General features: G+C 61.8%; 49 protein-coding genes and 4 pseudogenes (2 of these 53 cut by a window edge). 31 read left to right on the top strand and 22 right to left on the bottom strand.

From position 1 onward, the window contains the following. The 4 genes in view from AB0N65_RS09810 to AB0N65_RS09795 are tightly spaced (at most 39 nt apart) and all read left to right on the top strand, a layout consistent with a single transcriptional unit that may run on beyond the window. On the top strand, positions 1-432 hold the 3' portion of the coding sequence (locus AB0N65_RS09810) for a 2-oxopent-4-enoate hydratase (RefSeq protein WP_364160571.1). 378 nt of this gene lie to the left of the window's left edge; the window shows 432 of its 810 coding nt (coding positions 379-810); the start codon falls outside the window, past its left edge; the stop codon is at positions 430-432. A gap of 39 nt (positions 433-471) precedes the next feature. After that, the gene (locus AB0N65_RS09805) at positions 472-1,428 is read left to right on the top strand and encodes an acetaldehyde dehydrogenase (acetylating) (protein WP_062096540.1); all 957 of its coding nucleotides are present in this window, start codon (positions 472-474) and stop codon (positions 1,426-1,428) included. After that, complete coding sequence (gene dmpG / locus AB0N65_RS09800; protein ID WP_364160568.1) at positions 1,425-2,459, top strand: 4-hydroxy-2-oxovalerate aldolase; 1,035 nt, start codon at positions 1,425-1,427, stop codon at positions 2,457-2,459. Before AB0N65_RS09805 ends, dmpG begins: the two co-directional genes overlap by 4 nt. A gap of 19 nt (positions 2,460-2,478) precedes the next feature. After that, positions 2,479-3,444, top strand: coding sequence for a quinone oxidoreductase (locus AB0N65_RS09795; protein ID WP_364160566.1), 966 nt, complete (start codon positions 2,479-2,481; stop codon positions 3,442-3,444). Between the two features lie 673 nt (positions 3,445-4,117). Here AB0N65_RS09795 and AB0N65_RS09790 read toward each other — a convergent pair. Beyond that, positions 4,118-4,644 (bottom strand): annotated as a pseudogene (locus tag AB0N65_RS09790) (DUF4113 domain-containing protein); the annotation flags it as partial. Positions 4,645-4,681: 37 nt separating this feature from the next. Between AB0N65_RS09790 and AB0N65_RS09785 the strand changes: the two are divergent. From AB0N65_RS09785 to AB0N65_RS09745, 9 genes and pseudogenes are all read left to right on the top strand, one after another. Next, positions 4,682-5,200 (top strand): annotated as a pseudogene (locus tag AB0N65_RS09785) (SDR family oxidoreductase); the annotation flags it as partial. A 170-nt stretch (positions 5,201-5,370) separates the two neighbouring features. Continuing rightward, positions 5,371-5,602 (top strand): annotated as a pseudogene (locus AB0N65_RS09780) (hypothetical protein); the annotation flags it as partial. Positions 5,603-5,609: 7 nt separating this feature from the next. After that, positions 5,610-5,918, top strand: a pseudogene (locus AB0N65_RS09775) (4-hydroxybenzoate 3-monooxygenase); the annotation flags it as partial. A gap of 216 nt (positions 5,919-6,134) precedes the next feature. Further along, on the top strand, positions 6,135-7,583 hold the full coding sequence (locus AB0N65_RS09770) for an amino acid permease (protein WP_364160731.1): 1,449 nt from the start codon (positions 6,135-6,137) through the stop codon (positions 7,581-7,583). A 171-nt stretch (positions 7,584-7,754) separates the two neighbouring features. Beyond that, a complete protein-coding gene (locus tag AB0N65_RS09765; protein WP_364160564.1) occupies positions 7,755-9,068 on the top strand; it encodes an aminotransferase class III-fold pyridoxal phosphate-dependent enzyme in 1,314 nt (437 codons plus the stop codon). A gap of 26 nt (positions 9,069-9,094) precedes the next feature. Next, on the top strand, positions 9,095-9,808 hold the full coding sequence (locus AB0N65_RS09760; protein WP_364160562.1) for a TetR/AcrR family transcriptional regulator C-terminal domain-containing protein: 714 nt from the start codon (positions 9,095-9,097) through the stop codon (positions 9,806-9,808). Between the two features lie 193 nt (positions 9,809-10,001). Then, positions 10,002-11,312 carry an aminotransferase class III-fold pyridoxal phosphate-dependent enzyme gene (locus AB0N65_RS09755; RefSeq protein ID WP_364160560.1) on the top strand — a complete coding sequence of 437 codons (1,311 nt, stop codon included), beginning with the start codon at positions 10,002-10,004 and terminating at the stop codon, positions 11,310-11,312. Between the two features lie 113 nt (positions 11,313-11,425). Then, on the top strand, positions 11,426-13,513 hold the full coding sequence (locus AB0N65_RS09750; protein WP_364160558.1) for an acetoacetate--CoA ligase: 2,088 nt from the start codon (positions 11,426-11,428) through the stop codon (positions 13,511-13,513). A gap of 36 nt (positions 13,514-13,549) precedes the next feature. Further along, entirely contained in the window at positions 13,550-14,440 is an 891-nt protein-coding gene (locus tag AB0N65_RS09745) for an amidohydrolase family protein (protein ID WP_364160556.1), read from the top strand. Between the two features lie 691 nt (positions 14,441-15,131). On the opposite strand, the gene AB0N65_RS09740 is transcribed toward AB0N65_RS09745, so the two are convergent. Continuing rightward, positions 15,132-15,608, bottom strand: a complete 477-nt coding sequence (locus AB0N65_RS09740; protein ID WP_364160729.1) for a DUF4192 family protein — start codon at positions 15,606-15,608, stop codon at positions 15,132-15,134. Between the two features lie 117 nt (positions 15,609-15,725). Next, positions 15,726-15,875: a hypothetical protein gene (locus tag AB0N65_RS09735; RefSeq protein ID WP_364160554.1), complete on the bottom strand. Its 150-nt coding sequence runs from the start codon at positions 15,873-15,875 to the stop codon at positions 15,726-15,728. 499 nt (positions 15,876-16,374) lie between these two features. Between AB0N65_RS09735 and AB0N65_RS09730 the strand changes: the two genes are divergently transcribed. Together AB0N65_RS09730 and AB0N65_RS09725 are read left to right on the top strand one after the other, a co-directional pair. After that, the gene (locus AB0N65_RS09730) at positions 16,375-16,575 is read left to right on the top strand and encodes a ribbon-helix-helix protein, CopG family (protein ID WP_364160552.1); all 201 of its coding nucleotides are present in this window, start codon (positions 16,375-16,377) and stop codon (positions 16,573-16,575) included. Further along, the gene (locus tag AB0N65_RS09725) at positions 16,572-16,940 is read left to right on the top strand and encodes a Fic family protein (protein WP_364160550.1); all 369 of its coding nucleotides are present in this window, start codon (positions 16,572-16,574) and stop codon (positions 16,938-16,940) included. Before AB0N65_RS09730 ends, AB0N65_RS09725 begins: the two co-directional genes overlap by 4 nt. A gap of 341 nt (positions 16,941-17,281) precedes the next feature. Here the strand turns inward: AB0N65_RS09725 and AB0N65_RS09720 are convergent, their stop codons facing one another. The 3 genes from AB0N65_RS09720 to AB0N65_RS09710 are packed head-to-tail and all read right to left on the bottom strand — an operon-like array spanning position 17,282 to position 19,916. Next, positions 17,282-17,854, bottom strand: a complete 573-nt coding sequence (locus tag AB0N65_RS09720; protein ID WP_364160548.1) for a flavin reductase family protein — start codon at positions 17,852-17,854, stop codon at positions 17,282-17,284. Positions 17,855-17,856: 2 nt separating this feature from the next. Continuing rightward, complete coding sequence (locus AB0N65_RS09715; protein WP_364160546.1) at positions 17,857-18,903, bottom strand: methionine synthase; 1,047 nt, start codon at positions 18,901-18,903, stop codon at positions 17,857-17,859. Positions 18,904-18,923: 20 nt separating this feature from the next. Next, on the bottom strand, positions 18,924-19,916 hold the full coding sequence (locus AB0N65_RS09710; RefSeq protein WP_364160544.1) for a DUF1852 domain-containing protein: 993 nt from the start codon (positions 19,914-19,916) through the stop codon (positions 18,924-18,926). Between the two features lie 119 nt (positions 19,917-20,035). Between AB0N65_RS09710 and AB0N65_RS09705 the strand changes: the two genes are divergently transcribed. Continuing rightward, complete coding sequence (locus AB0N65_RS09705; RefSeq protein WP_364160542.1) at positions 20,036-20,977, top strand: LysR family transcriptional regulator; 942 nt, start codon at positions 20,036-20,038, stop codon at positions 20,975-20,977. An 82-nt stretch (positions 20,978-21,059) separates the two neighbouring features. Here the strand turns inward: AB0N65_RS09705 and AB0N65_RS09700 are convergent, their stop codons facing one another. Continuing rightward, positions 21,060-21,272, bottom strand: a complete 213-nt coding sequence (locus AB0N65_RS09700) for a DUF4192 family protein (RefSeq protein ID WP_364160727.1) — start codon at positions 21,270-21,272, stop codon at positions 21,060-21,062. A gap of 694 nt (positions 21,273-21,966) precedes the next feature. Between AB0N65_RS09700 and AB0N65_RS09695 the strand changes: the two genes are divergently transcribed. The 5 genes from AB0N65_RS09695 to AB0N65_RS09675 all read left to right on the top strand — a co-directional run bounded on the left by AB0N65_RS09695 (position 21,967) and on the right by AB0N65_RS09675 (position 29,939). Beyond that, positions 21,967-24,342: an AAA family ATPase gene (locus tag AB0N65_RS09695; protein ID WP_364160540.1), complete on the top strand. Its 2,376-nt coding sequence runs from the start codon at positions 21,967-21,969 to the stop codon at positions 24,340-24,342. Continuing rightward, on the top strand, positions 24,339-25,220 hold the full coding sequence (locus tag AB0N65_RS09690; protein WP_364160538.1) for a pentapeptide repeat-containing protein: 882 nt from the start codon (positions 24,339-24,341) through the stop codon (positions 25,218-25,220). The genes AB0N65_RS09695 and AB0N65_RS09690 overlap by 4 nt, the downstream gene beginning before the upstream one ends. A gap of 38 nt (positions 25,221-25,258) precedes the next feature. Beyond that, entirely contained in the window at positions 25,259-26,077 is an 819-nt protein-coding gene (locus AB0N65_RS09685) for a Cof-type HAD-IIB family hydrolase (protein ID WP_364160536.1), read from the top strand. A 389-nt stretch (positions 26,078-26,466) separates the two neighbouring features. Beyond that, entirely contained in the window at positions 26,467-27,459 is a 993-nt protein-coding gene (locus AB0N65_RS09680) for a PASTA domain-containing protein (RefSeq protein WP_364160534.1), read from the top strand. Beyond that, positions 27,456-29,939, top strand: a complete 2,484-nt coding sequence (locus AB0N65_RS09675; RefSeq protein WP_364160532.1) for a VWA domain-containing protein — start codon at positions 27,456-27,458, stop codon at positions 29,937-29,939. Before AB0N65_RS09680 ends, AB0N65_RS09675 begins: the two co-directional genes overlap by 4 nt. A 115-nt stretch (positions 29,940-30,054) precedes the next feature. Here the strand turns inward: AB0N65_RS09675 and AB0N65_RS09670 are convergent, their stop codons facing one another. Continuing rightward, positions 30,055-30,408, bottom strand: coding sequence for an FCD domain-containing protein (locus tag AB0N65_RS09670; protein WP_364160530.1), 354 nt, complete (start codon positions 30,406-30,408; stop codon positions 30,055-30,057). Between the two features lie 36 nt (positions 30,409-30,444). Between AB0N65_RS09670 and AB0N65_RS09665 the strand changes: the two genes are divergently transcribed. Beyond that, a complete protein-coding gene (locus AB0N65_RS09665) occupies positions 30,445-31,644 on the top strand; it encodes a hypothetical protein (RefSeq protein WP_364160528.1) in 1,200 nt (399 codons plus the stop codon). Positions 31,645-32,171: 527 nt separating this feature from the next. Here AB0N65_RS09665 and AB0N65_RS09660 read toward each other — a convergent pair. From AB0N65_RS09660 to AB0N65_RS09650, 3 genes are all read right to left on the bottom strand, one after another. Next, positions 32,172-32,912, bottom strand: a complete 741-nt coding sequence (locus AB0N65_RS09660; RefSeq protein ID WP_364160526.1) for a GAF and ANTAR domain-containing protein — start codon at positions 32,910-32,912, stop codon at positions 32,172-32,174. Between the two features lie 220 nt (positions 32,913-33,132). Further along, positions 33,133-34,008 carry an NmrA/HSCARG family protein gene (locus tag AB0N65_RS09655; RefSeq protein WP_364160524.1) on the bottom strand — a complete coding sequence of 292 codons (876 nt, stop codon included), beginning with the start codon at positions 34,006-34,008 and terminating at the stop codon, positions 33,133-33,135. 229 nt (positions 34,009-34,237) lie between these two features. Next, positions 34,238-35,809 carry an ATP-dependent DNA ligase gene (locus AB0N65_RS09650; RefSeq protein WP_364160522.1) on the bottom strand — a complete coding sequence of 524 codons (1,572 nt, stop codon included), beginning with the start codon at positions 35,807-35,809 and terminating at the stop codon, positions 34,238-34,240. Positions 35,810-36,128: 319 nt separating this feature from the next. Here AB0N65_RS09650 and AB0N65_RS09645 point away from each other — a divergent pair, with 319 nt between their 5' ends. Further along, the gene (locus AB0N65_RS09645; RefSeq protein WP_364160520.1) at positions 36,129-36,443 is read left to right on the top strand and encodes a DUF6457 domain-containing protein; all 315 of its coding nucleotides are present in this window, start codon (positions 36,129-36,131) and stop codon (positions 36,441-36,443) included. Between the two features lie 77 nt (positions 36,444-36,520). Here the strand turns inward: AB0N65_RS09645 and AB0N65_RS09640 are convergent, their stop codons facing one another. Continuing rightward, positions 36,521-37,153: a nucleoside/nucleotide kinase family protein gene (locus AB0N65_RS09640; protein ID WP_364160518.1), complete on the bottom strand. Its 633-nt coding sequence runs from the start codon at positions 37,151-37,153 to the stop codon at positions 36,521-36,523. A gap of 399 nt (positions 37,154-37,552) precedes the next feature. On the opposite strand from AB0N65_RS09640, the gene AB0N65_RS09635 reads away from it, so the two are divergent. Together AB0N65_RS09635 and AB0N65_RS09630 are read left to right on the top strand one after the other, a co-directional pair. Next, entirely contained in the window at positions 37,553-38,692 is a 1,140-nt protein-coding gene (locus AB0N65_RS09635) for an ABC transporter substrate-binding protein (RefSeq protein ID WP_364160516.1), read from the top strand. Between the two features lie 135 nt (positions 38,693-38,827). Beyond that, the gene (locus AB0N65_RS09630) at positions 38,828-39,862 is read left to right on the top strand and encodes an AAA family ATPase (RefSeq protein ID WP_364160514.1); all 1,035 of its coding nucleotides are present in this window, start codon (positions 38,828-38,830) and stop codon (positions 39,860-39,862) included. A 29-nt stretch (positions 39,863-39,891) separates the two neighbouring features. On the opposite strand, the gene AB0N65_RS09625 is transcribed toward AB0N65_RS09630, so the two are convergent. Next, positions 39,892-41,754, bottom strand: coding sequence for a BTAD domain-containing putative transcriptional regulator (locus AB0N65_RS09625; protein WP_364160512.1), 1,863 nt, complete (start codon positions 41,752-41,754; stop codon positions 39,892-39,894). 119 nt (positions 41,755-41,873) lie between these two features. Here AB0N65_RS09625 and AB0N65_RS09620 point away from each other — a divergent pair, with 119 nt between their 5' ends. The 5 genes from AB0N65_RS09620 to AB0N65_RS09600 all read left to right on the top strand — a co-directional run bounded on the left by AB0N65_RS09620 (position 41,874) and on the right by AB0N65_RS09600 (position 48,226). Continuing rightward, entirely contained in the window at positions 41,874-42,755 is an 882-nt protein-coding gene (locus AB0N65_RS09620; RefSeq protein WP_364160510.1) for an alpha/beta hydrolase, read from the top strand. 193 nt (positions 42,756-42,948) lie between these two features. Next, on the top strand, positions 42,949-43,545 hold the full coding sequence (locus AB0N65_RS09615) for a TetR/AcrR family transcriptional regulator (RefSeq protein WP_364160508.1): 597 nt from the start codon (positions 42,949-42,951) through the stop codon (positions 43,543-43,545). Next, positions 43,545-44,813 (top strand): nucleotide disphospho-sugar-binding domain-containing protein, encoded by a 1,269-nt coding sequence (locus tag AB0N65_RS09610; RefSeq protein WP_364160506.1) that lies wholly within the window; start codon positions 43,545-43,547, stop codon positions 44,811-44,813. Before AB0N65_RS09615 ends, AB0N65_RS09610 begins: the two co-directional genes overlap by 1 nt. Positions 44,814-44,981: 168 nt before the next feature. After that, on the top strand, positions 44,982-47,384 hold the full coding sequence (gene ppsA / locus AB0N65_RS09605; RefSeq protein ID WP_364160504.1) for a phosphoenolpyruvate synthase: 2,403 nt from the start codon (positions 44,982-44,984) through the stop codon (positions 47,382-47,384). Further along, a complete protein-coding gene (locus AB0N65_RS09600; protein WP_364160502.1) occupies positions 47,384-48,226 on the top strand; it encodes a pyruvate, water dikinase regulatory protein in 843 nt (280 codons plus the stop codon). The genes ppsA and AB0N65_RS09600 overlap by 1 nt, the downstream gene beginning before the upstream one ends. A gap of 419 nt (positions 48,227-48,645) precedes the next feature. On the opposite strand, the gene AB0N65_RS09595 is transcribed toward AB0N65_RS09600, so the two are convergent. From AB0N65_RS09595 to AB0N65_RS09565, 7 genes are read right to left on the bottom strand one after another with little or no spacing between them, the layout of a single operon-like run. Beyond that, positions 48,646-49,092, bottom strand: coding sequence for a hypothetical protein (locus AB0N65_RS09595; protein WP_364160500.1), 447 nt, complete (start codon positions 49,090-49,092; stop codon positions 48,646-48,648). A gap of 20 nt (positions 49,093-49,112) precedes the next feature. Beyond that, positions 49,113-50,051, bottom strand: a complete 939-nt coding sequence (locus AB0N65_RS09590; protein WP_364160498.1) for a zinc-binding alcohol dehydrogenase family protein — start codon at positions 50,049-50,051, stop codon at positions 49,113-49,115. Continuing rightward, positions 50,048-51,004: a fumarylacetoacetate hydrolase family protein gene (locus AB0N65_RS09585; RefSeq protein ID WP_364160496.1), complete on the bottom strand. Its 957-nt coding sequence runs from the start codon at positions 51,002-51,004 to the stop codon at positions 50,048-50,050. Before AB0N65_RS09585 ends, AB0N65_RS09590 begins: the two co-directional genes overlap by 4 nt. Beyond that, positions 51,001-52,044, bottom strand: coding sequence for a phosphotransferase (locus AB0N65_RS09580; RefSeq protein WP_364160494.1), 1,044 nt, complete (start codon positions 52,042-52,044; stop codon positions 51,001-51,003). The genes AB0N65_RS09585 and AB0N65_RS09580 overlap by 4 nt, the downstream gene beginning before the upstream one ends. Beyond that, entirely contained in the window at positions 52,041-53,345 is a 1,305-nt protein-coding gene (gene eno / locus AB0N65_RS09575) for a phosphopyruvate hydratase (RefSeq protein ID WP_364160492.1), read from the bottom strand. The genes AB0N65_RS09580 and eno overlap by 4 nt, the downstream gene beginning before the upstream one ends. Beyond that, positions 53,342-54,331, bottom strand: coding sequence for a C-terminal binding protein (locus AB0N65_RS09570; RefSeq protein WP_364160490.1), 990 nt, complete (start codon positions 54,329-54,331; stop codon positions 53,342-53,344). The genes eno and AB0N65_RS09570 overlap by 4 nt, the downstream gene beginning before the upstream one ends. Continuing rightward, positions 54,328-55,407, bottom strand: coding sequence for a fumarylacetoacetate hydrolase family protein (locus AB0N65_RS09565; RefSeq protein ID WP_364160488.1), 1,080 nt, complete (start codon positions 55,405-55,407; stop codon positions 54,328-54,330). The genes AB0N65_RS09570 and AB0N65_RS09565 overlap by 4 nt, the downstream gene beginning before the upstream one ends. 150 nt (positions 55,408-55,557) lie before the next feature. Here AB0N65_RS09565 and AB0N65_RS09560 point away from each other — a divergent pair, with 150 nt between their 5' ends. Further along, the gene (locus AB0N65_RS09560) at positions 55,558-56,088 is read left to right on the top strand and encodes a cupin domain-containing protein (protein WP_364160486.1); all 531 of its coding nucleotides are present in this window, start codon (positions 55,558-55,560) and stop codon (positions 56,086-56,088) included. 64 nt (positions 56,089-56,152) lie between these two features. On the opposite strand, the gene AB0N65_RS09555 is transcribed toward AB0N65_RS09560, so the two are convergent. Both AB0N65_RS09555 and AB0N65_RS09550 read right to left on the bottom strand, forming a co-directional pair. Continuing rightward, the gene (locus AB0N65_RS09555) at positions 56,153-57,262 is read right to left on the bottom strand and encodes an alcohol dehydrogenase catalytic domain-containing protein (RefSeq protein ID WP_364160484.1); all 1,110 of its coding nucleotides are present in this window, start codon (positions 57,260-57,262) and stop codon (positions 56,153-56,155) included. A 50-nt stretch (positions 57,263-57,312) separates the two neighbouring features. Beyond that, on the bottom strand, positions 57,313-57,671 hold the 3' portion of the coding sequence (locus AB0N65_RS09550; protein ID WP_326336165.1) for a carboxymuconolactone decarboxylase family protein. Its footprint extends 184 nt past the window's final position; the window shows 359 of its 543 coding nt (coding positions 185-543); the start codon falls outside the window, past its right edge; the stop codon is at positions 57,313-57,315.

Genomic DNA, 57,671 nt, shown 5'->3' with positions numbered 1-57,671 from the left:
GGCCCCGGTGTCACCTACCAGCAAGCAGTTGATGCCGTGGAAGCCGTCTACCCAGCGATCGAAATTATCGATTCACGCATCGCTGACTGGAATATCCGATTGGTGGACACTGTGGCGGACAATGCTTCCTGCGGCGCCATCGCAGTTGGCCGGACGCCGCTGGATATCCGCGTCGACGAACTCAAACAGGTCGAATGCACCCTGCGCATTGATGACCATCCTGTGGAAACCGGTACTGGCCAGGCTGTCATGGGTGACCCGATCCTGGCGCTGGTTTGGTTGGCCAACATTTTGGGAGAACAAGGCGTTGTCTTGGAAGCCGGACACCTTGTCCTCCCGGGATCATTCACCAAGGCCCTTCCTGTGGTTGCTGACAGCAGCGCGACCGCAGACTTCGGCGTCCTTGGATCCCTGACAATCCACTTCACCTAGCCCACGCATATCAACGGCTACCAATCAAAGGAAACCCACATGGCCAAGAAGACCGCCGCAATTGTCGGTTCAGGCAACATCGGGACCGACTTGATGTTCAAGATCATGCGACGCTCGAAAAACGTCGAAGTCAAATACATGATCGGCATAGACCCCAACTCTGACGGCCTTGCCCGCGCAGCCCGCCTCGGCGTGACAGTCTCTTCAGAAGGCGTCGAGTGGCTGCTGGCGCAGGAGGACAAACCGGACTTTGTGTTCGAATGTACTTCCGCTAAAGCCCACGCCGCGAACGCCCCGAAGTATCGAGAGGCGGGCATCCGAGCCATCGACCTCACTCCTGCCGCGGTGGGGCCTTACGTCGCCCCGGTAGTGAATTTGGAATCGATCACCGACACCATGAACGTCAACATGATTACCTGCGCCGGCCAAGCGACGACGCCGATCGTTGCGGCTATCTCGTCCGTAGTCCCAGTGGATTATGCAGAAATCGTGGCATCCATAGCCTCGAAGTCTGCCGGCCCCGGCACACGGGCCAACGTCGATGAGTTCACCGAAACTACCGCAGAGGCGCTCCAGGCTGTCGGTGGTGCCAAGCAAGGCAAAGCGATCATCATCATCAACCCGGTTGAACCGCCCATGATCATGAGGAACACCATCTACTGCGCCATACCGGCAGAAGCGGCCGAACCGGGTCCAACCCAGGAGCGAATCCGGGCTGCGATCGCCGAGGCTGTCGAAAAAACCCGCGAATACGTTCCTGGTTACGAACTGCGTGTCGAACCACAGTTCGATAGCTCCCGCGACGATTGGAATGGTGCCGGAAGAGTGGGCGTGTGGGTCCAAGTCAAAGGTGCCGCAGACTACCTACCCGAATATGCCGGCAACCTGGACATTATCACTGCGGCTGCAACCCGCACCGCAGACCTCCTTGCCGAGAAGATGGACGAGTCTGAGCTCGTCACAGCCTCCACCGAGAACACCGGGAGCCAGTCATGAGCCCTACCGAAAACAGCGGTTCCAGCATCCGTCTGACAGATACCACCCTGCGCGATGGTTCACACGCAATGAGTCACCGATTCACCGAAGCGCATGTACGAAGCGTAGTCCGGGCACTCGACGATGCCCATGTCGAAGTGATCGAGGTGACCCACGGAGACGGCCTGGGTGGCTCGTCCTTCAACTACGGGTTTTCCCTGACGCCGGAACTGCAACTCATCAAGGCCGCCGTCGATGAAGCCGAACGCGCCAGGATCGCCGTGCTCATGCTTCCGGGCCTCGGCACCATTCACGACCTCAACCAGGCATACGACGTCGGCGCAACAGTTGCCCGGATCGCGACCCACTGCACCGAAGCAGACATCTCCACGCAGCACTTCTCCCATGCTCGGGATTTAGGTATGGAAACCGTAGGTTTCCTCATGCTCTCGCATCGTGCCAGTCCCGAGGAACTCGCCAAGCAGGCCCGCATCATGGCCGATTCCGGATGCCAGTGTGTCTACGTCGTCGACTCAGCCGGTGCCCTGATTCTTGAAGATGTCGCGGATCGGGTCGCGGCCCTGGTGACCGAACTCGGTGCCGATGCGCAGGTAGGGTTCCACGGCCACCAAAACCTGAGCTTCGGCGTCGCCAATTCTGTCTTCGCTGTACGCGCCGGTGCGCGGCAGATCGACGGCACTCTTGTTGCCCTGGGAGCAGGGGCAGGCAATTCGCCCACGGAAGTACTTGCTGCAGCATTCGACCGGCTCAATATCTCGACGGGCGTAGACACCCAGGGTCTGATGGCCGCAGCGGAAGATATCGTGAAACCGATCATCACCCGCATGCCCGTCATGGATCGTGCTTCAATCATGCAAGGCTACGCCGGGGTCTATTCCTCATTCCTTATCCATGCAGAGCGGGCAGCAGAACGCTACGGGGTGCCGGCCTGGCAGATTCTCCAGGAAGTGGGCAAAGCCGGCTACGTAGGAGGACAGGAAGACATGATTGTCGACGTGGCGTTGAACCTACAGGCGGCCGGAACCAACTGAAACTCACACCAAGGACGCTATGCCACACGCAATCGTTGCCACCCGCGCCGGCGGACCCGAAGTCTTGAACTATCTAACGGTTCCACGCCCTGTCCCTCAGCGGGGGCAGTTGCTGGTGCGGGTGGCCGCTGCTGGGATCAACTTCAGAGACACCCTTGAACGAAGAGGCACGCGCAAGACTCTTTATCCCTACATACCCGGCACGGAAGCCTCAGGCACTGTTGTTGAAGCAGCAGAAGGGTCTGAGGAATTTAGCGAGGGCGATCGCATAGCCACGGCAGAAAGCGTCGGCTGCTACGCGGAATACGTCCTGGTTGACGCGGAAAAAGCATTGCCAATACCTGATGACGTCGACAATGTCACCGCGGCCGCGCTAACCTTCCAAGGACTGACTGCCCACTACTTGGTAAATTCCTCCTTTGCTGTAGCCGGCCACCACACGGCCCTGGTCAACACAGACGGAGACGAAATGGGCTTGCTCCTTATCCAACTGCTCAAGGCCAAGGGCGCCCGGGTCATAACTACTGCGCCGACGGACCAACGGGAAGCCCTCGCTCTGCAAGCCGGAGCAGATCAAAACTTCCATCGCGCCGACTTCAACACGGACGTCCGCAACCTTACCGATGGCCGCGGGGTCGATGTTGTGTACGACTGCGTCGGTAGGGACACCTTTGCTGAATCAGTTGCCTCGCTCACTGTTCGCGGCGCCTTGGTGTCGTTCGGCCAACGCTCGGGTCCTGTCCCTCCCGTCGACCTGCAAGGAACGATAGCCGAAAAGTCAATCACCCTCATGCAGCCATCCATGGCTTCGTATTTGCAAAATCCCGTCGAGCGGCGATGGCGCTCCTCGGAGATCTTCACTGCTGCTGGGAGCAATGCACTCAAGGTCTTTGTAAGCGCACAATACCCCCTATCAGATGCGTGCCGCGCGCATCAGGAAATTGAAGAGGGCCGACTTCAAGGGAAAGGCATTCTCATACCGTAGTTATCGGTCCTTAGTCACACCGGCATTTCTATTGCGCCGAAAAGAAAAAGCCTCTGGACGATACCCCACCCCGCATTGTCCCTGCCGAAGGGGCCCCACTAGTGAACGCATCTCACCAAGGAATTTATAAGACCAAGCGTGTCTTGGTATTCATTTTTCGGGCAGGTCGAGTTCCGTTGGGTTTTGGTTTGTCTTACCGGTAGGAATTAGTCATGCCTTGGAGGCAGGGGTTCCTTCCAAACCCTTGGTCACGCGCGGACCAATGCACCTCACCAGCAGGGAAGCTGCAAAGGAGGCAACGTCGAGGGTCGATTATGAGTACCCCTTCGTTTGTATCGATCGAGCTGAGTGTCGACACCAAGAGTTTGGGACTCCCGGCACAGCGTGAACGCGCGAAGCTCTGAGCCGGCTGCCGGGAGTTTTGCTTGGATTCGCCAGTGTTCAACATTCACCATGTCGCCGGTGCCGACGGCTGCCCTGGGCTGGTTTCCCACCAGGTGCCCCGGGAGACCCAGTGCGCGGTGTGAGGTTGGTATCAACCATCCAGATCCAACAATCGTAACGAATCACCAGGGAAGTGCCATCCGAGCTGAACCGCACAGCGACTTCCCGCAGGGTTTGTGATGCTTCCGGTGCCATGGTCTGACAGCTTTCCTTTCTATAGGGGAGCGGCTCAGACGAGCGGCAGCTCGTCCCAGTGGCTGGTGGTCTGGGGGAGCATGTCGCGTTTCATGCTCCAGTCGGGTCCGCCCTTTGATGCCGGCGTGACCTAAGCCAATGGCACCGCGGCCGTAGCGATTGGAGACGTCCTCCAAGAGGATCCCAATGCCGGGTTCCTCGTGCGGGTTCTTCAGGGGTTTTTGGTTCCCGTGGCCGCAGTTCCGTGACCATGATCCCGGCCCTGACATACTAGACGCCCTCGTGGACCTGTGGAAGCAGGGCATGGGCTGCCCTAGTCAGCAGTACAGGATCCGCGGTTGGTGCTTCCAGTGCGATGCATACCGGGAACCAGTTTTCGTTCGGGTTGAAGTGTGACGTCGCCGCGAACGCTGTGAGAACCTTGGCTTGCAGGTCGTGCTTGGCCAGGTTTGAGCGGTTCATCTGGCCATAGACGCTCATGACCCGCCGCAACCCGGCACTGGTGGTGATGAGTGTCAAGAAAGACTGCGAGAAGATCAATTGATCCCTGCCGATGCGTTCTTATCGCCGCTGCCCGGCAGTTCGGCCGGCTGGACGTGTCATTAATAACGCCGGCATCGGCGCCCAGGGCGACATCACAGCGAACGATGACGCCGAATGGCATCGTGTGCTGGACGTCAACCTCCTCGGGACCGTGCGAGTGAGCCGCGCCGCCCTGCCGCACCTGCGGAACTCACCCGCGGCGGCCATCGTGAATACGGGTTCCATCGCGGCGACGGCGGGGCTCCAGCAGCGGGCGCTCTATTCGGCGTCGAAGGGTGCAGTGCTGTCCCTGACCCTGGCCGCCGACCACATCCGCGAACGAATCCGGGTCAACTGCGTGAGTCCCGGCACCGTGGACACCCCCTGGGTGAGCCGACTCCTCGACTCGGCCGCGTGCCCAGAGGCCGAACGAGCCGCGCTGAACGCCCGCTAACCGCACGGCCGCATGGTGGACGCGGCCGAGGTCGCCGGTGCCGTGGCCTATTTAGCCAGCCCCTTGTCCGGCTCGACGGCGGGGACCTCGCTCGCGGTTGACGGAGACATGCAGGGGCTGCGGCTCCGCCCGTTAGCGTGAGCGCGTTGGCGGGACCTCGGTATGAGTTGCTCTCGGGCATACACTTCAATCTTGGAGCCCGCACTCCCCGATAAGTCGCCTTGCGCAACGACCGAGCACCCCAAAAACGGACAGGTCTCGGGGTCCCGGACCAATGCGCGGAGAAGTAGCGCTAAGCCATTGTCGGTTGGCAAGCACCGCTGCGCCCCAACGCACGCTCGATGCGCGAGCACATCGACCGGCTCACTACCTGGCGCGCTTGATCGTCCCTTGCCGGCTGGCCAGTTGGTTCACCGGAACAGGCTGCTGAAGCTTGCCCGTGAGGGTACTTCGATGACCGCGGCTGATCTGTCCAAGTTTGAACTTTCGCGCCGGTACGCGACTCTTTTCGCAATGGCTGTGGAAAGCATGGTAATGGTCACCGGACCTGATGTATTTCCCGTCTTCGGGCCCAGCGGCCATTGAACCGGTGGTGGTCGAGATCCGCAGCCGCAAGGAAATCCAGGAAGCCGTCCGTGCAGGCACCGTGTACCTGCTGGTGGACTCTCCCGCGTGCTGCGCGAAAGTGCACGGCACGACGGCATCGAGCCGCGCTTCAACGGCGAGCGCCACCGCATCAACTTCAAGGAACTCGTGGGGCGAGACCTGTGGCTCTACCCGAAGACGAACGTGTTCATGGACCTGGCCGCGGAGCGCTGAAGGCTCCGGCGGCGACGTCCGCGTCACGGACACCACCGTGCAAGGCCAAAGACATCTTGTTTTAAAAACATTGATATTTGTACGTAGTTGCGCAATCATTGTTCAGCAGACAAGGAAAGAGATGTTGATCACACCCGAGGGATTGGATGAACCACATCTTGGCGCCCTTGAATTCGGCCGTGGGCCGCACACCGGCCTGAGCGGACCTTGCCTGCAGGATCTCCGTCCGTCCCGTTCCACCTTTGAGAGGTACACAATGGATTCCCAGCTCGCACCTGCCCTAGAATCGGGCAGGCTAAAAAGAACCCTCAGCAACCGCCAAATCGGCATGATCGCGATTGGTGGCGTCATTGGGGCGGGCCTCTTCGCTGGCAGTGGAGGGGTCATCCATTCGGCCGGACCGGCCGTCATCGTCGCCTACATCGGCATCGGGGCAGTGCTGGTACTGATCATGAGGATGCTGGCCGAGCTGGCTGTCGCTTCCCCCGATTCGGGGTCGTTCGCTTCGTATGCCGCACGCGAACTGGGGCCATGGTCCGGCGTGACCCTTAGCTATCTCTACATGTACACGTGGATGATCACAATCGGCTACGAAGCGACCGCGGCGGCGTCGATCATGCACTCGTTCGTACCGGCCGTCGCCCCTTGGGTGTGGGCGCTGATCTTCATGGTCGCCTTCACGGGCATCAACCTCGCGGCAGCCAAGGTCTTCGGAGAGTTTGAATTCTGGATCTCGCTTATTAAGGTCCTCACCATCGGCGGCTTCATCCTCTTTGGCGTCCTGGCCATCCTTGGATTCATTCCAGGCTTTGAGTCCCCAGGACTTTCGAACTTCACCGGATCCTTCGTCCCCAACGGCTGGACGCCGGTGTGGCTGGCTACCGTGACAGTCTTCTTCTCCTTCTTCGGATCCGAATCGGTGACCATCGCGGCCGCCGAAGCGAAGGACCCGGCAATGGCTGTCCGCCGAGCCATCCGGACCGTTGTGGCCCGCATCCTGGTGTTCTACGTGGGATCCATTGCCGTGATCATCGCCCTGGTCCCCGCAGGTGATGGGGCCCTGCTAGCAGGCCCCTATGCCCTGGTGTTCGAACGACTGGGGTTGCCGGCCGCCGCCGTGATCATGAGCATCGTGATCATCACAGCGATGCTGTCCCTGATGAATTCCGGCATATTCGTCACATCCCGCATGATCTACGCTGCCGCAGACCGCGGTGAACTGCCCAAGTCGCTCACCGTGACCAACAAGCGCGGCGTCCCGGTCCGCGCCGTCCTTTTTGCTTCCACCGGAGGTTTTCTCACCGTTGCGGCCAACTACTTTGTCCCCGGGCCGGACCTGTTTATGTTCCTCCTGTCATCGTCCGGCGCGATCGCTGTCTTTGTCTATGCATTTATCGCAGTGACCCAGTTGCGGAGCCGTGCCCGGATGGGCCAAGACGGAGCCAAGGCGCTGGCACTGAAGATGTGGGCCCACCCGTTCGGCGGCATCGTCGTCCTGGCCGCACTCGCAAGCGTCATTGTGGCACTTGCCTATGCCGAAGAGACGCGCCTGTCGCTGGCCCTGAGCACCGGCGCTGCAATCCTGTTCACCTGTCTGGGGTTCATTCACCAGAAGCGCAAGTCTCTACGCCCGGCCGTGTTGGAGGATGATCCAGCAACGGAGGAGCCGCGGCAGCCCGCGACTCAATCCAGCCCCGGAGTCTGACCGAGCCGGCTTCCTTGGGCGGCCGGGAGCGATCCTTCCGGCCGCCCAGGATGTCCACAGGAACCCGCGGAGTTGTATTGTACGCTGTACAAGACGGACTGTTTTTTATACAATCATGATATGGCTGATGCGCGTTCATGTCGGCCGGGTCCACTACCACTGAGAGAAATCATGAACACCAAAGAGGGCGCTGGCCCACTGATTCAGAACAAGGTCGGCAGCAGCTTGCCTCTCATCGAGCGCGCGCATGGCGTGTGGCTGGTCGACTCGCTGGGAAACGAGTACATCGACGGGTGTTCCGGGGCCGTCGTAGTCAACATCGGACACTCCCACCCCCGTGTCCTGCGGGCCATGAACGAGCAGGCGGACAAGGTCACTTTCGTCCACCGGGGCGCCTTCGTTTCGCAGGCCATGTACGACACGGCGGCCAAGCTCTCCGAGGCCACAGGCTACGCCGGTTCCTGGTTCGTCGGGTCAGGATCCGAGGCTGTCGAAGCCACACTTCAGTTCGCCCTGCAGTACTACCGGGAGATCGGCGAGGAACGTTCATGGTTCCTGTCCCATTCTCACAGCTACCACGGAAACACGCTCGGCGCCCTCTCGTTGTCAGGCCACGCCCGCCGCGCCGTCGCCGGGCAGCTGGCCTACAACTTCCACACACTTCCTTCACCCTACGAATCCCAGGATCAGGGCGGCAGTTCACATCAGATGGATGTTGATGCGCTGCTGGCCGGTGTCGAAGCGCAGATCAGGGCACGGGCGGGCGACGTCGCCGGGATCCTCTTTGAGCCGGTCAGCGGCGCCACCCTTGGGGCGAACCTGCTCCCCGCGGGGTACCTGGAAGGTCTTCGCGGAATCTGCGACAAGTACGGGATACTGCTCATCGCCGACGAAGTCATGACCGGCATGGGCCGGACGGGCAAGATGCTGGCCGTCGATCACTGGGGCGTTCGGCCCGATCTGGTCGCCCTGGGCAAGGGGCTCGGCGCCGGCTACACCCCCATCGCGGCGACCCTGTTGAATTCCAGGGTTCTGGACGCAATAGCCCACGGCTCCGGGCGCATCCTCGGGGGGCACACCTACGGAGGCAATCCGCTTTCCGTAGCTGTGGCCAGAGAGGTCCTCGGAGTCCTCCTCGATGAAAACCTTGTGGAGGCAAGCGCAGCATGCGGCGAGCTCCTCGCGGCCGGGCTACGGAAGATCGCATTCCGGCACGCAATCGTTTCCGAAACGCGCGGCCTCGGAATGCTCCGGGCAGTCGAGTTTCACAATCCAGGCCTGCACGTCGGCGCAGTCGCGGAAATGGCCAGGTTGGAAGCATTCAAGCAAGGACTCATCGTCTACCCGACCACCGGCGGCTTCAATGATGCCTGCATCATCGCCCCGCCCCTGACCATCACCGAGAACGAAACGCTCGAGCTCTTGGAACGGCTCGACCGCGCCATTCGGGGCGTCGGAGATGCCCTCAACCCGTCATCGGCCTAACCGGTCCTGGCGAAAATACTGGCATCATGGCAACTGTGCAGAAAACTAGCAGGAACGGACAATCACCGCTGACCAAGGGCAAGATCCTGGACGCAGCGGTCACCATAGTTGACGAGCAGGGACTCCAGGCGCTGACGATCCGCAAAGTCGCTGACGCGCTTGGCGTTTACCCCACGGCGATCAACTGGCACATCGGCAGCAAGGACCAGCTCGTCGCCGACGCTTCGGGGCTGATCTTCGAAGCGTTGCAGCTTCCCGACGACAAGGCCCACGACTGGCGGGACTGGCTGCGGCTCACTGCGGTCGGCTTCCGTGAGTCGATGCACAGCCACCCCAACTTCGCCGTCGTCATCGGCAACCAACTGCATTCCTCGCTTCCGGCGCTGCCGTTCGTTGAACGCGTGCTTCGTATCCTTAACGACAAGGGGCTGAAGGGCGCCGCCCTGCTCAAGGCCTACAACGCCTACGTCGGCTGCCTCATTGGCTGGGTCTCGCTCGAGCTGTCCACCAGGGGCGCAGCAGCCCCCCATGGAGAGGACCAGCTTGGCGTGTTGAACAAGCTCGATGAACGCCTCTACACCGCACTGACGAGGAACCTCCCCGTGGTCGCGAACAAGGCCTTCATGGTCCGCTGGGATACCGGAACCACCAACCCCATGGATGACAGCTTCGACTTCATGCTGGAGGCGGTGCTGGCCGGCATCGCCGAATCCATCAAGCAATCAACCCCGCAAGACTGAGGGCCTCGGGGTTTTCTGGAATGTGCCGGCCCCTGCCTTGGCGGGCCGGCACGTGGAGGGCGGAGTCCCGGCAACCCTGCGATGCGCCGCTCGTTCCCGGGGCAAAAGCGTCAAAAGGGCTTGAATTGTACGTTGTACAAGTCTTATTGTTAGTGAAGCAAATCACGTCGATATGCCCGTCCGAAGGAAGCTCATGAAATCCCTGGCACTGAAGGCGACCACCGCAGCACGCGAACTGTCCGGCGTCCCGCAGGAAATCCAGCGTGAATACGCGGCGAGCCGTCCTGTCTCCCTGGAAGTCTTCAACCACGCCCGCCAGTTCCTTCCCGGCGGTGAAACCCGATCGGTTACCTACTACGGTCCTTTCCCCAGCGTGATCGACTCGGCCGCCGGCAGCCAGATCGTGGATGTCGATGGCAACCAGTACCTGGACGTCCTGAACAACTACACGTCTCTGGTCCACGGCAACGGGTTCGGCCCGATCGCTCAGCGGGTCGGACCATTGCTGAGCGCCGGCGTTGCCTTCGCCTCGATCCACCGCGAGCAGGTCGGTCTTGCCGAACGAATCTGTTCCCGTCTTTCATCGGCGGAGTTGGTGCGCTTCACGAACTCCGGAAGCGAGGCGTCGGCTTTGGCGGTGCGGATTGCAAGGCACGCTACCGGCCGGCGCCAGATCGTCATAGCGGAGGGAGGTTATCACGGTTCCGTTCCGCCGTTCGTGACCGGCGAACCCGACATTGTCCGTGTGTCGTACAACGACGTACAGGCCTTGCAATCTGCCGTCACAGAGAAGACTGCAGCCGTTTTCCTGGAACCCTTCCTTGGCGCAGGAGGCGTCATTCCGGGAACGGCCGACTTCCTGCGTGCAGCACAGGAAGCCGCCTCGGCCAAGGGCACGCTGTTCGTCCTGGATGAAGTGCAGTCCCTGCGCACCGCCCCTGGTGGCGCTCAGGGAGAGATAGGGCTCACGCCTGACCTGACGGTCCTCGGAAAGGTCATCGGCGGGGGATTCCCCATCGGCGCCGTTTGCGGCCGCGCCGCGCTCATGGACAGCACCTCGCCCTTCACTCCGGGCCGGCTCGAGCACGCCGGAACCTTCAATGGCCACCTCGCGGCGGTCGCCGCAGGCTCGGTCTCGCTGGACTACCTTGACGGCACTGCAATCGAGAAATTGAACACCCAGGCCGCTGACCTCGCCACGTCCATCACTGCCGTCGCACGCCGGAGCGGCGTTGCCGTCGCGGTCAGCCGGGCCGGTTCAATCCTCAACGTCCACCCGCTGACGGCTCCAGCCCAAGCCGTCGAGTCCGGGCACTTCCCAGCCTTCAGGAAGACGCTGCACCTGTGCCTGCTTCTGGAGGGCGTTTACAGCGCCACCCGCGGAATGATCAACCTGTCGACCGCGCTGTCGCCGGATGACCTCGATGAGATCACCAAACGGTACCAGAGGGCATTCGAGCGGATCGCCCAGTACCCGGTCCTGCTGGACCGAACCCAAAAATAGTCCCCAGAGCCCTTGGTTATTCCGGACCAGGGTCCGGGATACCCCACCATCGAACCGTCCGCACCGCAGCGGGCTTTCACTACGAACACAGCGAGGCGACGATGCCACGAGACATGGCCCAGAAACCCACCATCACGTGGACCCCTACCGACCAGCAGCGCCACGAAACCCGGCTCTGGAGTTTCATGCGCTGGATGGCCGAGAACCGCGGGGTGCAAACCACCACCTACCGGGAAATCTGGCGTTGGTCCGTTGAGGAGATGCCCGCATTCTGGGGAGCCGTGCGGGAATACTTCGATGTTCTCGGAGACGCACTCGATGGACCCGTACTGGCCTCGGAACACATGCCATCGGCCGTCTGGTTTCCCGAAGCCAGACTGAATTTCGCTGAGAATCTTCTTCGCCACGCACAGGACCCGAAGCTGGCGAATCGGGTAGCCATTTACAACATTGACGAGCACAACAATGTCACCACCATTACCTGGAAGCAGCTTGAAGGGCAGGTGGCCTCCCTCGCCGCGCACCTGGACGATCTCGGGGTCGGACCGAGTGATGTCGTGGCCGCTGTCCTGCCCAACATTCCCGAAGCCATCATCGGGCTGCTGGCCACAGCCAGCCTTGGGGCCATCTGGACGATCAATTCCCCGGACCTTTCTGCGACAGCCACGCTGGACCGTATCCGGCAGCTCGAACCCAGAATCCTGATCGGCGCGGACGGCTATCAGTTCAATGGCAAACACATCGACCAGACGGACCATCTGGCGGCGGTCGAAAATGGGCTACCAGGACTCTCGCACACGATCGTTGTGCGAGCCGACGGAAAGTCTGCGCCAACTTCAGCGGGGGCATCGGCCGACGCCCACTCCCAGTGGCTTGGCTTCGACGAACTGACATCCGGGAACACGGGACCCAGCTACCGGCGCCTGCCCTTTTCACACCCGCTGTGGGTGCTCTTCTCATCCGGTACAACCGGCCAGCCAAAAGGCATCGTCCACGGACACGGCGGGATAACCCTCGAAGCGCTCAAGGGAACCGGATTGAACCAGGACATGGGACCTGGCGACATCTACTACGTTGCAGCCAACACTTCCTGGATGGTCTGGAACACTCTGTCCACCAACCTCATGGCGGGCGCCAGCATCGTCACCTACGCTGGCTCACCTACTTTCGGGTCCAAGGACCGCCAATTCGAGATCATTTCACTTACGGGTGCCACCATGTTCGCTGTCGGCGCCGCCTATCTGTCGCTGGTGGAAAAGGCTGGTCTGTGTCCCCGGAGCAGCTGGAATCTCAGCAGCCTCCGGTCGATTCTTTCCACTGGATCCCCGCTGCCGGAATCCACCTGGCTGTGGGTCCACGACGAGGTGAAGAGCGATGTCCATCTGGGTTCCGATACCGGAGGGACTGATATCTGCAGCGGATTCATCGGATCCAACCCTCTCGAATCCGTGCACTTGGGCGAACTTCAAGGTCCCCTCCTGGGCGTCGCAGTCCAGGCATGGTCCGAGGATGGAGAACGGGTTGTTGACCAAGTCGGCGACATGGTCATCACCAGACCGATGCCCTCCATGCCCGTGTTTCTGTGGGGCGACAAGGACGCAGCGAAATACAAAGAGTCATATTTCTGGAAATTTCCAGGGACCTGGGTCCAAGGCGACTGGATCACAGAGACGTCCCGTGGAACGTTCATCGTCCACGGACGTTCCGACGCAACCCTTAACCGATTCGGCGTCCGAATGGGCAGCGCGGACATCTACGCCGCTCTCCAGCACGTGCCGGAGATCAAGGAATCACTGGTCATCGGACTCGAACTTCCGGGCGGTGGATACTACATGCCGCTTTTCGTAGCGCTGGAGCAGGACGTGGAGCTGGACGAGGATCTCAAAGCAAGAATCACGGCCACGATCCGCGCCAATGCCTCGGCCCGGCACGTTCCGGACGAGATCATCGTCGCACCCGACATCCCGCTCACGCACGCCCGGAAGAAGATCGAGGTGCCCATTAAGAACCTTTTCGCCGGCAAGGAACCAGCGAAAGCAGTGAACCTGGCCTCCCTGGCCAACCCCTCAGCGGTCCCCTGGTTCATCGAGCAAGCGAAGCAGTTCAGGCATCAACATCATCCATCATCCGAAGCACATCATGTTCAGCAGTCCGGGCCTGGGCGCGCTGGCGCCGAGAGCGCGCCACCGTCCCCCGTTTGAGGCCCAGTCCACAGATCAGGAAAGGAAAATAGGACCATGGTTATCCGGTACGAACCTGGCATTGATGTCGGCTCCCTGGCCGCCATTGACATGCATGTGCACCTGGAAGTGGACAGCTGCGGTCACAAGGCCATGCCGCAGGATTTTTTTGACGCGTCCAGCAATTACTTCCGTGCCCAGGAACGGACTCCGTCCGTGGACCGGATCGCTGAGATCTACCGGGCCCGCAGCATGGCCGCTGTCCTGTTCACAGTAGATGCCCGTACGTCGCTGGGGCACAAGCCAAACTCGATCGAGGATCTGGTGGCCGGCGCGGCACGCAACAACGACGTCCTGATTCCGTTCGGTTCAGTCGACCCGCGAACCGGGGCCGATGCTGTGGAAAACGCAAGGCGTCAGGCGGACGAGCTGGGGGTGAGGGGATTCAAGTTCCACCCGTCGTTGCAGGCCTTCGACCCGAACGACGAAGCCTATTACCCGCTATGGGCTGCACTTGAGGAGCTGGAACTTCCGACGATCTTCCACACCGGACAAAACGGGATGGGGGCAGGCCTCCCCGGTGGGCGCGGCATCAAGCTCCGCCATTCCAACCCGCTTCTGCTCGACGACGTCGCCGCGGATTTCCCCAAGCTGACAATCGTCATGGCACATCCGTCCGTTCCGTGGCAGGAGGAAGCAAACTCAATCGCCACCCACAAAGCGAACGTTTACATCGATCTGTCAGGGTGGAGCCCGAAACATTTCCCGGAATCCCTTGTCCAGGCAGGAAGGAAGATCCTTTCGCACAAGCTGCTGTTCGGAACGGATTTCCCCCTGATCACCCCTGACAAGTGGCTGGAAGCCTTCGAGTCCCTGCACTACACGGAAGAGGTACGAAAGGCAATCCTTAAGGACAACGCTGCCACGCTGCTCGGACTGCAGGCCTGACCGGACGACGTAGTCCACGGCCCGGAAAACACCGTCGTCGCGACAACCAAAGCAGCCACCCACGGAAGCGGCGCAGCCCCGCTTCCGTGGGTGGTTTTGCTTCGCCATGGCGCCCGGCCACGATAAACGCCCGGCTGCAGCATCCTGTACGCAGCCCGCGACGGGCTTCCTTCGGGTCACCCACGAGCGCGAGGACGACCGGGCGCTTGGATGTTGGGAGGACGACAGGCAGTCGGGTCAGAGCAAGACGGCCGCGCCACGTGGGGCAAGACTCAGCTGACGCGCTACCTGCGATATATCACGTTTGTCATGCGAATAGCACCGCTCTTGCCGTGCATCGCCGCGTCGACGACGGCCTACTCTGCGTAGCTGCCGTCGATGGATCGACCGAGTCCTCGCATCATGGCGGCGACTTTCTGCCCGGGAGCAAATTCGAGGCCGTCACTAACGGCGTCGACGACGCCAACGGCCTCGATGCCCAGGACTCAGGGGTAGGAGAAGTCGGGTCCCGACTATCCCTGTCGGCTGGTGACCTCGGACTCATGTGTGGATTTCGAAGTTCCAGTCCGTCGAATCAACCACCTATGCGGGGTTCGACGCTCCGTCCGCCGACCGGAAAAGGGCCCGATCTCGAGTTGCACGCGGTATGCGCGATCCGCGGGGGATCGGCTCTGCCATTGCCGATCTTCTGTCACGGCCTATCCAGGTTGTTCCGGTAGGCGGTGTTTTTGTTGGTGTTCCAGCCTGCGATGATGCCGGCGCCGAGCATGTGGTCGGTGAGGCGTGCGAAGCGGTAGCCGGGGTCGGCGTCGAGGGCGAGTCGGAGGTATTGGTGTGCTTTGGATCCTCGGCCTTCCCACCAGTTGATGTAGCCGATGGCGGTGAGGATGGGTGCTGCGTGTTGGGGTGTGGTGTGGGTGAGGAGTTGTTTGGCCCATTCGATCCTGGACGAGTTCGGGGCTTGGGTGGTTTGGGCGAAGAGGATGTTTTCGGGTGGTTCGTTGATGCCGGGGATGTCTGCCATGAGGCGGTCACGGATGTGTGGGAACTGGTAGTAGGCGATGAGCTTCAGGACGTCCTGATCCGTGGGGTAGTCCTTGGTCTCGAGCATGGTGGTCCAGAGTCGGTGGGCGTCGTGGGTGGCTGCCGCTGGGGGTTTGCGGAGGATGGTTTGTTTGTGGTGTTCGACGGCGGTCGCGTGCTCTTGTTTGTCTGTCGCCGCGGGGACGGTTATTTGGTTGGTGGGTTCGATGGTGCTGCCGCGGTAGATGAATTCGGCTTTGACCTAGGAGTATTCGGTGGTGCTGAGGGGGATGGCGATGTCGGGGCCGGGAGGGGGTCGTAGGGGGAGTAGGTAGAGGGCGAAGACGATGCCATTGGCCCGTTCATCTGAGGTGAGGTAGGCGGCGACTGTTTGGGCGAAATGAATCTCCATGCTTGGTTGTTTTGGGAGGTCGATGCGGAGGGTGGCTCCGACTTTGTCTATATCGAGGCTGATGCAGACGAGGCTTCGGTGGGCCAGAAGCCAAGGGTGTGGCCGATGAAGCTGAGGAGATCAGTGGGGTCCTTGATGGTGAGCGATTTCATTGTTCTGTCTCCGCGCGCGTTGATGGCTGTTTGCGGTGGAAGCCCTCCTGCTGGGGGCCTCAGCCATCCATGGGCGTTTGAGGTGCCCTGCGCCATGACCGTCTTCCACCATCGAAGGCAGCGCGACGAACCATTTGAGCTGCAGTGCCGTATGGACACCGTCACTACTTTGTCCGGGGGTGCGGGAGAACGCTTTGGCGCACCGCCCATATCCCGTCTGCTTAGGCCGGAATCAGGGAGTGAAGCTATCGAACATATGCGCCGTTATCGGTTTTACTTCCCTCGGTGGAGGATGTCTTAATCCCGGCCCGCTAGGGTACCGTTTTGGTACCATGGGTTTCATGGCTATGAATCTTCGAGTCCCTGAGGACCTTGATCGACGGCTGGAGGAATTGGCTGCCGAGGAACACACGTCCAAGTCCGCACTCCTGTTGCAGGGGGCCGAGTTGGTTCTGCAGCGGCACACGCGCCGGCGTGAAATCAGTGAGGGCCTTGATTTTGTGATGAGTCATGACGCTGAGCTGCTGACGCGCCTTGAGGACGCGTGACGGCTTACCTTGACATTGAGGATGCGCTTCAAGTTGTTGATCGGTACGGCTTCCATATCCGCGACGTCGGCTTGTTGGCGTCGGCATTGGCCAGGCCCGCGACAACGGTCATGGGTGCTGAAGCTTATGCGGAACTAGCGGTGAAGGCGGCTGCCGTACTTGAGTCGGTCGCGCGGTTCCATCCACTCCTTGATGGGAACAAGCGGACTGCTTGGACGCTCATGGTGCTGTTGTTGTGGATCAACGGCTACCGTCATGACTTCACCACTGACGAGGGCTTCGGACTGGTCGTCGGGGTCGCCGCTGGGGACGTTGAACTACGGGACTCGGCCGCTGTGATCTCGAATCATTTGGTGCCGCGTTAGCTCGGCCTTCCCCTAAGAGAAAAGTGTGGACAATGTCCACACCTCCGGCCTCGGACTCGCCCGTACTTCCGCCGGACTGGCCCGGATTCCGCAGGTTCCCGCGGGATCCCAGCAATGACAAGGCCCAGAATCGCGTTCGAGTCCCACTTCGGGTACAGGAAGACCTCTCTACGGGGTCCTTGCATTTAGATGTTTACAAGTCCTACTGATTGGAACGCCGAGCCACATCGATCGCCCGTATGGTGCTTAAGACGCTCCGACGATAACGAGGACGACGGCGGGAGTTACCTCCCGCCGTCGTGAGCCGTTTGGCTTGCCGCCTCGATTTGTTGGCGCGGCGCTCAGCCTTCCAGCTTGGAATGTTCGCCCAGACGGTGCCATGAACGGTTGTGGTAGACCAGGGCGTCGCCGGGTTCGCCCGCTTGGACGTCACGCATCACGCGGGACTCCAGGGCGTGAACGGCGATGATGGTGGAGGTCCCCACCTCCATGCGATCGATGACGGCGCAGCGCACCCAGGCGCGGACATCGTCATATACTGCTTCGCCGGTTGCAAGGGCCGACCAGCGGTGTTTCTGGTCAAAGCGGTCGGCGCCGGGGGTCGCTCCAAGCTTCGCCAAGTCGACGTCGTGCGCGTCCAGCAGGTGCACGACGACGGTTTCGGCGCGCGAAAGCACCTTGGACGCAGAGGACAGTGCCGAGACCGAGAAAATCAGCAACGGAGGTTCCGCACTCACAGACACGACCGACGACACCGTCAGCGCCACCGGTCCCTCGCCGGCATCCGCCGTGATGATGGCGACACCTCCTGGGTGGCCACGGAATAGTGCTTTGAATTCGTCGGCCGAGAGGGAGGACGGGAAGCTTTGCTTCGGAGCCTCGAGCCACGTGTCTGTGGGGTAGGCGTGAAACATCCTTATGACACCCCGCGGGCGGAGCGGGCGAGCTCCTCGCGAATGATGTTCGTCCCTGCGCTGAGAGCACTCAGCTTGGCCAGTGCGACGTCCCGGGGGAACGGTGCCATGCCGCAGTTGGAGCTGGCGATGAGCTTGTCCGCATCGACGAACTGCAGGGCCTTGCGTAGCGTGTTGGCGACCTCCTCCGGGGTCTCGATGGTCTCGCTTGCGACGTCAATTGCGCCGAGCATGACTTTCTTGCCGCGGAGGAGTTCGATGAGGTCCATGGGCACGTGGGAGTTCTGGGATTCGAGCGAGATGATGTCGATGCTGGAGCTCTGAAGCAGCGGGAAGGTTTCCTCGTACTGCCGCCACTGTGAGCCGAGCGTCGCCTTCCAGTCCGTATTCGCTTTGATCCCGTAGCCGTAACAGATATGCACGGCGGTCTCCGCACGCAGTCCTTCTGCCGCTCTCTCAAGCGCAGCCACGCCCCAGTCCTTGACCTCATCGAGGAAGACATTGAAGGCGGGCTCGTCGAACTGGATGATGTCGACGCCGGCCGCCTCCAGCTCTTTCGCCTCTTGGTTCAGGATCGTGGCGAACTCCCAAGCCAGCTTCTCGCGGCTCTTGTAGTGGTCATCGTAGAGCGTATCCACCATCGTCATTGGACCGGGAAGAGTCCATTTGATCGGCCGGTCGGTGGCTGCGCGGAGGAACTTTGCGTCCTCGACGAATACCGGCCGCTCGCGGCGCACCGCTCCGACGACGGTCGGCACGCTGGCGTCGTAGCGATCTCGGATGCGCACGGTCTTGCGCTGTTCAAAGTCGACCCCGCTGAGATGCTCGATGAAGGTCGTGACGAAGTGCTGGCGGGTTTGCTCGCCGTCGCTGACGATATCGATGCCGCGTCGGCTCTGCTCGTGGAGCGCGATGCGCAGAGCATCCTGCTTGCCCTCGAGCAGCGCATCTCCCTCCAGCTTCCACGGGGACCACAGAGTCTCCGGCTGCGCGAGCCACGATGGTTTCGGCAGGCTTCCGACAACGGTGGTGGGCAAAAGTGTGTTCATGATTGACGATTCTCCGTGTGTCAGTTGACGAGAGCGGGGTAGTTGGCGGTCCACTGATCCAATAGATCCTTGTGGGGCGTGATGAAGTGTTCTTCCGTGTACTTCGCCTGAGTGATCGCGAGCTGACTGCGCTCGACGCGATCGTAGGCGATCTGGGTCCGCGAGAAATCCTGCTCTCCCAGGCTCGGCTGGTAGACGACGGCGGCGGCGGAGTTCGCGTTGTAAATTTCCGGGCGGTAGATCTTCTGGAACGTCTCCATGGTGCTGATCGTGCCGATGAGTTGCAGGTTGGAGTAGTCGTTGAGCAGGTCGCCGCGGAAATAGAAGGCGAGCGGGGCAACGCTGCCGCGTGGCATGAAGTAACGGACCTGCAGCCCCATTTTTGCGAAATACGCGTCCGTCAGCGAGAACTCGTCTTGCTGGTACTCGACGCCCAGGACAGGGTGACGGTTCTCCGTTCGCCGGTACGTCTTGCTCGTTGATACGCTGATGCACACCACAGGCGGCTGCGGGAAGCGTGCCTGGCATGCCGGGGAATCGAGGAATTGCTGGAACAGCTTGCCGTGAAGATCGCCGAAGTCCTCGGGAACGGTGGGCTTGCCTGACTCCGCTGCTGCCGCTGGCAGTACGACGCTGAAGTCGAAGTCACGGACGTAGGAGGAGAAGTTGTTCCCGACGATCCCCTGGTGGCGGACCCCGTTCAGCTGGTCGACAATCTGGATGTCGAGAACCTCGAACAAGGGGAACTGCCGATCCGTACCTTCCGCAGTGAACTCTATCTGCACGGAAACGATCTCGAGCTCGAGCGTGTAACGGTCCCGGTCCCGGTTGTCCCAGTCTGCGAGATCGTTGAAGCGTCGCCGAATCATGGTCAAGGCGTTGCGGAGGTTCTCCTGGCGGTGCTCGCCCCGTGCCAGGTTGGCGAAGTTAGTCGTGATCCGGGAGCCTTCCGACGGGGAGTAGTCTTCGTCGAAGGGTGTGGTGGTGATGCTGAAGGTGAAGTCGTCTGCCATGTGCTGCCAATCAGTTGATGGCCGGAGACGGCCTTTCCGAAGGGGATGCATCCATGGTGCATCCTTCCGAGGGGTATCAAGTAACTAGTGGTTACTATGCATACATATAGAATCTTCCTATGGCCCAGATTTCGAGCGGATTGACCCTGCAGCAACTCCGTTACTTTATAGAAGTTGCAGCTGAGGGGTCGATCTCCGCGGCTGCCGATCTTCTCTACGTAGCGCAGCCGACAATGTCCGCAGCGATGAAGGACCTTGAGGCCCGGGTTGGCCGTGCGCTCCTGGTTCGCTCCGCCCGCGGGGTCACCCTCACCGCCGACGGGGCAGAGTTCCTCGGCTACGCGAGGCAGGTCGTGGAGCAGTTTGCTCTCCTCGAACAGCGCTATCTTGGCAGGCCGCCACGGCGACGTCTGCTCGGGGTGTCAACGCAGCACTACTCGTTCGCGGTGGACGCATTCGTCCGGATGGTCAAGGCCAGTGAGGTGGCCGAATACGAGTTCTCGCTGCGTGAGTCCCGCACCTGGGACATCATCGAGGATGTCCGGACGCTCCGCAGCGAGATAGGCATCCTCTACCGAAACGATTTCAACCGGAAGGTCATCGACAAGCTGCTTCGGGAATCCGGGCTCGCATTCACCCCGCTTTTCCTCGCCGATCCGCACATTTTCATTTCACGGAACAACCCGCTCGCTTCAAAAGAGCGTGCGACTCTCGCCGATCTCGCCGGCTTGCCGAGGCTGACCTTCGATCAAGGTGCGAACAACTCCTTTTACTTCGCCGAGGAGATTCTCTCCACCATGTCCAGTAAGCAGGAGATCCGGGTTTCTGACCGTGCCACGATCTTCAACCTCATGATCGGGCTCCACGGCTACACGATCTCGACGGGTATCATCAGCGGGCAGCTCGACCCGGAGATCGTCGCCATCCCGCTCGACGTTGACGAACGCATCGAGATTGGATGGATCGGCCACGCCGCGATTCCGCTCACCGACCAAGCGCAGCGCTACCTCAGGGAATTGCGGGCCGTCGTCGCGGAGTTCGGCGTAGCGCTACTCGACTGACCGCAGTTGAGCGGGCGGGTCTTTCCCCCTTCCGTGATTGGACGTAGTTGTTGCAGCGAGCGGGTTGCTGGGGATGGTGCGATTACGAATAAGAAAGAGTTGCTCGTCTGGGATCCGGCCACTGCAAGTCGAGGCCATTTCGATAGGCGGTGTTTTTGTTGGTGTTCCAGGCGGCGATAATGCCGGCGCCGAGCATGTGGTCGGTGAGGCGTGCGAAGCGGTGGCCTGGGTCAGTGTCGAGGGCGAGTTGGAGGTATTGGTGGGCTTTGGGTCCTCTGCCTTCCCACCAGTTGATGTAGCCGATGGTGGTGAGTTCGGGTGGTTCGTTTGATGCCGGGGATGTCGGGCACGAGCCGGTCGCGAGTGTGCGGGAACGAAGTAGGCGACGAGCTTCAGGGCATCACGGTCGGTGGGGTAGTCCTTGATGTCCAGCATGGTGGTCCAGAGCAGGTTGGCGTCTTGGGGGGCGGCCGCTGGTTTCCACTTGAGGATTGTTTCCATGTGGTGTTCGACGGCGGTCGCGTGCTCTTGCTCGTGCGTCGCCGCCGGGAGGTTTATCTGGTTTGAAGTTTCGATGCAGCCGCACAGACCTCAGCGGACGCCCCTACCCGGAATGTGGCCGCGTGGGACTTGCTCCTGAGGATCTACTGAATACGACTGCAAACCAAGGACACGGCTTGCTGAGCCGTTGCCCTATGCCTCGTATGTGAAGATTGGCAGGAAGCTGAGAGTAGGAATCGGCGCCGCTTCATGCCATGATCTGAACCTTCGACAGCACGGCCGCAATTGCAGGGGCCGCATGTTTTTCAGACGATGTCACGATGAACGCCGGTACCGCATTTCTCTGTGCGTGCATAGGGAAATTTGTTTTTCATCGATAGTTTTCCGTCATGTATTTGCGTATCTAGCCGACTTCTTGACCTTGAGCAACGCCGACCATAGCATGAACCCACTATCGCCAACCCAGGGCGATTACTGGCTTATTTGGGGTGTCATTGAGTCGAGATAATGCGAGCCGCTTGTACGGTCGCGATACTGAGTTGGCACTGATAATTCGAACTCTTGAACGCGTGAGAAAGCGAGAAGGTGGCCCTGCCGGGGCCGTGATCATGCTCAGCGGGGCTAGCGGCGCAGGCAAGTCGGCACTGGCCGAGGCTGTTCTGGTTGAAGCGGCCCAGATGGGCTTTGATTGTGTCCGCACGGCATGCGAGCCCTTTCACGAAGGCATGAGCTACTTTCCAGTTCGGGAACTTGTCCGGCAGATGGCTCATGGGCGTCCTGTTGGCGAAGTCGTGGCAGAACACTTCGGAGCCGGTTCACCGGAAGTCGAGATGGCCGCTGTCAGCGAGTCGATCTCGGCAGACCCATCAAGCCGTCGTGAAGCCATAGTTGCAACCTTTACCAACGTGATTATGGGTGAGTATCGCAAACCCGAAGCTTTGCCAAAGCTCCTTTTCATTGACGACCTTGAACATCTGGACGTAGGCAGCGCCGACGCACTTATTTGCTTGGTATCTCGTCTTAGTGAGGGGCCCGTTGTAATTCTTGGGGCTTTCAGGTCTGACCGTGTCGCTGAGTCTACGCATCCAATTCGGCCGGTCATTGCGTCGGCCCGCCGTATGGAGGGCGTTTACCAGAATCACGAAATTCGGGGCTTCGATTTGGCGGGCTTCGGCGCACTCGTGGAGTCCTTGCTTGGTGGACGCACGATGCTGCCTGAAACGGTCACTAAGAAGTTGTACGAGGAAACGGAGGGCAATCCTCTCTTTACCCGGGAACTGATCAGAATGCTGTGCTCGCCGGATCCTCGATCCGGCAGGGTTTCCTTGAGCATGGTTGACGATGTCTGGACTTTCGACGGTGACATTGGCTCTTGGGATATTCCCGACTCGGTTGAGGAAGTGATCGCCTCCCGTTTGAACCTACTTGATGCCGAGGAGAGGCACGAACTTGAACTCGCTGCGGTAGTAGGAAGGCGCTTCGCTTTTGCAGTGCTTCATGGCTTGATGGAGGCTGGCGAAGAAGAGCTCCTGCGCGATATGGAGAAATTCCTTGACGTGGAGCTCATCCGTGAACTTCAAACGAGCGATGAGTCCTTCGAGTTCTCTCATGGCAAGATTCGTGACGTGCTTTACGCCCAGCTCAGCGGGCTTCGCAAACGACGGCTGCACGCCCAAGTTGCCGATGTCATCTCAAACTTGCGGGCGAGTTCAAATGAAGACTGGGATGCACTCATCGGCGAACACCTGTATCTGGCCGCCAAGCACGCTGAAGCTTTTCCCTACCTGCTGAGGGCAGCACGTAATGCATTGGCTACGGGAGCCTCTTCCGAGGCCGCTGCCTTGTTCGGCAAGGCACTGAGCTCTTGCGACGGAGTTGTTTTCGATGGAGACGACTCGCGTGCGTCGATCCAGCTTGAGCTTGTGAATGCCCTAATAAGCGCCAGCCAGATCGCAGAGGCTGGAAGGGTTTTGGGGAAGCTGACCTCGGCGGAAAATCCGCCGTCGATCCGGACCGTAGCGCTGGACTTGTTAGGCGACGTTCTCCTCTACGAAGGGGAGATTGACCAGGCACTTGTGACATACGAAGAAAGCCTCCGACTGGCCGAAGCACTTGATGATGTTGAAGCTCTTTGCGAGGTGCTGTGTGATCTGGCCGAACTCCACGGCCGCCAATATGAACGGCAAGCGGGCATCGCTCCAGCGAGTGCCGAGCAGCATCGACTCCAGTACATCGCCAATGTCGAGAAAGCTTATGGGATGCGTGCCGACCTGGCTCCAGGGCCGCTCCGAGCACGGGCTCTAAGGAACAAGGCAAAGCTCTCCCGCGTTTCAGGAGACCTCTTCACAGCTGAGAGCCTTTACCGACAGGCAATCGACACGGTTGATGGTCGGGTCGCAAGCCACCGCTTTCTAATTCCCTATGCAAAGACACTGCGTAGGGCAGGAAAGGCGGACGAGGCTCTTGGCCACATCGAACGGGTCATTTCATGGAGCACACAAGTGGGGTCGGCCCGTTCCCAGGCCATTGGCCTGCAGTACAAGGCGACGATCCTCATGACGCTTGCCGCCGATGCCGAAACCTTCGCCGAGGCGAACGCAACGGCTGAGCGGGCGCTGCATGCCCACCAGTCAATCGGGTATGCACAGGGCATCCGCGAGACCAAAATAGTCCTCGGCGAGATAGCGCTCCGGACCGGTGACTATGAACGAGGGTTGCAATGGCTCGCCTCCGCCACCGACACACGAGAAATGGCTCACGATGACCTGCTCGAAGCGATAGCCATCGAACTCGACGCGAACGGCGAGGAAGATCGAGCCACACTCATTCGAGGTGCGATCGAGCCTGAAGCAGCTAACGCATGAGGAAAGCAGGAGCCCGACTTTTCGCAACGAGCATCCCGGCGCTGGTGCTGATCGCCATCATCTTCTTGGTCGGAACCGCCATGTGGGTGCTGGGCCCCACGGAGGGCAACAAGTATTCGGACCTGGGAATCAACCTTGGTGTAGGCGCGATTCTCGGCGTCGCCGTCCTTTATGTCGAAGCCCAAGTTGCGAGAACGCAGTCGGCGCGTGAACGTCGGCTATCCGAGGAACACAGATTTGTCCAAACCCTCATTACCGCGCCGGATCTCACCCACATCAGCATTCCCGGGAGAAATCTCGCGGGAATAATTCTTGCCTCACGAGACATATCCGGTGGAAATTTAGCTTCGACGGATCTCACCCGGGCGGACCTTCGCAAGACCAACTTGTCCAGGGCCGACCTCAACGGTTCCCGGGCGGTTGGACTGAACCTTCACGGCGCTACAGTCGATGCAGTGAACGCCAGAAATGTCGTCTGGAGCGAGGCGAGCCTGTCCCGCCTTGCCGGCTCGGACGCAGATCTTTCCGGGGCAGCAATCGAAGACTCTTGCCTGTCGGATGTCAGGCTTCCACGAGCATTACTGGACGGAGCTGTGCTGGCTCGCGCAGACTTGCGCCGCGCCGACCTCTCCGACTGTACCGGCGTCGACGTTGTCCTGCGGGGGGCCGATTTGCGGGCAGCAAGCCTGCGGGGCAGCCGGCTTAAAGGAGCCGATCTACGCGATGCCGACCTGCGCGCCGCTGACTTACGCAACGCGACCATCGAGATGCCGGACTTACGCGGAGCGGATCTACGTGACTGCAACGTAGATGGCCTGGTGCTGCGGGACCCGATAGTCGATGAACGCACCCGTATGCCGGTTTTGATACAGACCTAACTTGAACCCTGTTCCCTTGTACGAGGAGATCAAAGACCATGGCCATGTTCTGCACAGACATCGACGGCACACTACTCAACCCGGACCGAACACTATCGCCCCGGACCATAGACGCAGTTCGCGCAGTACGCGCTGCAGGACACAACTTCGTCCTGTGCTCCTCGCGTATGCCTGAATCCATGCGCATTCTCGAACGGTTGTACGACGGGGCAGATGAACCTCTGATCGCCTACAACGGTGGACTTGTCCTGTCGCGCACAGGAGCGGTCGTACACGACATCGCCATAGCGCCCGAACATGCACGAAAAATTGCGGGGTACTGCGCCGAGTTTGACCTTCACGCAAGCTTCTTCGCCGGTGAAGCCTGGCATGTATGGGGCGAGGACCAATGGACTGCTCGTGAAATCAACAACACCGGGGTATCACCACACCCGATGTCCTCGAAGGAATATGTTTCCTCCGGCAGGGTCGAAATCAACCCGCCACATAAGATCATGTGCATGGGAGAGCAGTCCCTCGTGGACGGCATCGAAGCGCTGCTCATCGCCGAACCTGGCGTCGTCACCTATCGCTCGAAAGATACGTACCTTGAGATCGCCAACGCGGCGTGCTCAAAAGGTCTCGGTGTCGAGGCCGCAGCCCAGGAGCTGGGCTACAGCAAAGACGACTGCTACTTTTTCGGCGACAACTACAACGACATCCCCGCTTTCGCCGCGGTAGGAACCTCCATAGCCGTTGCCAACGGTAAACAAGCAGTGCTCGAGGCGGCAACAATCACTACCTCACGGCACCACGACGACGGCGTCGCAGCCTACCTCGAATCCTGGTTGGCAGCCGGCTCGCAGTTAGATGCATAGTCGCCATCGAAACCGAGCTGTCGAGACTCATTTCCTTCGCTGACGGGCCGATTAACCAAATTCCGTGGCCCGGTCTGCGTTGGGCTGGGGTTGCGTCACGGTCGGTTTTCGGTGGAGGAATCTGGACCGGACCCGGATTCCCTTCACAAACCAGATATCCAACGACAAGACATCTCGCAAAACATACTCTGCAGACTCCACCCGGCCTCGCATACCGGGCACAGCGCAGCAGAGGCTTTCTGTGGACCCAGAACAGAAAGCCAAACCAAGGGGGCACAATGACACTCAATGAGGAACAAGTAGACGAAATACAAACAACCGGGAAAGGGCCGTCCAAGCTTCTACATCTCATGCGCGGCCACCGCATTGGGACGAGCAACGGGTCGAAGGTGAGGAAATCAGCCCCACGCTGGCTGCGGCTTAGTTCGGCCGTTGCCATGCTTTGTGTCGCATCACTTGCTGTAGGACTCATCGTCGGATGGGTTGCGCGCGGGGCACTTCTGGATGACCCCTTGACCGCCGCCCCTGAGAGCGACGCCCACCAAAATCCTGCAGGCGGCGTGGACAAACTGCCCATGCCTGACGTCCGAGGGCTCACCGAAGTGGACGCCCGCCAAGTCATCTCCGACGCCGGCTATGATCCCGCTTTGGTGAAAATCAGCAATGTCCCGTCGGTCCTGACCACAGGGACCATCGCCGCCCAAGACCCCGTGGCAGGCACCAAGAACCCCACGGCCATCACGCTCTCACTTCCTGCTCCTGCGCTCATGCCGGACCTGGCCGGCAAACCCTTGGACGAGGCTTCCCGGACACTGTCCTCATTGGGAGCACAACCGCTGGTCAACCGTGTCTATGACCCGAATATAACGCCGGGCTCCATCATCAGCTCAGAACCAGCCTCCGGGGCCGCATTGACTGCGACTCCCACGCTCATCGTCGCTGGGGCTCCTGACAGCATTCCACTGGCCTCATTCAAAGCCATCGGAAATTGCGGAACGATCAGCACGGGCAGCATCAACGGAGCGCCCATCACAGGCGGCATCAGCTGTAACGCCCGCAGTGAAGCGTCAACTACGTTCTGGATTCTCGGCCGGACCCTGAACCGGTTGCAGGCCGTCGTCGGAATCGAGGACCGAGCAGACAAAGACAGCCGAGCCAGGGTCAAAATGACCGCTGACGGCAAGGTCATCTTCGACGAAGAATTCACCTACGGGGAAGGCTATAACCTCGACGCCGACGTCACCAATGTGCTCCGCCTCGAAATCGAAGTAACAACAGTAGGCGCCGCATCGGGAACATCGGGCTCCGCCCCCATTGTTCTGGGCAATGCGACCCTCTTGGGATCCGCGGAAGCAATTGCCGCATTGGACCTGAACCCATGAGACGTCGCCCACGAATGTTCACGTTCGTTGTGACCGCAGCCCTACTTTGCCTCACGACGGCGCTGCCAGCGACCGCAACTACGCCGTCACCGCCCGTGCCCGCTGTACCGGCCACGGAGAAGCCGTACCGTCCCGCCGGTCGAGATGTCCTGATCCTTCTTGACACGTCCGGCTCCATGGAAGATCACGACAACAAAGACGTGGCCAAGATCGCCGCGGCCAAAGGCGCCATTCTCGAACAGATCAAGCATGTGCCTCTGGACGCACGCATCGGCCTCATGACCTACCCGTCGGCAACAACCCGGCCCACCGCAAACTGCCCATCCGCCAAGCTCCAGCTTCCCGTCAGCAACTCCTCCATCACCAGCATGGGTTCAACTTTGGCCACCTTGCCGAAACCGGACGGAGGAACACCCACGAGCCAGGCCATGCTGGACGCTGCCGCTTACCTGCGCAGTGAAGGTCTAACCGAAGTCACGATAGTTCTTGTCTCCGACGGCGAGTCGAACTGCGGCGACAATCCATGTGAGACGGCTAAGAAACTGAAGTCCGAAAACATTAACGTCATTGTCAACACCGTCGGATTCGACATATCAACCTCCGGACAGAGCGAGCTTGAGTGCGTCGCACAGGCTTCAGGCGGCCGCTACGCCTCGGCGCAAAACTCAGACGACATCAAGCAGGTCATTCAAAATCAGCTCGGCAACGGCCTGTCGCTGGAGATCGCAGCCCCAGCCGGAACAATCCCCATGTTCGAGGAATCGTTCTCCGTAGGCGTCACCGTCTCCGTCGCCGCAGGTCACAGCGCAGCCGGCGTCCAACTTCAAATCACCGACAAAGACTCAACCTCGGGTTCGACCGTGCAACGACCCGTCATGTCCCTTGGCAATCTAGGCTCCGGCGCCTCCATACCCACCCGATGGTTGATCAGACCACCCACCAACCCACTCCTGAACAAGACCACCTACCAAGTGGTCTTGAAATCGAACGGTCGGATCGCTGTGACCCGGGATTTCGACATCTTCTTCGACCATGACTACACAACCGGCGCCAACCTCAGCGGTACCCTCCAGGACTTCAAGAACGTGGTGGTCCTTGGTGACTCCTACTCCTCCGGGGAGGGCGCCGGAACACCGGACCGTCCCTATTTTCTGGTGGGGGACCAGGCCGAGAAGTGCCACCGGACCAAGAACCAATACGCCAACTGGCTGTTCAGCCCCGAGAGGGTTCGCATCCTTGCCTGTTCAGGAGCCACAACCCTAAATGTCTATCGACAGGGACAGCATGGTGAACCCAGTCAACTGGATCAGCTGCGTACAATTCTGGACACCGGGTACCGGCCAGACGCCATCTTCCTCAGCATCACAGGCAATGACATCGGTTTCGGGCACATTGCCAAGTCGTGTGCGATAAGTGCTCTCACGGCTGCGCCCACAGCCCCAACATCCGGTGGCGATCCACTCGCCTCCTGCTCAGCCAGCCCCAAATCGGGAGAGTCCTACTTGGCTGTGCAGGAACTCGTTCGCTCCGTACCTGGCTATATGTTCACCGTCTTGAAACACACCAGTCAGGTTTTCGAACAGCGAGGCATCCCGACACCGCCGATCATCGTACTCAAATACCCGGAGCTGTTGGCCCGCAACACCAACACCCCGCTCCGATGCGATGGAACGCAACCATTCCAAACCGGGGCGCTGGCGGCCGCGTACGGTCCCTTTGCAAAACTCCAGAAGCAGCTGAACGAGGCTGTGGACGAAGGAGTTGCTTACGCCGTTAGGCACTTTAAAACGCCTGCTTACACCACCACGACAGACAGGGCGGTGCCCCCGGCACACAACATGTGCTCCGCCGACCCGTGGTTTGTCCCGCTCACCTTTAAAGGAGTGACTTCGCCGGAAGCGCTTCACCCGAACGTCCAAGGCCACCAGGCCATGGCAGCAGCCATCAACTCTTGGGCAGCCAGGGAGGGCGACAAGCTGAAACCAGCGACAACCTCAGTTGGCGTGGACGCATGGTGGAAGAAGGCAACGGTCCAATGGTGGCCAACCGAATCGAACATCTATGTGGACTTGAACCAGCCAGAGCAGTCGGCGGTTCCAACCGTCAAAGATGCCTACGGCCGAACTGTTATCCACGTCTCCGGAGGCGAGGCGTTGTCAGGGACCACGATCTATGTGAAGTCAAAGCCCCTCGTCTTGGGCAGTGTGCAGTTGGACTCCGACGGCAAGGGCACCCTCACAATAGATTTGCAGGCAACTGACCTTCCTGCGGGAAACCACACCATCAATGTTCTTGGCACTACCAGCGAAGGAAGGCCCGTCGTGGCAACAGTGCCTATCACCCTTGAACAGCCATTTCCGCTGCCTTTCTGGGGTATCGCGCTGCTCGCACTTGTCCTCGGCTTCTTCGGTTGGCGGATCCTCAAGCAATTGTCTGCCACTAAGAAGCAGCGGATACCCGACACGATCGCGTCCAGGTGATCATTGCATCTACTGTGCTTGGGTTTTGTTGGCCGTGTATTTGATGGTGTTGCAGCCTGAGAAGGTTCCGGTGCCGGGTATGAAGCCGGTGAGGCGTGAGACGCCCTAGTCGGGGTCAGAGTGGAAGCGAATTTGACGTGTTGCGGGCGCTGGCCAAGGACTGTCTGGTGAGCCGGGTTGCGGCTTTGGTGTCCTTTGCGCGCGCGGCTTCGAGGATGGCGGGTTGGGGTGTCCAGAGGCTTGCGTCATTGTGGTCGATGGCCTCGGTGGCGCCGATGAACTTGTAGGGGCGGCATTGCAGCCAAAGGTTTTCGATGACGTCTACAAGGACTGGATTGCCGCTGGCGGTGTAGAGCGTTCGGAGCAGAACCTCGTCCTCGTCGAGGGCATCCCAGACCCTGCGCTCGGCCACTGCCTGCTGCATACGGCCCAGGGCTGCCTCCATCCGCTCGACGTCAGAATCCGTCACGTTCGCTTGTTCCCCGAGGCGGACGGTTGCCAACCGGTGGACGGGTACAACGGCATCTTCTCCTTCACACCAGACGGCAACCCCCTCCTGGGCGAAGTGCCCGGCATGAAGGGTGTTTGGCTGGGCGAATCAGTCTGGCTTACCCAGTCCGCGGGAGTTGCCGGAGTTCTTGCGGACTGGATCGTCACCGGAGATCCGGGCGTGGACACCACCGCCCTGGACTTCCGCCGCTTCGACCAGACTCATCTGACCCGGACCGTCAGCATCGAGCTCGCGAGTGAAAACTATGACGAGGTCTATGACATCAGCCATCCCCGCAAGCGGAGCTCGCGTCTCCGGAAGTTCTCAACTACCCCCTTCTATACCCGGCAGGAAGCCTTGGGAGCGGAATTCGGCACGTCCCAAGGAGGGTGGGAACGGCCACTCTGGTACGCGCCTGGTCCCGACTGCAGGGAGACGATCAGGGATGAGTGGGCAAGCTACGGATGGTCTCCGGCAATTTCGGCCGAGGCAGTTGCCGCATCGCAGGCCGTTGGGCTGGCGGACAGGGGAGCAAGCAATGTCTTCGAAGTCAGTGGGCCAGGGGCGGTAAAACACCTTCACGAGGTTCTTGGCTCGGAAGTGGAACTCGACGTCGACCAGAGCACAGGCGTCCTGGTTACCTCAGCCTCGGGCGGCATCGCCGCCGACCTGACGATCGTGCGTGCTGCCGCCGACTCCTACCTCGTCATCGGCAGCGTCCCGGAAGACATTTGGCACCTGCGCCGCGAAACACCTCACTCAAGTACCGCCGTCGTCGTTGACCGGACATCGGCAACCACCGCCCTTGGTGTGATCGGACCCAATGCCGCGGGGCTCCTGAATGAACTGAGCCGCGGAGGCTTTGCGGCGGCGACGCCGGCCGATGCTCCGCTGATCGACTTGGGCGGAGTGCCCGTTCGGGTGGTCGCAGAGACGCTGACCGGTGCTGGCGGCTGGACGCTTTACGCGGCCACGGAACACGGTCTCTACCTCTGGGATTTGCTGGTCGACGCAGGGGAAGGCCATGGCTTGGCCGTGGTGGGCGACGAAGCCTTCACGGCACTGCGCATCGCGAACGGCACGCCGGCGTTCGGCCTGGACTACGGACCCCAGGACACTGGATCCTTCGGCTGCATGGATGACCGTCTATCCGCGGCGGGGGCATTCTTAGCTGTTCGTTCTGGTCAGGCTGGTTTGGGGAGGCGGTGGTTTTGATGGTGTTCCAGGACCGCCCCGGGAGCCTCTTAGCACCCGTAAGTAACTACTCGTCGCACCTTGGAAATCGAGTACCGGGTACTGGTGCGCACCTTGATGGTGCAGGGGTTTAGTTAAGGCAGCGGTACCAAGCACCGGCGTTGACCCCCATAACAGCCGGCACCTTGCTACTGTACCTGCTGGCAAGGCCGGATAGCGGTAACCAGAAGCCCGTCCGGCCTTTCGCCTGCCCGCACCTTGCTGATTCAGCTCTTTCCCGTTTCTCTACGGCAACAAGACCGTCTTCCAGCCGTGGGTGTTTCCTTGGTCTGCTGCCTGTCTTCAGGTTCATCACCATGCTCTGCCAGGGGAGCGCGCCCAATATTGATGGAATCTTGAGCGCCAGATACGTGTACGCGGCTACTGCCGCGTGGCAAAGTGGGAGTCGTCTCGCGAAAGCATAGGCATGCTGGGTGGCCCGTTCTGCAGTGTGCGGGCCGTCCAGGTTCCCTGAGTGGGCCCATCCCTTTGGTGTGCCAGTGCCGGTGTCAGTCCTCGAAGTGGGTTGCCGGTGTTGCACGTGCGCCGTTGCGTTCGCTGACGATGCTTGCAGCGACATCGTGCAGTTTCTGGTTCCGGTTCTGCGACGCCAGATGTAGGAAACGGAAGGCTTCTTCCTGGGTGCAGTTGCTTTCGGCCATGATGATCCCCGTCGATAAATCAATCACCGTCCGGCGTGCCATGGCAGCCTTCAGGTCTTCGGCCAGCAGGTCAGCGGTGGCGATCCGCAGGGCAAGGCGCAATGCCTGGCCGGCCGTATCGGCGAAGACCACCGCCTCGGCGATGGGCGCATTGCTAAAGGCTCCTGTTGCGGGTGCGAAGAAGTTCAGGGCTGCGGAGGCGTCGTCGCCCAGTTCCAATGGGACAGCCAGGACACTGCGCGCTCCGGCCTCGGCCAGCGCATTACTGTACTGCGGCCACTGAACAGCTGTGCTGGTGTCCTTCAGAGTCACCGGTTGGTTGGTTTGGAGTGCCTCCATGACGGGGCCGTCGCCCAGGGCTTGTTCTATGCCGTCCCACAGAATTGCATCATCACTGCTGCCAGCCAGGGTGACCGCGCGCTTGCGGCGGCAGAGAGTCGCGGCACATTCGATTCTTATGCCGGTCACACGGCTGAGTGTGGTTGCCGCGAGACGGGTCATGCCGTCCAGGAAGGACGTGATGTCACCGGTGCCAGCGATGAGTTGGTGAAGTCGCTGGAAGTCTTCGTTCTGCTCCTCAGTGTCCACATCCAGCATTGTAAAAGCGGGTATTTGCCTAGGCAAAATGACGAACTCCGGCGATTTTTGGGCCTCATGCCAGGCGTTGATTTTCCCCGACCGCGGCCTGAGAAAGTGCTTCTCCACCAGTGCAGGAGCAACCGCAGTGGACGCCTGGTTTCACCTCCGAGCCCGGATCCCTGAGGCAGGCCAAGCGGCAGCCCCGCAATCCAGCGCTGCTCGGCACTGCTCACTTTGGCCGTTGTATCAGCCATTCCTTAACGGTCCGGGCCTCCGGCAGGACCTCGCGCGTTTCCTGTGTACTCATGTCGAACTGCCCGGTCCGCAGCCATCGCCACATGGTGGTCAGGTCCTTCCCCACGAACCGTTCAAACAGCTTCTCCGGCATCGGCAACCCACGGGGCTTTCGTCCGGTCCGTTCCTGCCATAGAGTTCGGCACTCGTCTATTGACCGCACGTCGGATGCCAGTCCCAGCACCGCGCCGCTCCAGCGTTCGGGGTCCGCGAACATCCGGGCGGCGATGGCACCCAGATCGTCAACGCACAGCCAGCCCACCGGCCGGGTCGGGCCCATCAGCTTTGGCATCAGGTGCCAGGTGGAAAACTGCGGGTAGTAGCCTTTGTCCGTCATTAGTTCCATGAACGCCATTGGCCGGAGCACGGTGAGCGGCAGTCCGAGTTCGCGAAAGCGCCGGGCGATGACCAGCTTCGAGTCCCAGGAGCCGACGCCTGTTGGCTGGTCGCTGACTCCTGCCGCCCCGTACACCACGTGGCGTATGCCCGCTTCGGCCGCGGCCTCCGCCACGTTGCTGCCTTGCCGGACTTCGGCGTCGATTCCACTGGTCATGGGATTCTGGACGTTGAAAAGCCCATAGGCCCCGTTGAACGGCGTCCGAAGAGAGCCGGGATCCTCGGTGTTCGCTTGCTGAACCTCAGCGCCGAGTGCGCGCAGGGCCTGTGAAGCATCACTGGACGGATTCCGGGTCAGGGCGCGCACCTGCCACCCGTCTTTGAGGAGGTGATGGACCACGGCCGATCCCTGCCGGCCGGTCGCACCGACCACAGCCACCACACCCGGTGTGCCCCTGCCCGAGGAAAAAGCCATGGCTTAGTATCCCATTTAAGCCGAGGATTTGACCTGGGACGGAAGGAACAGCCCACGCCCGACCGGACGGATGAGAGGCCGGTTACGAGAGTTTCTCGAGGATTTCATCGACGGCTCGGCGGCCCGAGCGGATGGTGCTGGTCATCGCGACTAGACAAAAAGAAGGAAGTGCTCAACGCGGCGGCCGGGAATTCGCCAGATCAGGGCAATTTCACGGAAGTGGGGCAACTCATCCCGCGTCTGGCTCCGCCGCCACGGGCGATACCTTCCTGCCCCTTGGTGTACGGAGCAGAGCGCACAAGTTTTGGATCGTGTCGGCCTCCGCGGCGGTCTTGTCGTCACGATAGCGCTTGACGCGTGCAAATCGAAGGGCGATTTCACCTGGGTAGCGGGGAGAGTATTGGACGCCGTCGATGGCGATCTCGACCACGGTGACCGGTTCGATCCATACGGTGCCCGCAGTACGCCGCACCTCCAACTCCTGGAACTTTTCCGTCTGCCACTGCAGCAGCGCGTCGGTGAGGCCCTTGAAAGTCTTTCCCACCATGACGTAACCGCCGGGTTCGCCGAACTGGCCGACAGGGTCCAGGGCTCCGAGGTGCAGGTTCGACAGCAGCCCGGCGCGCCTTCCTGACCCCCATTCGCAGGCGAGAACTACCAGGTCGTAGGTGAGCACGGGCTTTACCTTGATCCAATGTGAACCGCGCCGTCCCGCGGCGTAGGACGAGCCCAGAGCCTTCACGACCACACCCTCATGGCCGGCGGCCAGGGCTTCGCGGGACACGCTTTCGGCAACAGCCGCATCCGCAGTGATTTTCCCCGGGATGCGGTGACCGGGAGCGATGCGCTCAAGGACGCCAATTCGTGTGGCCAGCGGCTCGTCGAGCAGGTCGCGCCCGTCTACATGCAGCACGTCGAAAAACCACGGATGCAGCAGTGTGGTGCGCGCCGCGTTCGCCCCGAACCGGGACATGGTCTCCTGGAACGGTCTGGGCCCGCCGTCCTCGTCGAGTGCCAGCGTCTCGCCGTCGAGGATCACATCACGCACGGGCATTCCGCGCACGACCTCCACCACTTCCGGCAACCGATGGGTCACTTCGGCCAGAGTGCGCGTGTAGATGTGCACGTCGTCGCCGGCACGGTGCACCTGGATGCGTGCGCCGTCGAGCTTGTATTCCACCGATGCTTCCCCCGTAGCCTCCAGCGCCTCGCTGGCACTGGCCGCGGTTGCGGCGAGCATCGGCTGCACCGGACGCCCGACGACGAGGCCCACTGCGTCAAGTTGTTCCGCAGTGCCCGTGATCGCCAGCAAGGCGGTCCCGCCGAGATCGCCGGAGAGCATCGCCGCCCGGCGGACGGCCTCGACCGGCCGGCCGGCGGCGCGGGCAACTGCATCGGTTAGTACGCCCTCAAGCGCACCGGTACGAAGTTCTCCGAGCAGGACGCCGGCGATGAAGTTTTGCTCTCGTTCTGTGGCTTCCGCCATCAGGGTCCGAAGGATGGAGGCGCGTTCCGCGGTCGAGCCAGCGCCTGCGGCTGCCAGCAGCCGGTCCAACGCAGCGTCGAGGCGGGCGATGGTGAGAGTCGGCTCAGCAGCGGGCTTGCCCTTTGCCGCCCTCATGCCGCTCCAGCCGATCCCGACCCGCCCCTGGCGAGGCTTGGCCGTGAGCAAACCGACCGCCGTCGGGATGTCCGCGGGGTCGAGCCGGAGCAGCAGGCCTGCCAGTTCACTGACCTTGGCGACCCGGGAGCGGGTTGCCGCGACGGCTTCCGAGGTCTTCACGAGCTCATCGAGCAGCATGGCACCAGTCTGTCACGGCCGCTGGCTATGGACAGCGATTAAGCCCTGCTCCAGAGGCCGCGCGGGAATCATCGTCGCCGGTCTCACGGAGCCATCTGTTCTGGTTCGCCGTTTCGTCGTCGGGACCCACGTCCAGATGACCCGCAATCCAGCCGCAAGGGGGCGCCGCCACATACTTCATAAGGCGTAAATCGATGGCGACCGGAGGCGAACGTCCCGTCCCCGGCCAATTTGTCGGCAACTCACTGACTTGCGCGTGAATGCCTTGTATTCTCGTGGCACCACCCAGACAACTCGAGACTTTCGGGAAGGAGAAATCATGCCCAGCGACGACGAAGCACAGGTTCTGTCCCAATGGAGTCAGGACCTGGGGAGAGCGCTACAAATCGATCTTGACGTTGACCAGGAGCTCCTCCTTGACCTGGCAAGAAAATCTGCAGACTCCGTGATCCATGCAGCAGCGCCGGTGACGGCTTTCCTGGTTGGTTACGCCGCCGGGCGTGAGGCCGGGAAAGGAAGCGGGGAATCGGACGTTTCACCTGCCGTCGCGACTAACAGGGCAGCCGACATCGCCTTCAAGCTCTGTTCTGACCGGGCGGAAGGAAAGGGCTGGGAGCCCATAAATCAGTCGTAAAGCCGAGAACCCTTGCTAAGGCAGTAGCTCATCGGCATTTCGCTGTGACGGGTTACGCAGCATCACAGCGTGAGAACTCATGTCCACCTGATGATGAGGTCTGCGAAAGTCTTGGTTGATTCGACGTATCGTGCGTTGGTTTCGTCAGGTCCGTGCGCCCAGGCTTCGGCCGCGGCCGGCTCCATACCGGAAGCAATATGTCGTTGGATGAGACGAGGGATCCGGATGTCCGGAGGTGTTTCAACAAACCAGACCTCGTCCAGGTAGCTGCGAACTTTGCCCCAGCGGCCTTGCTTCGCAAGAAGATAGTTGCCCTCGGTGAAGACGTAGGTCACTGACTTTGGGATGGCAATGGATGCCGCTATTGGTTCCTCCAGGCCGCGACGGTATGCCGGCGCGTAGATGGGGTCTTCTTCGTTGCGCTTGAGCCGGTCAAGCAACGAGAGATATCCGCCGATGTCGAAGGTGTCGATAGCTCCTTTCCGCTCACTTAAAGGCGTGCCGGCGATGATGGCATTTGCCAGGTGGAAGCCATCCATGGGCACAACCGCACTCTCGTCACCGAGCTGTTGGGTAAGGAGTCCGGCAAGGGTGGATTTTCCTGCGCCGGGTGGGCCAACGAGCCCGATGATCTGACGACTTCCTGAGACAGTGCTGTGGCGTAGGTGCTCTGTGAGTTCCGCGGTGTTGCCGGAGAGTGTTGGTTGCACTATGTCCTTTCAAGCTCCTCTGCCAAACCTGGTTGGCCCTGCTGGACTGCCCAGCTCCCACATGGAGAATGGCACACCCGCTCCCGCCATGGAAGCGGGTTCAGGAGAAGCCAATGATGACGAAATCGGTCGGTTTTTGACATTGGATTTCAACGTATGAATTTGCGCGTCGCTCGGTGACCGAAGGTGTCATTGTTCGTTGTCACTCATGCCAGCGCAATCGTAATCTCGATCCAGCAAGGCGGCAGTTCACGAAAGCGATCCGCCTCCTGTCCAGGTTCCATGTACGTCCAAGCGACCTCCGTGGCCGGACAACGAACTACCCGCATCGGCAAATCATCTCCGTTCCAGGCCTGAAGCTTCATTCAGGCCTGCCCTCTCCCCAAAAGGAATCCTCCAGTGTCGTCACCTCAGGACAACTCCTCCACCCGCATCGTTGCGGGTCAGACCCCCGGTAAGCCCAAGCGTCGCCGTACCGTCCAGATTGGACTGGCCGTCGGCCTGGTCCTGCTGATTGGTGCAGGCGCGGCGGTGGCCTCCGTTGTCTCCAACGGCAACAACCAGGCCGCACCGGCAGCGACCACGTCGCCCGCGGCTGAGCTCAAACTCGGCTATTTCAGCAACGTCACGCACGGCCCGGCGCTGGTGGGTACCAGCCAGGGCATCATCGCGAAGGAACTGGGCGATACGAAGCTCAGCACTCAGATCTTCAACGCCGGCCCGGCCGCCATCGAGGCGCTGAACGCCGGCGCGATCGACGCCACGTATATTGGCCCGAACCCGGCGATCAACTCGTTCGTGAAGAGCAACGGCGAGTCCATCAGCATCATCGCCGGCGCGGCGGCTGGTGGTGCGCAGTTGGTGGTGAAGCCGGAGATCACCTCCGCGGCGGACCTCAAGGGCAAGGTCCTGGCGTCCCCGCAGCTTGGCGGGACGCAGGATGTGGCGTTGCGGGCCTGGCTGGGGGAGCAGGGTTACAAGACGAACGTGGACGGCAGCGGTGATGTGAACATCAACCCGACCGAAAACGCCCAGACCCTGAAGCTCTTCCTGGATGGAAAGCTCGACGGCGCGTGGTTGCCTGAGCCGTGGGCCTCGCGTTTGGTGCTGGAGGCCGGGGCGAAGGTCCTGGTAGATGAGAAGGACTTGTGGGACAAGGGTGAGTTCACCACCACCATCCTGATCGTGAACAAGAAGTTCGCCGCCGAGCACCCGGAGACGGTGAAGGCGTTGTTGAAGGGCCATGTGGAGTCCGTGAAGTGGCTGAACAACGCGTCCCCGGCGGACAAGGCCAGCACGATCAACGCCGTGTTGAAGGACACCGCGGGCAAGCCGCTTCCGGCCAACGTGATCGAGCGGGCGCTGCAGAACATCACCTTCACCACCGACCCGCTGGCCGGGACGTACAAGAAGCTCCTGGAAGACGGCGTCAAGGCCGGCACCACCAAGGAAGCCGACATCAACGGCATCTTCGACCTCCGCACCCTGAACGAGGTCGAAGGCAAAAAGACCTCCGCCGCCGGACTCGGCCAGGAATAGCAAAGCAGCCGAACCAGGGGTGCGCGGGCCGGATGGCCCGGGCACCCCTGTTTTTTGGTTCCACGCATGCCGTGGGCAGGGCAAACGGCCGTTGATGACCAGCCCCGGTCTGAAATCGAGTACTACAGTGGATGTATGGCTCCCAGCCGCAATCCGCTCGATGACCTGCGTGAAACCATTGGCCACCTGGCTAATCAGCTCAAGCTGTCCGGGTCCGAGCGCGTGGATGACCTGATGGGCGATCTCGTTGGTGCAAGGCCCGGTCCGGCCCGGCCGCTGTCCGAGGTACGGGCCGAACTCGACGCTCTGGTTGGACTGGAGACCGTGAAGGAACAGGTGCGGGGCCTCGTCGCATTGCTGCAGGTCCAGGCCCGCAGAAAGGCGCACGGTCTTCCGGAGGTGGCAACATCACAGCATCTGGTGTTCCTCGGTAACCCGGGCACGGGCAAGACCACCGTGGCGCGGCTTCTGGCCGAAATGTACCGCGCGGTTGGTCTGCTCCAGAAAGGGCACCTGGTTGAGGTCGACCGTTCCGGTCTGGTAGGGCAGTACGTCGGAGCGACTGCCATCAAGACCGACCGGGTGATCCGCCGTGCGCTGGACGGCGTGCTGTTCATCGACGAGGCCTACGCGCTGGCTCCCGAAGACGGACGGACGGACTTCGGCCCTGAGGCGATCGAGATCCTGCTCAAGCGGATGGAGGACCACCGCCACCGCTTGGTCGTGATTGTGGCCGGCTACCCGCGGTTGATGGAATCTTTCTTGCTGTCAAACCCCGGACTGCGCTCCCGGTTTGCCCGGGAGATCACGTTTCCCGACTACTCCGTGGAGGAACTCCAGACAATCTTCCACCAGATGCTGGCCCAGCACGAGTACACGCTGGAACCGGGTGCCGACCAGATGTTACGCCGCATCCTGGCCGGGCTCCATGCGAGTGAGGATTCCGGCAACGCGAGGTTCGCCCGCACGCTGTTCGAGCAGGCGCTCAACCGCCAGGCGCTGCGGCTGTCGCTTAACGAGGAGCAAAGTCTTGATGCCCTCGATCGTGAGGCCGTCATGACACTCACCGCCGACGACATCGTCGAGGCCGCCTTGGCCTTGGGTGAGGAGCCGGAACCCGAATCAACGCCGGAACCTGATCAGACACGCTGGTGGCGATGGCTGGGCTGACAGGCTGAACGCACAAACCACGGACATCATCACTTCTGAGCAAGCAGCTGCAAGTACTCGCTAACCAGCCCGAGATCTGCGATGGCGCCGCCGGCTGCCCGTTCGTTTCTTGCGGGGGTTAGTGCTGCCTGGGCCCGTGCCGCGGTGGTTGGTTCGCCGGTTTCGGCGGCGGTTTGGGCGATGATGCACCAGATGGTTTCCTGCAGGAGGTCTTTGGGTGGTTCGGGGAGGTTCTGGAGTTGTTGGATGGCTTCAGCGCTTCGTCTTGCGCGGTGGAGCAGGAGGGGGTGTACCCATGGTTCGTAGGGGCCGAACTGGCCGTCGCTAAGGGGAGCTCCGGTGCGCAGTTGCCGCGCTAGGGCGGCGAAGGCCGCGAGTCCCTGGCTGAATCCTGGCATTTCGTTGGTCATCGCGGGCTGGGGTCCTGCATGGAAGACATGGCGGTACCAGCCGGTGAAGACTGTGGCGAGCCGTCTTTCGTGGCGTGCGGCCAGAAGGTCCACGGCGGCTGCTTCTTCGTTGGCTCCCTCGATATCGCCGAGTGCGCAGAGCGCCTGCATGCGGATCAGGTGGCCGTTGATCATGAAGGTGGGGGAGTCGGCGTCGTGCGCGGCGTCGGTCAGCTCGGCGCCCAGGGCCGCCCGCTGACCGGCCAGTCCCGTGGTGGTGAATTCCTGCATGAACCGTGAGCTGAGGGCGAAGCAGAGCAGGAACGGGTCCCCGAGGCGCCGTGCGATCGCTTCGGCTTCGGCGGCTTCGTCCCGGCGGCTGGCGGTGCCGCGGGATTCCATGGCGATCGTGGCGAGCAGCCGCGCGCGTGTGCGGTCACTGAGACCGGTGCCGGAGTGCAGGGCATGCTCGGCGGCGTTGATGATGGCCTGGGCGGCCTGGGTGTCATCTGACCGGGTCCAGATTCCGGGGATGTCGTAGCCTCCGACGACGCGGGCCAGCAGTTCGGGGTCGCCCAGTTCCTGAGCGGACCGGATTGCTGTGAGGCGGTGGGAGCGGGCGGTTCCGGGGTCACCGGCAACGGCGAGGCTTCCGAGCACGGCGTTGGAGGCTTCCAGTTGCGCGCGTGTTCCGCTGTGGCTCAGGGCCGTCCCGGTGGCTGCCAGGTTGCTTGGTTCGGGCAGGTCGAGTCCGGTGTCGCGGCGCAGGATGCGCGAGGCGAGGTTGGTGAGCCGGGGACCAAGGTCCAGGCCGAGTTCCTCAGTGAACCGGCGGCGGACCGTGCGGAGGACTTCCAAGGCGTCGGCTTCCCGCCCACAGCGGTAGAGGGCCAGGGCGTGGAGCCGCCATCCCTCCTCGCGCCAGGGATGCGCCGGCGTATGTGATTCGAGCAACGCCAGGGCGTCGCCTGGTCGCCGGTCGTCGAGCCTGGCTTGGGCGCAGCGTTCGACGGCGGTCTGGCGCAGGCCCTCGAGGCGGCTCAGCTCAGGTGCGGCCCAGGTTCGGTCGGAGAATTCCTGATAGGGGAGGCCGTCCCCTTCGCCCAGTGCTTTAGTGAGGCGGGCATCGGCGTGGGACGGCGTTTCGGGAGCGGTGGCGTTGAGGGCGGTCTCGAAGCGCCAGACGTCGACGGCCTCGGGCTCGAGGCGGAGGGCGTAGCCGTCACCGATCGTTACGAGCGTCGTGGGCGGGGTGCGGGGCGGCCGGTGTGGTTCGAGGATTTTGCGGAGTTCGCCGATGAAGGTTCTGACGGCTCCCACGGCCCCGGGCGGAGGGGCGTCCTCCCACAGCATATCGATCATCTCGGTCGTGGGGATGGCCCTGCCTCGGTGCAAGGTGAGGATGGCGATGATTTCCCGGTGCCGCCGCTTGGACAACAGCACTTCGGTGCCCCCAACCTCTATCCGGATGGGCCCGAGGACGCGGAGCTGAAGTGGGTTCACCCGGTACATGCTAGCCAGACCTGCCGTGAGGCGGCTGGGGCGGGGCCCGGGCCGGGCTGATTGGGCGCTGATTCGCGTCCGCCACAGTGGGGTCATCACCAACAATGAAGGAGAAGACTATGACCCTGACCCTGCTTCCCGAGGCCACGTACCATCGCGTCCCGGTGGCTGCCGGAGTGGAACTGAACGTCGCCGTCGCCGGGTCCGGGCCCGCCGTCGTACTTTTGCACGGGTTCCCGCAAACGCACCTGATGTGGCGGCACGTGGCCGCTGACCTCGCCACCGACTACACGGTCATCTGTCCGGACGTGCGCGGCTACGGCGACAGTGACAAACCGGCAGAAGCGAACCAAGAGACCTATTCCAAGCGCACCATGGCCGCGGACGTCGTCGCGGTGGCCAAAGCGCTGGGCCACGACCGTTTCGCGCTGGCGGGTCACGACCGCGGAGCGTTGGTGGCGATCCGCGCCGGCCTGGACCACCCCGAGGCTGTCACGCATTTGCTGGCCTTGGACGTCCTCCCGACTCTGGATATGTGGGACGTCCTGAAAGGAGCGGACGCGAAAGTCGCCTGGCACCTGTATCTCATGGCCCAACCCGCAGGAGTACCGGAGCCCATGATCCAGGCAACGGCCGATACGTTCTTCGCCTCGTTCCTGGACGGTTGGACAAACAGCCCGGACGCGATCCCGGCCGTCTACCGGGAGGCGTACCTCGAAGCGTCCGCGGGCGCCGTCCCCTCCATCGTGGCGGACTACCGTGCCTCCGCAGGAATCGACGTGGCCCACGACCAAGCCGACCGGAACGCCGGCACCACCCTGGCCATGCCCGTCACCGTCATCCAACAGGACTGGGGAGCAGCCCTCGGCTACGACGCCCGTGCCCTCTGGAGCGCATGGGCGCCCAGGCTGCACCACACCACCCTGAACTCCGGACACTTCATGGCCGAAGAAAACCCCGCAGCCGTCAGCCATGCGCTCCGCGAACTCATGAAACGGTAGGGCGTCGCCAGCGGCGGGTCGGGTCTCTTCGGGCATGAAGCCGACCCGCCTGCCGCCTCCTCCCTGCCTCACCGGACGTGGCGGGCGATCCGGGGACCGGACCCATAACGAGCAGCCCCACTGTATAAGCGTCAGGAGCGCCTCCTGCAACGGGCTATGGACCTCCCGCCGATTTAAAGTTAATCTGATTAACATGAAATTAAGGGGGACCGAGGGCCGCTCCTACGACATGGGTAAACGCGCCTCGACTACGGCGGAAACCGGACGTCGCATCCTTCAGGCGACCGAAGACCTCTTCATGGAAGGCCCGCTATCCGACCTCACCCTCAATGCTGTCGCTGAACGGGCCGGCGTCACTGTCCAAACGGTGATTCGGCGCTTCGGGGACCGCCTTGGCCTGATCAATGCCACGGCGGAGTTCACATCTGCCCGGGTCATGGGCCAGCGGGATGCCGCCCCGGCAGGCGACGTGCGCGCCGCCGTCGAGAACCTGATGGACCACTACGAGACCATGGGAGCTTTGGCGCTGAAACTGCTCGCCGAGGAGAATGCCTCCCCGGTCCTGGCTGACATCGCGCAGGGTGGCCGGCAACTGCACCGGCAATGGTGTGAGCGGGTCTTTGACCCCTTTCTGGAGAATGAGCCGGATCGCGATCGCCGCCTTGCGCAGTTCGTCGCACTCTGCGACGTCTACACCTGGAAGCTCCTCCGCCACGATGCTGGGCTGGGCCGCGATCAGGTCACTCTTTCCCTGCTCGAGATGCTTGAGCCGTTTACCCGGAGTCCTTGATGTCCACCGTCCTCGCCTACTCTTCGCCCGCCATTGGCCACCTTTTTCCCATGGTTCCGTTGCTGCTGGAGTTGAAATCCCGGGGCCATGAGGTCCACCTGCGGACACTCCCCAAACAAGTCCACCCCATGCGGGACCTTGGCTTCCATGCAGAACCGGTGGATGAGCGGCTTCTCGGAATCGAAGCGCGGGACTACCTCACCAAGTCCACCAAGGACGCCCTCGCCTCCAGCGTTGACACCTTCACCTCGCGCGCCCGCTTGGATGCGCCGGACTTCCGTTCGGCAATTGACGACGTCGGCCCTGATCTCGCGCTCGTTGACATCAATTGCTGGGGTGCGCGAATTGTGGCCGAGCATTTAGGAATGCCCTGGGCAACGTTCAGCCCGTTTACTCCGCCGATCCAATCCAAGGGCACTCCGCCATTCGGTCCGGGACTGGCACCTATGTCCGGACCGTTGGGAAGGGCCCGCGACGCCGTCGTCCGACGTTTGGTGATTGGCGCCGTCGAGAAGCTGATGATGCCCGGCATGAACCGTCTCCGCGCCGACGTCTCCAACGGACAGCTACCCCCGGTGAGCAGTGCGGATGCCTTCTTCCGCACGGCTCCATTGATGCTTGTCGCTACCTCGGAGCCCTTTGAGTACGAACACGCCGACTGGGCTCCGAGGATCCGAATGATCGGTTCCGTGGCGTGGGAACCACCTGTAGAAACACCGCCATGGCTCGAGGAATTGGAGCAACCTGCGGTTCTTGTGACGACGTCCTCCGAGTATCAGGCGGACGAGCGGCTGGTTCGCACCGCCCTGGAAGCCCTGGCAAAGGAGCCATACTCTGTCATCGCTACGCTGCCGGCATCCAGGGCCGGATCGGCAGGCGCCGCCAGGGCTTCCGGCACTGACGCCGTCCGAACTGTTCCGGCCAACGCCCGGATCGAGCACTTCGTGCCCCACTCGTTGGTGCTCGATAGGGCCGCCGTCGCCATCACACATGGGGGCATGGGATCCACGCAGAAGGCTCTTGCCAAAGGGGTACCTGTGGTTGTGGTTCCCTTCGGGAGGGACCAGCACGAGGTAGCGGCGAGGGTTGTGGCTGCCGACGCCGGGGTGCGGCTTAATCCCCGGAAACTCACCCCGGGCAGACTCCGGGAAGCGGTCCAAGAGGCCCGCAGCAAAGCGGGAGGGGCACGTCGAGTCGCCGCCGGCTATAAAGCGGCCGGAGGTGCTATAGCAGGCGCAAATGCCCTGGAAGGGCTGCTACCAGAATGAACACCGCTAGCATGGGTGCTCGTCAAGTCATGCTTGGGTGACATTTCATTACTTCCGAATCATGTTGCGCCCATCACATCCGTTTGCTTCACCGGCCCATGGGCTGGATCCTTGCATGACCTAGTTTTTTAGCGCTTGTCTGAGCGTGCCCAATGGAGGACACAATTTATGACTAACGTTCTTTGGTTTTCTGAGCTTGGCTTGTCCGACCTTGATCAGGTTGGCGGCAAGAATGCATCGCTCGGGGAAATGGTCCGGAATCTCGCCTCTGCGGGGGTGAAAGTTCCGGGCGGTTTCGCGACGACGGCGGACGCTTACCGGCGTTTCTTGGCGGAGTCGGGCCTTGATGCGCGGATTGAAGGCATTCTTGAAGGCCTGGACAGCGGCGATGTGGCCGCTTTGGCCAAGGTCGGCCAGGAGATTCGGGACCTGATCCGCGGGACTGCTTTCCCTGCCGGTTTCGAAGACGAAATCCGTGCCGCGTACACCCGGCTCACGGAAGAGCATGGCGTGGACGTGTCGTGGGCGGTGCGTTCCAGTGCCACGGCCGAGGACTTGCCCGACGCCTCGTTCGCCGGGCAGCAGGAGACGTTCCTGAACATCCGTGGTATTGAGAACATCCTGCACGCGATCAAGGACGTTTTCGCTTCCCTGTACAACGACCGCGCGATCGCTTACCGCGTGCATCACGGCTTCACGCATTCGGAAGTGGCACTTTCGGCGGGTGTACAGCGCATGGTGCGTTCCGACGTCGGCGCCTCCGGTGTCATGTTCACGATGGACACCGAGACCGGCTTCACCGATGCGGTGTTCATCACGTCCTCGTACGGGCTCGGCGAGGCCGTGGTGCAGGGCGCCGTGAACCCGGATGAGTTCTACGTCCACAAGCCTGCCCTGACTGCCGGACGTCCCGCTGTGCTCAAGCGGGGCTTGGGGGAGAAGGCTGTACAGATGGTCTACACGGACTCGGCCGAGGTTGGCCGTACGGTCGACTTCGTACCGGTCCCGGCCGAACTGCGGAGCCGTTTCAGCCTGACGGACGCGGAGGTTGAGCAGCTCGCCCGCCACGCGCTGGCGATCGAGGCGCACTACGGACGTCCCATGGATATCGAGTGGGGCAAGGACGGTGTGGACGGGGAACTGTACATCCTGCAGGCACGCCCCGAAACGGTCGAGTCCCGCAAGGCCGGCGGTTCAGTGTCCCGCTACACCCTGGTTGAGCGCTCGACAGTCTTGGTGGAGGGCCGGGCCATCGGCCAGCGGATCGGCGCCGGACAAGTCCGTATCCTGTCCTCGATCGATCAGATGGCCTCGTTCCAGGAGGGCGATGTCCTGGTGGCGAACATGACCGACCCGGACTGGGAACCGATCATGAAGAAGGCTGCCGCGATCGTCACGGACCGTGGCGGGCGGACTTGCCACGCTGCGATCATCGCCCGCGAACTGGGCATCCCCGCCGTCGTCGGAACCGGGTACGCGTCCCAGATCCTCAAGGACGGCGCTCCCGTGACAGTGTCCTGCGCGGAAGGCGAAGCGGGCCTGGTGTACGAGGGCTTGCTGGAGTACACGCTGCAGGAAACCAGCCTGGAGACCATGCCCGAAGCTCCGGTGAAGATCATGATGAACGTCGGCACTCCGGAGCAGGCGTTCAGCTTCGCGAAGTTGCCGAACCATGGTGTGGGTTTGGCCCGGCTGGAGTTCATCATCAACCGCCAGATCGGCATCCACCCCAACGCCTTGCTGGCCGTGGCAGGGGAGATCGAGCGCCCGGCAGCGCTGGACGATTTCACGGTGCGGCAGATCCGGGAGAAGATCGCAGCCTACGACGGCCCGCGGGACTACTACGTCCGACGGCTGGCTGAGGGCATCTCGACCATCGCTGCGGCCTTCGCGCCTGAACCGGTGATCATCCGTCTCTCCGACTTCAAGTCCAACGAGTACGCCAACCTCATCGGTGGCCCGGCGTTCGAGCCGGAGGAGGAGAACCCGATGATCGGGTACCGGGGCGCGTCCCGTTACCTCTCCGAATCCTTCCGGCAGGCATTCGAGCTCGAATGCGAGGCCTTGAAGTTCGTCCGCAATGAGATGGGCCTGAGCAACATCAAGCTCATGGTCCCGTTCGTGCGGACCCTGGATGAGGCCCGTGGCGTGATCGACCTGCTCGCTGAAAACGGTTTGCGCCGGGGTGAGAACGGGCTGGAGATCGTGATGATGTGCGAACTGCCCGCCAATGCCCTGCTGGCTGATGAGTTCCTGGAGTACTTTGACGGGTTCTCTATCGGTTCCAACGACCTCACCCAGCTCACCCTGGGTCTGGACCGCGACTCCGCCCTGGTCGCCGAAGGATTCGACGAGCGGAACCCGGCCGTGACCAAGCTCCTGGAACTGGCGATCTCCGCATGCCGGGCCAAGGGCCGCTATGTCGGGATCTGCGGCCAGGGCCCCAGCGACCACCCGGACTTCGCCGAGTGGCTGCTGGCCCAGGGCATTAGCTCCATCTCGCTGAACCCGGACGCCGTCACCGAAACCTGGCTGCGTCTGGCCCGCACCACCCCCGCCACCGCCGTCTAATGACGGAGCCGCAAGCCGTGGGGGCGGGCACCCAGCCCGCCCCCACGGTGTTCTTCCTGTCCGACAGCACCGGCATCACGGCCGAAACGCTCGGCAACACCCTGCTCACCCAATTCCCCGGCCAGCGGCTGGAACGACGCACCATCCCGTTCATCACCACCGTCGAACAAGCACGCGACGTGGTGGCGACCATCGACCGGGTCGCAGCCTTCGGACCGCGTCCGTTGGTCTTTTCCACGACGGTCAGCCCCGACGTTCGTGCTGTCCTGTCCGAAAGCGGCGGACACTTCTTTGACCTGTTCGGCGCGCATATCAGCCAAGTCGAGCAAGCCCTCGGATCTTCAGCCAGCGGTCTGCCCGGCCAAGCCCACGGCGTTGGTGACGCTGTCCGATACCAATCCCGCATGGCCGCCGTTGAATACGCCATCGAGCACGACGACGGCCAGTCCCTCCGCGCGCTCGAACGCGCCGAGCTGATCTTGATCGCCCCGTCCCGCTGCGGGAAAACTCCCACCACCATGTACCTGGCGCTTCAGCACGGTATCCTCGCCGCAAACTTCCCCCTCGTAGAGGAAGACTTCGAGACCATGGCGCTGCCCAAGCCCCTGCTACGCTTCGCGGGCAAGTGCTTCGGACTTACGTCCCAGCCTGTCAGGCTCAGCCAGATCCGCCAGGAACGGCGGCCCGGAAGCAACTACGCATCCTTGAACCAGTGCACCTTCGAACTCCGCAACGCCGAGGATATGTACCGGGCCAACAACATCCCGTACGTCAATTCGGCGTCGATGTCCGTTGAAGAAATATCCGCGACCGTCCTGCAGCGCATGCAACTGCACCACTGAACCGCACGAACATTTCTTCATTGACCTCTGATACGGGCGTCCAAGCGCCATATATCGATTCCATCATTGTGATGGATCAGGATTCGCCCCCGCCCGTTGGCGAGGTGAATCCAAATGATGCTTGCGTCGTCGGTCGTTTCATCGACGTACCCGGTACCCAGCACAATGTTTCCACGGCGGAGTTCTATGAATTCATGAGGCCACAGGTATTTCCATTGTTTCATCAGGAGGGGTTCACGGCGTCGCTCGTGCTCATGGGCGGATGCATCTGAGGCCAGCCGCCAGTCCGAAGACGGCTTGGCAATAAGCCCACTGCGGCCTGGGGCGCGGACGGCTGGTCGCTTATCATTTTCCACGGTGAATTTCGTTTCGGATGTAGTGATGGGTTGAACCTTGGCGCAGGCACCACCGCCTGGTAGTCAGCCTCCGGCGGATTCATTGCTGTAGTGCCAGCCGATCCACGGCAGGGCAATCAATTCCTCGCCATCCAGTGTGTGATCAATGATCAGGTTGGCTTCGCTGAGGTTCGCCGGATCCGACTCGTTCCACCTGTTCGGGTAGGGTAGGTTGGTTTCGCTGTACACATGAACTCCTGGGGGCGGGAAGGCCCGGTTGCTTTCATGGACGACCCGCGCCGCGGGGTCGAGGACAGGCCTTTCACATTCGGAGATCGTTCCGTGGGGAACATCGTGGGTAAGTTCCACAGAGAACGTCTGCTGGTCATGTCGGGTGACCATCACTCCGCGTCCGGGGTTCACAAGGCCTTCCCGGATCGCTTTCCCGACGGCCTCATTGAGTTGGTTCTGGAGCTCCCTACCTTCGGTAACCCTGACCTCAACGTAGTAACGGGTCGACTCGTGCATCATCGGATTCCTCCTCACCCTCACTAAGGTGTGAGGACGAGCTTGCGAGGGGAGCCCTGTTGCTGGATCTCCCAGGCCTGCTCGAAATCGGAGAGCGGGAGAACGGTCGTGTCGACGACCAACTCACCGGCGGCGGCAAGGCCGGTAAGTCTCCAATAGGCGTTGCGGCGAATTTCGGCAGGTGCGTCGACGTGGGCGAAGCCGAGCAGCTCCAGGCGTGCTGAACGAATGATGCTGGCGGGGAGTTGGATGGTCTCCGCCGCGGATTGACCGATTTGGACATGACGGGCGCCCCGTGCGGCCACGTGCATTGCTGCCAGGGCAGGTTCGCCCCAGACGGGGTCAATAATGACGTCGAAGCCGCGCCCGTCAACGGCGTTCCGGAAAGCGTCTACAAGATCCGTATCCGGAGTAATGCTGACGGTGGCTGTGGCCCCCCGCTGCCGGGAAATGGCCAGGCGGTCGGAATCCCGGTCGGCAGCTACCACGTCGGCAGCGCCGAGGGCCTTGGCGAGCTGGACGGCCACTGATCCCAGTGCGCCCGTCGCACCAAGGACAAGTACGTTCTGGCCCGGTTGAAGGTTCGCGCGCCATGTGAGCGCAAGCCACGCAGCCAGCCCGGTGTTGCCGAGTGCTGCGGCGGTGACGTCGTCTATGTCGTCAGCGAGGTCCAGCAGATCCTGTTCGGCCACCAAAGTGCGTTCGGCCCAGGAACCGTGGGGTGAAACCGGTGCTGTGAAGAAGACCCGCCGGCCGGTGGAGGTCCGGCCCACGCCGTCCGCGCCGATGACATAGGGCAGGGTGCCCGGTTTACCGTACGCGCCGGACGCCTTCGCCAGGTCGAGGTGATGGACCCCCGCCGCGGCGATGTCGACGACGACGTGACCGCGGGTGGGCTTGGGCTCCGGGAAATTCAGGTACTCCGGCATCGTTCCGGTCTGAGTGAGTACTGCTGCTTTCATGGTCCCTCCTTGGATGATTGGGGTTGGGAATTGGCGTCGGCGATGATCTCCACGCTGATGGCTCCCAAACCGGTGATCTGCCCCCTCAGCTGATCGCCGACGTTCAGCCATGTCCCCGTGGCAAGCCCCACCCCGGCGGGGGTTCCAGTGAGTATGACATCACCGGGTTCAAGGGTGACGTGTTCGCTGATCAGGGAAACCAACTCAGGCACCGACCAGATGAGGTCCGAGGTATTGGCGTCTTGTCGAAGGTCGCCGTTGAGCCGGAACTGCAACTGCAGGTTGCTGTCATCGACGAAGCGGGACGGCACAATCCCCGGACCCAACGGGCAGCTGTCGTCAAAGACCTTGCCACCGAACAGGTCGAATTTGACCAGGTGCTTGGGATGGCGCTGCCAGTCGCGGGCCGATAGATCCAGCGCGATCGTGTATCCGGCTATGTGTTCACGTGCACGGTCCACCGGGATGTTCCGGCCGGCAACTCCGACAACTACCGCCAACTCAAGTTCGTAGTCGAACTTTTCAGTTTGGTTTGGGTATCGGACGGAAGGGCCCTGACCCACGAGGGTCGTGGTGGGAGGCTTGAGGAAGAAGACAGGGACATTGTCCTCTTTCGAGAATTCCGAGTGACCACCGTCGTTAATGACGTGGTCGTAGTAATTGGCGCCGGTGCAGATGACCTTTCTTGGATACTGCAGTGGCGTCAGCCAGTCTCCAGAATCCGCCGGTTGGGCTACCGGCTGGACGGTACTTTCCTGGAGCGCATCAACAGCAGCGAGTAGTAAGGGCTCGGCGGTTTCCCAGTTCTCGAAGACAGCCATCAGCCCTGCCGGCGAATCGACGGAGAGTGTGCCGGGGGAGAGGTCGGAAATCCTATAAAGCCGACCATCCGGGAGACAAAGGACGGGGGTTGGTGTTCCGTCGATCCGGACCGTCGCGAGGGAGAACGTCACAGCGTTGGCTCCTTGATCTGCGGCGCTCCTGCCGTATCGGCTGCCGCCGACATCCAGTCATCGATGAGTATGTCAACGGTGGGGATTGGACGCGCCATCCTGGACCTCGCGAGGTCACGAACCTGGTGACGTTGGTCTGGGGACAGGTACTCCAAAGGAGACGCGCCGTCGACGCGGGCAAGGGCTAGCAGTGGCAGGAGCGCCGCGACGCGACCCATGAGAGGAGCCGTCGGTTCCCAGTCGATGTGCTGGACGTAGCCGTCCAGCAGCTGTTGGGCGGACCGGCGCAATTGCCCGATGTGATCGGGCAGGACTATCGCCTTGAGCAGGAGATGGTTCAGGCAGAACGCAACATCAAACGCCGGGTCCCCGAACCACCCGCACTCGGCGTCCAGCAGCACCGGTCCGTGCGGCCCCAGAAGGATATTCTTGGGGCTGACGTCACCGTGGACCACAACCAGGTGCGTACTGGCTGTCACTGCGGCCAACCAGTCGATCCGGTCACCGAGATCGGGGTTGGCACGGGCTGTGACCCGGAAGTAAGGCTCGATGCGTAACGCGTCAAAATTCTCGTCAGTAGAGAACCTGGCCGCGGCCGAAGGCTCTTTGGCGCTTGCCGCATGCAGCCGGCCTACCAAATCGCCCACCGCATATGCCGCTGCGGGGTCGACGTGCCCGTCAAGGAGTTCCACCTTCCACACCGGGTAATCCTTGGGCGGCAGGAATTCCATGGCGAACAGCCCGGCCTGCTCGTCGTAGGCGAGCACCTGCGGAACGTGCCTTGGAGCGATCTTCCCGGCCAGCTGCAGCCAGTCATATTCCACGCGGTTGCGAGAGGTGGGAGCGAGCCACTCCTGCGCCACCTTCAGCCGGGCCAGCGCACCTTTGACGCAGACGCTACGGCCGGGCAAGTCCACCCGCCAGAGGTCCGAGCTAACACCACCCGTCAAGGGTGTCAGGATCGCGGCTTCAGCGGGCCGCATGAGCCCGTGACGGAGCAGGAACTCCCTGACGCGGGCCTCAGGCTCGAAGGCGCTCACCGGACAGCCAAAGGAGTGGAGCCCAAGCTGGGCAGCTGTCTGAACCCCAGGGTGGTGTCTTCGGCGATGCGTACCAGCTGGTTGTACTTGGCGAGTCGCTCCGAGTTCCGGACAGAGCCGATCTTGATCTGTCCAGCCGCGGTCCCCACTGCCAGGTCCGCGAGGAAGTCATCCTCGGTCTCCCCTGACCGCGCCGAGACAACAGGGGCGTAACCTGCCGCACGCGCCTCCGCGACGACGTCGAGTGTGCCCGACAGCGTACCGTTCTGATTGACCTTGACCAAGACGCCGTTGGCAACGCCGCGTGCTATGCCTTGGGCAAGCCGTGAGCTGTTGGTGGTGAACAAGTCATCGCCGATCAGCCGGACGCGCTGTCCCAAGCGCGTGGTCAGTGTCTCCCAACCGGCCCAGTCGTCCTCATCGAGCGGGTCTTCGATCGAGACGATCGCAAAATTGTCAACCCACGAGGACACCATGTCGATCATTTCCGCGGTGTTTAGATGCCGTTCCTGTCGGCGCAGGTGGTAATCAGCGGCGCTGCGGTCATAAAGGGAAGAGGCGGCGACGTCGATGGCTATTGCGATGTCAGTGCCGGCCTGCAAACCGGCAGCCTCAATGGACAAAGTGATCAATTCGAGGGCTTCCTCACCGGTGCGGCACGCCGGACTGAGACCGCCCTCGTCGGCGAGCAAGGTGGGAAGCCCACGTTCTGCACAGAGCCTGGCCGCTGACGCCCTGACACGGGAGGTGAGCTGGATTGCTTCAAGGGCTGACGTTGCTGCCACCGGTACGGCAAGGAAATCCTGGACATCCATGCCACGGCCAGCGTGGAGGCCGCCAGAGAGAATGTTCACCATTGGCATCGGCAGCGCCGGTTCGTCAACGCCGGCGAGCTGCGCGATCCGACGATACAGCGGCAGCCCGCTCGCCACGGCGGAGGCCCTGCACACAGCCAGCGATGTGCCGAGGATGGCATTGGCCCCGAGACGCGACAGGGCAGGGGTGCCATCCAGTTCCCGCAGCCGCTCGTCGATTGCCTGCTGGTTGGCGACGTCCATGCCACGCAACGCTGCGGCGATCTCACCGTTCACATGCTCCACTGCGGCGGTGACGCCGAGTCCGTCGAAGACCGATTGATCCCCGTCGCGCAGCTCATGGGCCTCGTGGGTGCCGGTAGAGGCGCCGGAGGGCACAGAAGCGCGGGCCTCGGCACCGGTGTCCACGACTATTTCGACCTCGACAGTGGGGCGACCGCGGGAGTCGAAAATCTGTCGGCCGTGGACTTGTTCGATAGCGCTCAAGATGACACTCCAGTGGTGAGGGGGGAAGGTGTGTTGCAGGGATAGTGTGCAGGTTCGCCGCGCAGGACGCGCACGACTTCCTCGGCAGCGCTGCGGCGCAGGTCAATCACCGATGCGTCAGAGGCGAAAGCGATGTGGGGGGTGACAATAACTCCGGGATGGGCCAGCAGCTCCTGAGGAACGGTGGGCTCTTCCTCCAGGACGTCCAGCCCTGCTCCACTGATGTGCCCACTGTCCAAGGACGCGAGCAGCGCGGCCGTGTCGATCAGGCCCCCGCGGCTGACGTTGATCACGAATGCGTCTTGCGGAAGTAGTGACAGCTCCCTTTCGCCGATGAGGTGATGCGTTTGCGGCACCAACGGCGCGTGCAGGACAACCACATCACTGACCGCGAGAAGGTCGTCAAGGGGCATCGCTTCGATGCCGTCGGTATCGGCCGGAGCATGTGGGTCGCTGATCACCACCCGGGCTCCAAGGCCTTGCAGCTTGGCTGCGGTAGCCCTGCCGATCCGGCCGTAACCGATGACGCCGCAGGTGAGGGTGGAGAGGCGGCGAAGGCGGGCACCTGCCGGGTTCCACTTGCCGGAGCGGACCTCACGATCGGCGGCCACCAATCCGCGTGTCCAGGCCAGGGCCAGCCCGACCGCGTGATCGGAAACCTCCGCAACGCAGTAGTCCGGGACATTGGTAACCTGTATACCGCGATCCGTAGCGGCACGTACCGCTATATTGTCCAGGCCAACTCCCATGCGGGCGACAACCGTCAGCGGGGCCGAGGCCGCAATCGCTTCGGCGGATACGGTTGCCCAGCAGGTGAGGATTGCGGCGGGCTGGTGCTCAGCCACCAAGGCATCGATGGCTTCTACGGGCGCGGGGTCGGCAGGGCCGGCAACGACGCGGAATCCGGCCTCTTCGAGAATGTCCCGTTCAATGCTGTCGTCGGGCCAGGCCCGGTCGGTCAGCAGGACGGTCTGCTGCTGTGTCATACGTGCTCCTTTGTCATTGTCCGGCCTGCCGCGGCTGGAGTCGGGTTGAATGTATTTGGGTCGGGCTCTGGGTCTACACAGTGGATGACCTGCTCGCCCAGGCCGGTTACCGAGGCCTTGACGAAATCGCCTGTACGGAGGAAGCGGCCGTGGTGGAGTCCGAACCCGGCGGGAGATCCAGTACACAGGACGTCGCCAGGGCGAAGCCGGGTGTGCTGGGAGAGGTAGTGCAGCTGTTCCGGAATGGTGAAGACCATGTCCTCTGCCGTGTCGTCCTGCATCAGCATGTCATTGAGCGACAGTCGCAGCCGGAGACCGGATGGGTTCGGGACCTGCCAGGAAGGCACGAACCAGGGACCAAGGGGCAGCGACCCCTGCAGGCCCTTGCATTGCACCCAATCGGTGCCCAGAGCCGGAAGATCCGGCCGGGCAACGCGTGATCGGATTGTCAGGTCATTGACCACGCTGTAGCCGGCGATGACTGCAGGTGCCTCGGAGAGCGGGAGTCGCGAGCCGGGTGCCCCAATGATTGCACCAATCTCGACTTCCCAGTCCAAGGTGTCCAGCTCGGGATCCAGGGGCAGTTCCCCGACAGGGGCTGCCACGCGGTCCGCGCTGGTCAGGCAGATATAGGGGGCGCCATGGAGCCGGCGTTGGTCTAGCGCCTGCATGGTCGCCGTGCGCAGGCGATCCGCTTCGGCCGCGGGCCCGGCGTCCACGGCGGCTTCCACCACCTGCCGCCGGTAGTTGCCGATGGTACAGAACAGTTGGGCGGGGCGAAGGGGAGCCTCAAGGCGGAGCGAGCCAACAGGCAGGCCGCTTTCGGCGATGGCTTGTGCGGTCCGGGGCAACTCAGTCAGTCGTTGAAGGTCTGCACGATGCTCGCTCCATTGCTGGATCAGGTCACTGACGGAGGCAAACCTCGCGCAGGGCCATTGTGCTGCCCAGTCGCGCAAGGGAAGAGCGCGTCCGCGGTGTACGAGCCAAACCTCGGCCTCCTCTTCCGGTCGCGCCGCCTGGGCAAACACGATGCCTCTCGGGGCAGAATCGGGGTGCTGGTGATCTTCATCGAACATGATGCTAACGATAGCACAACAAGGAAAGATGATGCACTACTTGCTTATTCAAAATTTTCAATCAATTCGCTCAGCCCGGGTTTCGTTGACACTCTCACTGGCGTAGGCCATAGTGCTAACGATGGCACGATTCTGATGAAAGGAAACACAATGAGTGTGCGCAGGGTAGTCACGGGGGCCGACTCCGAAGGAAGGTCGGTGGTGATCTCGGACGGGGTTGTGCCCCATAGTCACGACTTCAAGAGCATGCCCGGGCAGTCGCAGATCAGGATCTGGTTCACTCCCGGTACCTCCACAGGGAAGCCGCCTGAAGCTGAGCCGACGGACATTCACGGTCCTGTAGTACCCGGCCCGGGCGGGGCGAGCTTCGTGATCGTGCGTTACGCACCTGACTCCGTGGTGATGAGTCCGGACTTCGATCCCCTTGCGGCAGGGCAGGAGTTGCAGACGTACGCACCTGATCTCGCCGATGTGTTTGAGCCCAACGGTATGCACAGAACACGCAGCGTCGACTATGGAATCGTCTTGGACGGAGAGGTGTGGCTTGAGCTCGATGATGGCTTCCAGGTCCGGCTCACGCCCGGTGACACTGTTGTCCAACTCGCTGCGCGGCATGCATGGCGGAACAAGACGGAAGCGCCGGCGACGGTGGCATTCGTGCTCACCGGCGTCGACGCCTGAGTTCCTGCGGGGGATTCACGAGCGGTGCCGGTCGTCCTTGGGGACGACCGGCATCGCTTGGTTGCTAAGGGAGGACGATGTAGTTGCTGAAGCCGCCGCGAGGGTCCTTCAGCCGGCCGGAAATTGCGGTGTTGACTTCCGACAACGGAAACGCTTCCGTCTCCAGGTAGGAGAGATCCAGGGTTCCCGTTTCGATCATGTCGGCCATCTCTTGGCCTTGGGCTGCGGTAAACCAATTCGAGCCGATGATTTGAACCTGCTCGTCCATGAGCCATTTCATGTCCACCGGAACCTCCTCGGAGACTCCACCCACGTTCACCACGCGACCGCCTCGTCTGACGCCCTTCATGGAATCGACCATAGCTGCCGCATCGGCCCGGGCACCGAGAGCGCTGATGACGAAGTGGGCTCCATCGCCGCGCGTCTGTTCCTTGGCCCACTCCGCGGTTGACTGCTCGCCGAGTGTGAGAACTTCGATCCTGCGTGGAGAGAGTGCCTTCACCCTCTCCAGCAGTTCCTGATTGCGTCCGGTGCCCAGGATCTTTGCCACACCCATGCTGAGGCAGAGCACAGTGGCGGCTACACCGAGCGTTCCGGTAATGCCGTCTATCAAGGCAACGGTTCCGGGACCCGCGTCAGCGAGGCGGAGCGCTCCGTAGGCCGTGCCAATGTAGCCGAAGCGGGCGGCCAATTCGAACGGCAGATTGTCCGGAATTTTCACCAATGCCTGTTGGGGTGCGGTCATGAATTCACTGAAGCCGCCATAGGGGTACTGGTCAAAAATCCGCTGGCCATCACGGGAAGTGCTGAAGTACCCGTTGAGCGTGTAGTACCGGCAGCGGCTGGGCGTGCCGGCGGAACAGGCATAACAACTCCCGCAGGAGCGCAGCGGGCTCACGTAAACACGATCACCGGGCTGGACGTTGATGACCGATTCCCCGACCTCCTCCACGACGCCGGTGGGGTCGAGTCCGAATATTGCAGGGAAAGCCGGGATGGGCTGATGTGGAAACCACGTTGGCCAGCTGTTGATGACATTCGCCATATTCGGCACGATGCCGACGGCTTTGACCCGCACCAGAACGTCTGTGGGGCGGGGTTTTGGTACTTCTATGGTGTCGATCGACATGGGTTCGCCGATCTTGTGCAGTCGTGCGGCGCGCATCATCGTCATTGACGGGCTCCTTGGAAGAGTAGGGGTTGGGGGGTTCGTTTGCCGGGAAGCTACTTGCGGTAGCTGTCCTCCAGGTCGATGTGGAGCAGGCCCATGATGCGGACACCGGAGTTATACCAGGCAATGGTCAGGGTTAACTCCACCATTTGCTGGTCGTCCAGATGGGCAGCAGCGGCATCCCACGTCGAGCTGGATACGTGCACCTGGGTTGTGGACTCCCGTGCAAGGGCAATGACAGCGAGCTCGGCGTCGTTGAAGAGACCGGAGTCCTCCGCCGTGGCAACCGCTGCAAGCTGCTCGTCTGTGATGCCGGCTTTGCGCCCATGGGACTGATGGTGCGCGATTTCGTACTCTGAACCGGTGGCATGACCCACTGACAATATCGCCAGTTCGCGCAGCCTAGGGCTCA

The sequence above is a fragment of the Paenarthrobacter sp. NPDC089322 genome, from assembly GCF_040684895.1.
Lineage (GTDB): Bacteria > Actinomycetota > Actinomycetes > Actinomycetales > Micrococcaceae > Arthrobacter.
This window is presented reverse-complemented; position numbering and strand designations above follow the sequence as displayed.

Coding starts and splice junctions, on each gene's coding strand:
- AB0N65_RS09685 (WP_364160536.1), top strand. CDS start 25,259: ATGGCCATGTTCTGCACAGACATCGACGGCACACTACTCAACCCGGAC.
- AB0N65_RS09555 (WP_364160484.1), bottom strand. CDS start 57,262: ATGACGATGATGCGCGCCGCACGACTGCACAAGATCGGCGAACCCATG.
- AB0N65_RS09770 (WP_364160731.1), top strand. CDS start 6,135: ATGGATTCCCAGCTCGCACCTGCCCTAGAATCGGGCAGGCTAAAAAGA.
- AB0N65_RS09610 (WP_364160506.1), top strand. CDS start 43,545: ATGTCCACCGTCCTCGCCTACTCTTCGCCCGCCATTGGCCACCTTTTT.
- AB0N65_RS09565 (WP_364160488.1), bottom strand. CDS start 55,407: ATGTTCGATGAAGATCACCAGCACCCCGATTCTGCCCCGAGAGGCATC.
- AB0N65_RS09650 (WP_364160522.1), bottom strand. CDS start 35,809: ATGCTGCTCGATGAGCTCGTGAAGACCTCGGAAGCCGTCGCGGCAACC.
- AB0N65_RS09720 (WP_364160548.1), bottom strand. CDS start 17,854: ATGTTTCACGCCTACCCCACAGACACGTGGCTCGAGGCTCCGAAGCAA.
- dmpG (WP_364160568.1), top strand. CDS start 1,425: ATGAGCCCTACCGAAAACAGCGGTTCCAGCATCCGTCTGACAGATACC.
- AB0N65_RS09675 (WP_364160532.1), top strand. CDS start 27,456: ATGAGACGTCGCCCACGAATGTTCACGTTCGTTGTGACCGCAGCCCTA.
- AB0N65_RS09755 (WP_364160560.1), top strand. CDS start 10,002: ATGAAATCCCTGGCACTGAAGGCGACCACCGCAGCACGCGAACTGTCC.
- AB0N65_RS09805 (WP_062096540.1), top strand. CDS start 472: ATGGCCAAGAAGACCGCCGCAATTGTCGGTTCAGGCAACATCGGGACC.
- AB0N65_RS09795 (WP_364160566.1), top strand. CDS start 2,479: ATGCCACACGCAATCGTTGCCACCCGCGCCGGCGGACCCGAAGTCTTG.
- AB0N65_RS09560 (WP_364160486.1), top strand. CDS start 55,558: ATGAGTGTGCGCAGGGTAGTCACGGGGGCCGACTCCGAAGGAAGGTCG.
- AB0N65_RS09615 (WP_364160508.1), top strand. CDS start 42,949: ATGAAATTAAGGGGGACCGAGGGCCGCTCCTACGACATGGGTAAACGC.
- AB0N65_RS09735 (WP_364160554.1), bottom strand. CDS start 15,875: ATGGAGATTCATTTCGCCCAAACAGTCGCCGCCTACCTCACCTCAGAT.
- AB0N65_RS09745 (WP_364160556.1), top strand. CDS start 13,550: ATGGTTATCCGGTACGAACCTGGCATTGATGTCGGCTCCCTGGCCGCC.
- AB0N65_RS09705 (WP_364160542.1), top strand. CDS start 20,036: ATGGCCCAGATTTCGAGCGGATTGACCCTGCAGCAACTCCGTTACTTT.
- AB0N65_RS09620 (WP_364160510.1), top strand. CDS start 41,874: ATGACCCTGACCCTGCTTCCCGAGGCCACGTACCATCGCGTCCCGGTG.
- AB0N65_RS09760 (WP_364160562.1), top strand. CDS start 9,095: ATGGCAACTGTGCAGAAAACTAGCAGGAACGGACAATCACCGCTGACC.
- ppsA (WP_364160504.1), top strand. CDS start 44,982: ATGACTAACGTTCTTTGGTTTTCTGAGCTTGGCTTGTCCGACCTTGAT.
- AB0N65_RS09630 (WP_364160514.1), top strand. CDS start 38,828: ATGGCTCCCAGCCGCAATCCGCTCGATGACCTGCGTGAAACCATTGGC.
- AB0N65_RS09655 (WP_364160524.1), bottom strand. CDS start 34,008: ATGGCTTTTTCCTCGGGCAGGGGCACACCGGGTGTGGTGGCTGTGGTC.
- AB0N65_RS09570 (WP_364160490.1), bottom strand. CDS start 54,331: ATGACACAGCAGCAGACCGTCCTGCTGACCGACCGGGCCTGGCCCGAC.
- AB0N65_RS09600 (WP_364160502.1), top strand. CDS start 47,384: ATGACGGAGCCGCAAGCCGTGGGGGCGGGCACCCAGCCCGCCCCCACG.
- AB0N65_RS09765 (WP_364160564.1), top strand. CDS start 7,755: ATGAACACCAAAGAGGGCGCTGGCCCACTGATTCAGAACAAGGTCGGC.
- AB0N65_RS09645 (WP_364160520.1), top strand. CDS start 36,129: ATGCCCAGCGACGACGAAGCACAGGTTCTGTCCCAATGGAGTCAGGAC.
- AB0N65_RS09595 (WP_364160500.1), bottom strand. CDS start 49,092: ATGATGCACGAGTCGACCCGTTACTACGTTGAGGTCAGGGTTACCGAA.
- AB0N65_RS09710 (WP_364160544.1), bottom strand. CDS start 19,916: ATGGCAGACGACTTCACCTTCAGCATCACCACCACACCCTTCGACGAA.
- AB0N65_RS09730 (WP_364160552.1), top strand. CDS start 16,375: ATGAATCTTCGAGTCCCTGAGGACCTTGATCGACGGCTGGAGGAATTG.
- AB0N65_RS09715 (WP_364160546.1), bottom strand. CDS start 18,903: ATGAACACACTTTTGCCCACCACCGTTGTCGGAAGCCTGCCGAAACCA.
- AB0N65_RS09590 (WP_364160498.1), bottom strand. CDS start 50,051: ATGAAAGCAGCAGTACTCACTCAGACCGGAACGATGCCGGAGTACCTG.
- AB0N65_RS09750 (WP_364160558.1), top strand. CDS start 11,426: ATGGCCCAGAAACCCACCATCACGTGGACCCCTACCGACCAGCAGCGC.
- AB0N65_RS09690 (WP_364160538.1), top strand. CDS start 24,339: ATGAGGAAAGCAGGAGCCCGACTTTTCGCAACGAGCATCCCGGCGCTG.